Annotated in this window: 54 protein-coding genes, 4 tRNA genes and 3 rRNA genes (1 of these 61 cut by a window edge); 30 read left to right on the top strand and 31 right to left on the bottom strand. The window is 56.7% G+C overall.

The genetic code is table 11. The annotated features are described in order from the left end of the window. Nucleotides 1–72: 72 nt before the first annotated feature. Nucleotides 73–1,467, top strand: coding sequence for a D-alanyl-D-alanine carboxypeptidase family protein (locus ACR3ES_RS08650; protein WP_170437770.1), 1,395 nt, complete (start codon nucleotides 73–75; stop codon nucleotides 1,465–1,467). Nucleotides 1,468–1,543: 76 nt separating this feature from the next. On the opposite strand, the gene ACR3ES_RS08655 is transcribed toward ACR3ES_RS08650, so the two are convergent. From ACR3ES_RS08655 to ACR3ES_RS08670, 4 genes are all read right to left on the bottom strand, one after another. After that, nucleotides 1,544–2,791 carry a hypothetical protein gene (locus tag ACR3ES_RS08655; RefSeq protein ID WP_480425211.1) on the bottom strand — a complete coding sequence of 416 codons (1,248 nt, stop codon included), beginning with the start codon at nucleotides 2,789–2,791 and terminating at the stop codon, nucleotides 1,544–1,546. Nucleotides 2,792–2,963: 172 nt separating this feature from the next. Then, on the bottom strand, nucleotides 2,964–3,725 hold the full coding sequence (locus ACR3ES_RS08660) for a 5-oxoprolinase subunit PxpA (protein ID WP_170437774.1): 762 nt from the start codon (nucleotides 3,723–3,725) through the stop codon (nucleotides 2,964–2,966). A 12-nt stretch (nucleotides 3,726–3,737) separates the two neighbouring features. After that, a complete protein-coding gene (locus ACR3ES_RS08665; protein WP_480425212.1) occupies nucleotides 3,738–4,736 on the bottom strand; it encodes a 5-oxoprolinase subunit C family protein in 999 nt (332 codons plus the stop codon). Beyond that, a complete protein-coding gene (locus tag ACR3ES_RS08670; protein WP_170437778.1) occupies nucleotides 4,733–5,482 on the bottom strand; it encodes a 5-oxoprolinase subunit B family protein in 750 nt (249 codons plus the stop codon). The genes ACR3ES_RS08665 and ACR3ES_RS08670 overlap by 4 nt, the downstream gene beginning before the upstream one ends. 839 nt (nucleotides 5,483–6,321) lie before the next feature. Between ACR3ES_RS08670 and ACR3ES_RS08675 the strand changes: the two genes are divergently transcribed. The 6 genes from ACR3ES_RS08675 (at nucleotide 6,322) to ACR3ES_RS08700 (ending at nucleotide 11,971) form a co-directional block, all read left to right on the top strand. Next, a 16S ribosomal RNA gene (locus ACR3ES_RS08675) occupies nucleotides 6,322–7,781 on the top strand. Between the two features lie 139 nt (nucleotides 7,782–7,920). After that, nucleotides 7,921–7,997: transfer RNA gene (locus ACR3ES_RS08680), tRNA-Ile, on the top strand. Nucleotides 7,998–8,026: 29 nt separating this feature from the next. Further along, nucleotides 8,027–8,102 (top strand) — tRNA-Ala (locus tag ACR3ES_RS08685). A 503-nt stretch (nucleotides 8,103–8,605) separates the two neighbouring features. Next, nucleotides 8,606–11,471: ribosomal RNA gene (locus ACR3ES_RS08690) — 23S ribosomal RNA — on the top strand. A gap of 184 nt (nucleotides 11,472–11,655) precedes the next feature. Further along, nucleotides 11,656–11,770 (top strand): 5S ribosomal RNA (rrf, locus tag ACR3ES_RS08695). The 16S, 23S and 5S rRNA genes sit together here with 3 tRNA genes alongside, the layout of an rRNA operon. Before the next feature lie 124 nt (nucleotides 11,771–11,894). Further along, nucleotides 11,895–11,971 (top strand) — tRNA-Met (locus tag ACR3ES_RS08700). Here ACR3ES_RS08700 and tnpC read toward each other — a convergent pair. From tnpC to ACR3ES_RS08720, 4 genes are all read right to left on the bottom strand, one after another. Continuing rightward, complete coding sequence (gene tnpC / locus ACR3ES_RS08705) at nucleotides 11,950–12,909, bottom strand: IS66 family transposase (protein WP_170687742.1); 960 nt, start codon at nucleotides 12,907–12,909, stop codon at nucleotides 11,950–11,952. The genes ACR3ES_RS08700 and tnpC overlap by 22 nt on opposite strands. A gap of 8 nt (nucleotides 12,910–12,917) precedes the next feature. Beyond that, nucleotides 12,918–13,088: a hypothetical protein gene (locus tag ACR3ES_RS08710; RefSeq protein ID WP_170434976.1), complete on the bottom strand. Its 171-nt coding sequence runs from the start codon at nucleotides 13,086–13,088 to the stop codon at nucleotides 12,918–12,920. A gap of 393 nt (nucleotides 13,089–13,481) precedes the next feature. Then, nucleotides 13,482–13,557: transfer RNA gene (locus tag ACR3ES_RS08715), tRNA-Ala, on the bottom strand. A 139-nt stretch (nucleotides 13,558–13,696) separates the two neighbouring features. Further along, on the bottom strand, nucleotides 13,697–14,023 hold the full coding sequence (locus tag ACR3ES_RS08720) for a TIGR02300 family protein (protein WP_170434978.1): 327 nt from the start codon (nucleotides 14,021–14,023) through the stop codon (nucleotides 13,697–13,699). Nucleotides 14,024–14,123: 100 nt separating this feature from the next. Between ACR3ES_RS08720 and ACR3ES_RS08725 the strand changes: the two genes are divergently transcribed. From ACR3ES_RS08725 to ACR3ES_RS08735, 3 genes are all read left to right on the top strand, one after another. Continuing rightward, nucleotides 14,124–14,819 carry a YgjP family zinc-dependent metalloprotease gene (locus ACR3ES_RS08725; RefSeq protein WP_170434980.1) on the top strand — a complete coding sequence of 232 codons (696 nt, stop codon included), beginning with the start codon at nucleotides 14,124–14,126 and terminating at the stop codon, nucleotides 14,817–14,819. A gap of 30 nt (nucleotides 14,820–14,849) precedes the next feature. Beyond that, entirely contained in the window at nucleotides 14,850–15,497 is a 648-nt protein-coding gene (locus tag ACR3ES_RS08730; RefSeq protein ID WP_170434982.1) for a GntR family transcriptional regulator, read from the top strand. A gap of 122 nt (nucleotides 15,498–15,619) precedes the next feature. Continuing rightward, nucleotides 15,620–16,750, top strand: a complete 1,131-nt coding sequence (locus tag ACR3ES_RS08735; protein WP_170434984.1) for a lytic murein transglycosylase — start codon at nucleotides 15,620–15,622, stop codon at nucleotides 16,748–16,750. 4 nt (nucleotides 16,751–16,754) lie between these two features. Here the strand turns inward: ACR3ES_RS08735 and ACR3ES_RS08740 are convergent, their stop codons facing one another. Then, on the bottom strand, nucleotides 16,755–17,717 hold the full coding sequence (locus tag ACR3ES_RS08740; RefSeq protein ID WP_170434986.1) for an acetyl-CoA carboxylase carboxyltransferase subunit alpha: 963 nt from the start codon (nucleotides 17,715–17,717) through the stop codon (nucleotides 16,755–16,757). A 124-nt stretch (nucleotides 17,718–17,841) separates the two neighbouring features. Between ACR3ES_RS08740 and ACR3ES_RS08745 the strand changes: the two genes are divergently transcribed. Continuing rightward, complete coding sequence (locus tag ACR3ES_RS08745) at nucleotides 17,842–18,675, top strand: AraC family transcriptional regulator (RefSeq protein ID WP_170434988.1); 834 nt, start codon at nucleotides 17,842–17,844, stop codon at nucleotides 18,673–18,675. Between the two features lies 1 nt (nucleotide 18,676). Here ACR3ES_RS08745 and ACR3ES_RS08750 read toward each other — a convergent pair whose 3' ends face one another. Beyond that, nucleotides 18,677–19,273, bottom strand: a complete 597-nt coding sequence (locus ACR3ES_RS08750; protein WP_170434990.1) for a LysE family translocator — start codon at nucleotides 19,271–19,273, stop codon at nucleotides 18,677–18,679. 73 nt (nucleotides 19,274–19,346) lie between these two features. Between ACR3ES_RS08750 and ACR3ES_RS08755 the strand changes: the two genes are divergently transcribed. Together ACR3ES_RS08755 and ACR3ES_RS08760 are read left to right on the top strand one after the other, a co-directional pair. Next, nucleotides 19,347–19,799: an Lrp/AsnC family transcriptional regulator gene (locus ACR3ES_RS08755; protein ID WP_170434993.1), complete on the top strand. Its 453-nt coding sequence runs from the start codon at nucleotides 19,347–19,349 to the stop codon at nucleotides 19,797–19,799. A 118-nt stretch (nucleotides 19,800–19,917) separates the two neighbouring features. Further along, nucleotides 19,918–20,496, top strand: a complete 579-nt coding sequence (locus tag ACR3ES_RS08760; RefSeq protein ID WP_480425214.1) for a PA14 domain-containing protein — start codon at nucleotides 19,918–19,920, stop codon at nucleotides 20,494–20,496. A 73-nt stretch (nucleotides 20,497–20,569) separates the two neighbouring features. On the opposite strand, the gene ACR3ES_RS08765 is transcribed toward ACR3ES_RS08760, so the two are convergent. Next, complete coding sequence (locus ACR3ES_RS08765) at nucleotides 20,570–21,532, bottom strand: L-malyl-CoA/beta-methylmalyl-CoA lyase (protein WP_170434997.1); 963 nt, start codon at nucleotides 21,530–21,532, stop codon at nucleotides 20,570–20,572. 295 nt (nucleotides 21,533–21,827) lie between these two features. Between ACR3ES_RS08765 and dgcN the strand changes: the two genes are divergently transcribed. The 3 genes from dgcN (at nucleotide 21,828) to ACR3ES_RS08780 (ending at nucleotide 24,741) form a co-directional block, all read left to right on the top strand. After that, complete coding sequence (gene dgcN, locus ACR3ES_RS08770; RefSeq protein ID WP_170434999.1) at nucleotides 21,828–22,829, top strand: N-acetyltransferase DgcN; 1,002 nt, start codon at nucleotides 21,828–21,830, stop codon at nucleotides 22,827–22,829. Nucleotides 22,830–22,904: 75 nt separating this feature from the next. Then, the gene (dgcA, locus tag ACR3ES_RS08775; protein WP_170435001.1) at nucleotides 22,905–23,870 is read left to right on the top strand and encodes an N-acetyl-D-Glu racemase DgcA; all 966 of its coding nucleotides are present in this window, start codon (nucleotides 22,905–22,907) and stop codon (nucleotides 23,868–23,870) included. Nucleotides 23,871–23,880: 10 nt separating this feature from the next. Then, complete coding sequence (locus ACR3ES_RS08780; protein WP_170435003.1) at nucleotides 23,881–24,741, top strand: D-amino-acid transaminase; 861 nt, start codon at nucleotides 23,881–23,883, stop codon at nucleotides 24,739–24,741. Between the two features lie 70 nt (nucleotides 24,742–24,811). Here ACR3ES_RS08780 and ACR3ES_RS08785 read toward each other — a convergent pair whose 3' ends face one another. The 3 genes from ACR3ES_RS08785 to ACR3ES_RS08795 form a co-directional block, all read right to left on the bottom strand. Continuing rightward, the gene (locus ACR3ES_RS08785) at nucleotides 24,812–25,126 is read right to left on the bottom strand and encodes a DUF1244 domain-containing protein (RefSeq protein ID WP_170435004.1); all 315 of its coding nucleotides are present in this window, start codon (nucleotides 25,124–25,126) and stop codon (nucleotides 24,812–24,814) included. A gap of 80 nt (nucleotides 25,127–25,206) precedes the next feature. Continuing rightward, nucleotides 25,207–25,446, bottom strand: a complete 240-nt coding sequence (locus ACR3ES_RS08790) for a DUF6868 family protein (RefSeq protein ID WP_170435006.1) — start codon at nucleotides 25,444–25,446, stop codon at nucleotides 25,207–25,209. 87 nt (nucleotides 25,447–25,533) lie between these two features. Further along, nucleotides 25,534–26,271, bottom strand: coding sequence for an N-formylglutamate amidohydrolase (locus tag ACR3ES_RS08795; RefSeq protein ID WP_170435009.1), 738 nt, complete (start codon nucleotides 26,269–26,271; stop codon nucleotides 25,534–25,536). 117 nt (nucleotides 26,272–26,388) lie between these two features. On the opposite strand from ACR3ES_RS08795, the gene pyk reads away from it, so the two are divergent. The 6 genes from pyk to ACR3ES_RS08825 all read left to right on the top strand — a co-directional run bounded on the left by pyk (nucleotide 26,389) and on the right by ACR3ES_RS08825 (nucleotide 31,975). Further along, the gene (gene pyk, locus ACR3ES_RS08800) at nucleotides 26,389–27,834 is read left to right on the top strand and encodes a pyruvate kinase (RefSeq protein ID WP_170435011.1); all 1,446 of its coding nucleotides are present in this window, start codon (nucleotides 26,389–26,391) and stop codon (nucleotides 27,832–27,834) included. A 276-nt stretch (nucleotides 27,835–28,110) separates the two neighbouring features. Beyond that, complete coding sequence (locus ACR3ES_RS08805) at nucleotides 28,111–28,548, top strand: universal stress protein (protein ID WP_170435012.1); 438 nt, start codon at nucleotides 28,111–28,113, stop codon at nucleotides 28,546–28,548. A gap of 14 nt (nucleotides 28,549–28,562) precedes the next feature. Further along, complete coding sequence (locus ACR3ES_RS08810) at nucleotides 28,563–30,116, top strand: alanine/glycine:cation symporter family protein (RefSeq protein WP_480425217.1); 1,554 nt, start codon at nucleotides 28,563–28,565, stop codon at nucleotides 30,114–30,116. Between the two features lie 181 nt (nucleotides 30,117–30,297). Next, nucleotides 30,298–30,498, top strand: a complete 201-nt coding sequence (gene rpmI / locus ACR3ES_RS08815) for a 50S ribosomal protein L35 (protein ID WP_039523697.1) — start codon at nucleotides 30,298–30,300, stop codon at nucleotides 30,496–30,498. A gap of 15 nt (nucleotides 30,499–30,513) precedes the next feature. Beyond that, on the top strand, nucleotides 30,514–30,879 hold the full coding sequence (gene rplT, locus ACR3ES_RS08820; protein WP_170435018.1) for a 50S ribosomal protein L20: 366 nt from the start codon (nucleotides 30,514–30,516) through the stop codon (nucleotides 30,877–30,879). Between the two features lie 250 nt (nucleotides 30,880–31,129). Beyond that, entirely contained in the window at nucleotides 31,130–31,975 is an 846-nt protein-coding gene (locus tag ACR3ES_RS08825; protein ID WP_480425218.1) for a class I SAM-dependent methyltransferase, read from the top strand. A 53-nt stretch (nucleotides 31,976–32,028) separates the two neighbouring features. Here ACR3ES_RS08825 and ACR3ES_RS08830 read toward each other — a convergent pair whose 3' ends face one another. Then, nucleotides 32,029–32,490 carry a hypothetical protein gene (locus ACR3ES_RS08830; RefSeq protein WP_170435021.1) on the bottom strand — a complete coding sequence of 154 codons (462 nt, stop codon included), beginning with the start codon at nucleotides 32,488–32,490 and terminating at the stop codon, nucleotides 32,029–32,031. A gap of 186 nt (nucleotides 32,491–32,676) precedes the next feature. On the opposite strand from ACR3ES_RS08830, the gene ACR3ES_RS08835 reads away from it, so the two are divergent. After that, nucleotides 32,677–33,069, top strand: a complete 393-nt coding sequence (locus ACR3ES_RS08835) for a GFA family protein (RefSeq protein ID WP_170435023.1) — start codon at nucleotides 32,677–32,679, stop codon at nucleotides 33,067–33,069. Nucleotides 33,070–33,184: 115 nt separating this feature from the next. On the opposite strand, the gene ACR3ES_RS08840 is transcribed toward ACR3ES_RS08835, so the two are convergent. After that, nucleotides 33,185–34,576, bottom strand: coding sequence for an aminotransferase class III-fold pyridoxal phosphate-dependent enzyme (locus tag ACR3ES_RS08840; RefSeq protein WP_170435024.1), 1,392 nt, complete (start codon nucleotides 34,574–34,576; stop codon nucleotides 33,185–33,187). Between the two features lie 219 nt (nucleotides 34,577–34,795). Here ACR3ES_RS08840 and ACR3ES_RS08845 point away from each other — a divergent pair, with 219 nt between their 5' ends. Beyond that, nucleotides 34,796–36,424 carry an acyl-CoA synthetase gene (locus tag ACR3ES_RS08845; RefSeq protein WP_170435026.1) on the top strand — a complete coding sequence of 543 codons (1,629 nt, stop codon included), beginning with the start codon at nucleotides 34,796–34,798 and terminating at the stop codon, nucleotides 36,422–36,424. On the opposite strand, the gene ACR3ES_RS08850 is transcribed toward ACR3ES_RS08845, so the two are convergent. From ACR3ES_RS08850 to hmgA, 8 genes are all read right to left on the bottom strand, one after another. Next, the gene (locus ACR3ES_RS08850) at nucleotides 36,421–36,762 is read right to left on the bottom strand and encodes a DOPA 4,5-dioxygenase family protein (RefSeq protein ID WP_170435028.1); all 342 of its coding nucleotides are present in this window, start codon (nucleotides 36,760–36,762) and stop codon (nucleotides 36,421–36,423) included. The two genes, ACR3ES_RS08845 and ACR3ES_RS08850, sit on opposite strands and share 4 nt — an antisense overlap. Before the next feature lie 86 nt (nucleotides 36,763–36,848). Continuing rightward, nucleotides 36,849–37,487 (bottom strand): maleylacetoacetate isomerase, encoded by a 639-nt coding sequence (maiA, locus tag ACR3ES_RS08855; protein WP_170435030.1) that lies wholly within the window; start codon nucleotides 37,485–37,487, stop codon nucleotides 36,849–36,851. Then, nucleotides 37,484–37,708, bottom strand: a complete 225-nt coding sequence (locus tag ACR3ES_RS08860; protein WP_170435033.1) for a DUF2783 domain-containing protein — start codon at nucleotides 37,706–37,708, stop codon at nucleotides 37,484–37,486. The genes maiA and ACR3ES_RS08860 overlap by 4 nt, the downstream gene beginning before the upstream one ends. Nucleotides 37,709–37,713: 5 nt before the next feature. Further along, nucleotides 37,714–39,324, bottom strand: coding sequence for an FAD-dependent oxidoreductase (locus ACR3ES_RS08865; RefSeq protein WP_170435035.1), 1,611 nt, complete (start codon nucleotides 39,322–39,324; stop codon nucleotides 37,714–37,716). A gap of 132 nt (nucleotides 39,325–39,456) precedes the next feature. Next, nucleotides 39,457–40,407, bottom strand: a complete 951-nt coding sequence (locus ACR3ES_RS08870) for an MBL fold metallo-hydrolase (RefSeq protein WP_170435036.1) — start codon at nucleotides 40,405–40,407, stop codon at nucleotides 39,457–39,459. 10 nt (nucleotides 40,408–40,417) lie between these two features. After that, nucleotides 40,418–41,674: a fumarylacetoacetase gene (fahA, locus tag ACR3ES_RS08875; RefSeq protein WP_170435038.1), complete on the bottom strand. Its 1,257-nt coding sequence runs from the start codon at nucleotides 41,672–41,674 to the stop codon at nucleotides 40,418–40,420. A gap of 26 nt (nucleotides 41,675–41,700) precedes the next feature. Continuing rightward, a complete protein-coding gene (locus tag ACR3ES_RS08880) occupies nucleotides 41,701–42,324 on the bottom strand; it encodes a LysE family translocator (RefSeq protein ID WP_170435040.1) in 624 nt (207 codons plus the stop codon). Then, a complete protein-coding gene (hmgA, locus tag ACR3ES_RS08885; protein WP_480425221.1) occupies nucleotides 42,321–43,676 on the bottom strand; it encodes a homogentisate 1,2-dioxygenase in 1,356 nt (451 codons plus the stop codon). Before hmgA ends, ACR3ES_RS08880 begins: the two co-directional genes overlap by 4 nt. 57 nt (nucleotides 43,677–43,733) lie before the next feature. Here hmgA and ACR3ES_RS08890 point away from each other — a divergent pair, with 57 nt between their 5' ends. Both ACR3ES_RS08890 and ACR3ES_RS08895 read left to right on the top strand, forming a co-directional pair. Beyond that, a complete protein-coding gene (locus tag ACR3ES_RS08890; RefSeq protein WP_170435044.1) occupies nucleotides 43,734–44,186 on the top strand; it encodes a MarR family transcriptional regulator in 453 nt (150 codons plus the stop codon). A 60-nt stretch (nucleotides 44,187–44,246) separates the two neighbouring features. Beyond that, nucleotides 44,247–45,482 carry an adenylate/guanylate cyclase domain-containing protein gene (locus ACR3ES_RS08895; protein ID WP_170435046.1) on the top strand — a complete coding sequence of 412 codons (1,236 nt, stop codon included), beginning with the start codon at nucleotides 44,247–44,249 and terminating at the stop codon, nucleotides 45,480–45,482. On the opposite strand, the gene ACR3ES_RS08900 is transcribed toward ACR3ES_RS08895, so the two are convergent. Continuing rightward, nucleotides 45,479–46,288, bottom strand: a complete 810-nt coding sequence (locus ACR3ES_RS08900) for a division plane positioning ATPase MipZ (RefSeq protein WP_170435048.1) — start codon at nucleotides 46,286–46,288, stop codon at nucleotides 45,479–45,481. The genes ACR3ES_RS08895 and ACR3ES_RS08900 overlap by 4 nt on opposite strands. A gap of 218 nt (nucleotides 46,289–46,506) precedes the next feature. Here ACR3ES_RS08900 and ACR3ES_RS08905 point away from each other — a divergent pair, with 218 nt between their 5' ends. From ACR3ES_RS08905 to ACR3ES_RS08915, 3 genes are all read left to right on the top strand, one after another. Beyond that, a complete protein-coding gene (locus ACR3ES_RS08905; protein WP_170435050.1) occupies nucleotides 46,507–47,394 on the top strand; it encodes an AEC family transporter in 888 nt (295 codons plus the stop codon). Nucleotides 47,395–47,842: 448 nt separating this feature from the next. Next, a complete protein-coding gene (locus ACR3ES_RS08910; protein WP_170435052.1) occupies nucleotides 47,843–49,438 on the top strand; it encodes an MFS transporter in 1,596 nt (531 codons plus the stop codon). A gap of 365 nt (nucleotides 49,439–49,803) precedes the next feature. Further along, nucleotides 49,804–50,778: a nuclear transport factor 2 family protein gene (locus ACR3ES_RS08915; RefSeq protein WP_170435054.1), complete on the top strand. Its 975-nt coding sequence runs from the start codon at nucleotides 49,804–49,806 to the stop codon at nucleotides 50,776–50,778. Nucleotides 50,779–50,952: 174 nt separating this feature from the next. On the opposite strand, the gene ACR3ES_RS08920 is transcribed toward ACR3ES_RS08915, so the two are convergent. From ACR3ES_RS08920 to rplS, 3 genes are all read right to left on the bottom strand, one after another. Next, nucleotides 50,953–51,561, bottom strand: coding sequence for a LysE family translocator (locus tag ACR3ES_RS08920; RefSeq protein WP_170435056.1), 609 nt, complete (start codon nucleotides 51,559–51,561; stop codon nucleotides 50,953–50,955). A gap of 254 nt (nucleotides 51,562–51,815) precedes the next feature. Then, a complete protein-coding gene (rpmE, locus tag ACR3ES_RS08925; protein ID WP_170435057.1) occupies nucleotides 51,816–52,037 on the bottom strand; it encodes a 50S ribosomal protein L31 in 222 nt (73 codons plus the stop codon). Between the two features lie 11 nt (nucleotides 52,038–52,048). After that, nucleotides 52,049–52,432, bottom strand: coding sequence for a 50S ribosomal protein L19 (gene rplS, locus ACR3ES_RS08930; protein ID WP_170435059.1), 384 nt, complete (start codon nucleotides 52,430–52,432; stop codon nucleotides 52,049–52,051). A 372-nt stretch (nucleotides 52,433–52,804) separates the two neighbouring features. Here rplS and ACR3ES_RS08935 point away from each other — a divergent pair, with 372 nt between their 5' ends. Continuing rightward, on the top strand, nucleotides 52,805–53,608 hold the full coding sequence (locus tag ACR3ES_RS08935) for a glycoside hydrolase family 25 protein (protein WP_170435061.1): 804 nt from the start codon (nucleotides 52,805–52,807) through the stop codon (nucleotides 53,606–53,608). Here the strand turns inward: ACR3ES_RS08935 and ACR3ES_RS08940 are convergent. The 3 genes from ACR3ES_RS08940 to ACR3ES_RS08950 form a co-directional block, all read right to left on the bottom strand. Beyond that, a complete protein-coding gene (locus tag ACR3ES_RS08940) occupies nucleotides 53,605–54,030 on the bottom strand; it encodes a hypothetical protein (RefSeq protein ID WP_170435064.1) in 426 nt (141 codons plus the stop codon). The two genes, ACR3ES_RS08935 and ACR3ES_RS08940, sit on opposite strands and share 4 nt — an antisense overlap. A gap of 134 nt (nucleotides 54,031–54,164) precedes the next feature. Continuing rightward, nucleotides 54,165–54,974, bottom strand: coding sequence for a tRNA (guanosine(37)-N1)-methyltransferase TrmD (trmD, locus tag ACR3ES_RS08945; RefSeq protein ID WP_170435066.1), 810 nt, complete (start codon nucleotides 54,972–54,974; stop codon nucleotides 54,165–54,167). Beyond that, nucleotides 54,971–55,407, bottom strand: partial view of a hypothetical protein gene (locus ACR3ES_RS08950; RefSeq protein ID WP_170435068.1) — the 3' portion only. The gene runs 379 nt beyond the window's last position; only the last 437 of its 816 coding nucleotides appear in the window; its start codon lies beyond the right edge, outside the window; it ends in the stop codon at nucleotides 54,971–54,973. The genes trmD and ACR3ES_RS08950 overlap by 4 nt, the downstream gene beginning before the upstream one ends.

Below are 55,407 nucleotides of genomic sequence, written 5' to 3' on the forward strand. Positions count from 1 at the left end.
CCGGGAAAACCCGGCGGCGCGAGGCAGACAGAGGCAAATATCGTGCAGATTCGGCGGACAGTTCCGGCCCGAATGGGCTTGTTCCTTATAGCATTCCTATTGTTGTTGATTTTCGTGCCTTTGAAAGGCATGGCCGCGCCTTATGCCGCGATGGTGATCGACGCCCGAACGGGTGAGGTTCTGCACTCCCGGAATGCGGACACGCGACTTCATCCGGCTTCACTGACCAAGATGATGACGCTCTACATCGCGTTTGAGGCGGTGCGGAATGGCGAAATCACCCTGGATACGCCGGTTCGTATCACCAAAAAAGCAGCGGCCGAGCCGCCCTCGAAACTGGGTTTGCGCTCGGGTCAGACAATCGCGTTTCGCTACCTGATTCGAGCTTCGGCGGTGAAATCGGCTAATGACGCGGCGACAGCCATCGGGATCGCCATCAGCGGGTCTGAGGCAGCCTTTGCCCGTCGTATGACGCGCACCGCCAAGGCGATGGGTATGAGCCGGACCACATTCAAAAACGCGCACGGTTTGACCGAGGCGGGGCACTTGTCTACCGCACGGGACATGACAACGCTGGGTCGCCATCTGCTGTATGATTACCCTCAGTATTATAACCTATTCTCGCGCCAATCGACTCACGCCGGGATCAAAACGGTTCCGAACACGAACCGCCGTTTGTTGGCGGCCTATAAAGGGGCGGACGGGATCAAGACCGGCTATACGCGTGCCGCTGGGTTCAACCTGGTTGCCTCAGCCAAGCGCCGCGACGAGCGCATCATTGCAACTGTCTTTGGCGGCAAATCCGGTGCGTCGCGTAATGCCAAGGTTGCCGAACTTCTCGACCTTGGGTTCCGTCGCGCGCCGTCGCGGGCCCCCATCCGCAAGCCCGCGCGCCCACTCTATGCGGGCAATACGGGGCTGGGCGGCACGACACAGGTTGCGCGGCTGAGCGGCGCGCCCAAGGCAAGCCTGCGCCCGGTTGTTCGGCCAAGTGCAAGCGTTCTGGTCGCAAGTACGGTCATCGAAACCGCAGATCAGAACCGTGATCGCATCAAGAATGGTATCGCAGCTGCGATAGCCTCGGCAGATATCGCACCAACAGCGCCGCCGGTCGAAAGCTCGGACACCCGTCCGGCATTGCGGCCGGAAAACCTGGTTTTGGCTGCGGCGGAACCCGCCAAGCAACCCGAGCCCGAGCAGGAAGTTGTTACGCGTCTGTCCACTTCCGGCGGGCACCTTTGGGGTGTCAACGTCGGGCGCTATACCACCCGCTACGAGGCAGAAAAAATACTGTTGAAAACGGCGCTGTCGGAAATGACCACTCTGGAAGGAACCCTGCGCAAGGTGAACCAAAGCACACGCGGGTTCGACGCCACGTTTCAGGGCATGACGCGCGAACAGGCTGATCTGGCCTGCCGCCGTCTTCAGGCGCGAAACGTCACGTGTTTCATGATCGGGCCGTCATAAGACCCGGCACTCTCTCTCCTGGATGGACACTGGCTGCGGAATTCCGCAGCCATTTTTTGGCGATCACACGTACCGTTCAGTCAAAGACGTGCCCATGTTCGTACTGTTCGTCCTGCCCGGCAGCTGCAGTCAGGGCGGCCACATTGTCTTTGGTGAAGAACCCATCGTACTTGTGGCAGCGCTCAATGTACTCGGTGATCAGCAATGTGTTTTTTGAGTGTTTCGAGAAAATCTGTTTCAGATTTGGATCGTCTTTGCACTCTCCCACCACATGAGCCAAAAACGGCACGCCTTTGTCCTTGAGGGTATTGACCACGAAATCCACGTTCTTTTCACCGCCGGCGTGATCGCCATCCAGAATCTCGACGGCCATGTGATGCAGACGGCGTCCGAAGTTGCGGACAAAGTCCTCGGTCGGCATGGGCAGCTTGGCAAACGAATTCACGAAAGATGGCGCGTTGTTGGCAGTGAACACCTTGGCAGGGGACTTCTTATCGTCATCCACATTGGCGTTGCGGTTCACGTTGGTCGACGAATTCATGTCAAAGATGTTGTACGCGCCCCAGAAGTAGTAGGGCACCATCGTCAGAAACTCGAGGATCGCATCCTCCCGTTCACCGGCCAGAATGCGCGTTGCCAAATGGTCGATCCCAAGCATCAGCGGCCCGATTTTAGTGTCCACAGCAAAGGCCGCGGCCTCGTTCAATTGCCGCTCCTCGTCCGAGCTGAGCAATACCCGGTCGCCAAGGCCCAGGCTGTCCGTATCGTTGAAGTCAAGAGTGGAGTAGCCGATCCGGTTATAGGTGAAATCGGACGGCATAGTAAAAAGCATGCCGTCCATCGTGTAGAACGGGTTTTCAGTGTCACCCTTATACTCGAACCGGATGTTTTGATCTTCAAGTGTCTTGCCAAGCGCCTTCAAATCCGCCGCTCCAAAAACCTCACCCACATAACGGGTGTGTGGTGTACTCCGCGCCAACGGATACATCCGGTTGATACGGGGGATGAAGTCTTCGAACGCTGCACTTAGCGGCGCCATCAGGATCAGCGCCGGGTAGTCGGCATGTGAGTGGAGGACAGCGTATTTGTGCGTCTGGCCCAGATAACTTGCCGTGTGGCGATAGGGGGTCATCACATAGAGCTCGATCATCGTGTCAAACAAGGCGGTCGGTTCAACCTGAATGACGATAGCCCGCATTGGGCCGACCTGATCGGCAACCCCCGAACTCGTGCGCCTTTCATAGATCATGGGAAGGTACTCGTTGAAAAAGTCCGAGTTCTTTTTGTCGCCCCTCGGGTGATAGGACATCAGATCGAAAGACATGTATGTGCCTCCTTGCGTAAAACCTGGCTGCGCTGGTGCGGTTTGGCCGTCCCGTCGCAAATTACGTTGCTTCAATTACGGTATTGAGAACATGCACTTGACCGCATGCTAGGCGGTGAATTCCAATCGGGCAACAGTAAGAAAATAGTCGGCCCAGGTTGCGCTGGGCTGACTATCTGGTGAATTTCGTGACATCGACCCCGCCCGCGATCAGGTTTTCGCGAACCGACCGGGCGATCTGTACGGCGGTTGGGCCGTCCCCATGCAGGCAAATCGTATCGATTGAGGTTTCCAGCCGTTTACCGCTTTCGGTGATAATCGCACCCTCTTGCACCATGTTTAAAATGCGGGGACCTGCAACCTCAGGATCGTGGATGACAGAACCGGGCAGGCTGCGATCAACCAGCGTGCCATCGTCGTTGTACGCGCGGTCTGCGAAGATCTCGCCGACCCAGTTGCATCCCAGTTCGCGCACGGCAACCTCTTGTTGGGTGGCAGCCAGCACCATGACGATGATATCCGGATCGATATCCAGTGCACCCTGATAGCAGGCCCGCGCCATGTCGACATCGACCGAGCACATATTGGCCAGCGCGCCGTGCAGTTTCAGATGACGCACGTTTGTCCCGACGGCAGTGGCCATGCCAACCGCAGCACCCAATTGGTACCGAACCAGATTACGCAGGCTGTTGTGCGGCACTTTCATATTCCGGCGTCCAAACCCCTGAAGGTCCGGGAAGCCGGGATGCGCCCCGATGCCCACGTCATTTTCGGCAGCCAATGTCATCGTTTTCGCCATAACGTCCCAGTCACCCGCGTGAAATCCGCAGGCGATATTGGCCGATGTGATGATCTTGAGCAGGCTTTCGTCATCACCCATGTTCCAGGGGCCAAAGCTCTCGCCCATATCGGCGTTCAGATCCACGCGCGCCATCAGCAAATCTCCTTAGTCGGTGGCGGACACCACTCCGTCGATCAATTGGTAGGTCAACAAGTCCGGGATATCATGCGGGTTGCGGACCAGGGGTTCAACGCATCCGGGCAGGCGGGCGAGTTCGGACAGAAACGCTGCATGCAGGGCCATGGCCTCCTCCAGCGTGACAAACTCAAAACGGACGGACGCACCCGCGGGTGTTTGCGCGGAGCGTGGCATGTCGCAGGGCAGGACCGTTGCGATCCGCGGATAGCCGCCCGTTGTCTGGCACTCGGGCAACAGAATGAATGGACTTCCTGTGCCCGTCATCTGGATGTCTCCGGGCGTGATAACCTCGGACAGAATGTTCAACTGATCTTTGGCAGAGAAACCCCCGCCGGCGCTTTCAAGTTGAACACCCATTCGATTGGAGCGGGGGCCTCGTTTGAAATCTGTTTGGACAAACCGGTCGAGGGTGGCTTTGTCAAACAGCGGGGTTTGAAAGCTTGCGACGACGCGCAATACGCCACCCGAAAACCGCTCGGACGGGGAAAGTTTCAGCCCGGTTTCGCCGACCTCCTGCCTGGCCGGCAGAACGTCTTCTGGCTGTACGGTCCGGCCGATCTTGGCCGTAAGGTGGGTGGAGCGCGAGCCCAGGAATGGCTCTGTCTTGATCCCGCCGCCTACGTGCAGATAGCCATAAACGCCTCGCACAGCAGCCCCAACTGTCAGGCGCTGACCCTGTGCCAACTGATGGGATGCATTCCATATGACGGGACTTCCCTCGATACTGGCCGGCATGGGCGCGCCGGTCAAAGCGATCCGGAGGTTTTCGCGGGCCTCGAACTCTCCCCCCAGTCCGGCCATTTCCAATGCCGCATTGTCCGGACTCTGACCCAATAAGGCTGCGCCTTCGTGCAGTGCCAGAATGTCTGCAGCCCCTGATCTGGAGAGGCCTTGATCCAGGTATCCGTCACGCCCCTGATCCTGAACCGTGCAGGCCGGTCCGATACGCTTCACGATCAGGCTCACGCCGGGATCTCCTGACAGGTTGCGCCACCTGTTCCGTCCGCATTGTTCGCCTGAATACGGTCCAGTTCAGCGCACGAGACAGGTTCAAACAACAGCTCATCCCCGGGTCTTAAAGTGAAGGGCTCTTCCATCTCTGGCCGAAAGCATCGGAATGCGGTTTGCCCAACGTGACGCCACCCGGTCGGGGTGGGGCCGGAAAACAACACGAATTGGGAAATGGCCAACACTAGCGCGCCGGCAGGAACCATGGGATTCAACTGCTGAAGACGCGGAATGTTGAACTCGGGCCCGAGGGGCCCGAGGTAAGGTTGCCCGGGCGCAAATCCGATGGTCAGAACCCGCACGCGGGTTTGGCTGAGGCGTCTGACGGCCTCTTGCGAATCCAGACCTGCGGCTTTTGCCGCTTCGTCCAATTGTGGTGCAAGGTCCGTCCCGTAAACCGTTGGTACGCGCCACAGTCTGCGGCCTTTCGGCAAAGGTGTGTTGTTCCAATCCCTTTGATCCAGGAGGGTGCGGAGGCGTTGAGTGGCCTCGGAATGGGGCAGGTGTGTCGGGTCAAATCGGATGTAGGCTGAACCCAAAGAGGTGGATGTTTCCACCACCCAATCCCAGCCTTGCCGGTCGACCTCCGCCCGAAAGGCCAGAGCCGCCCGGTTCGATGGTTCAGTCATGGTGTCGGCAAAGGTCACCAAAGCACCGTCAAAGCCAACGGTTCGAACCAGGGGAAAGCGGGTGGCGATTGTCATGTACATCCCATTTGAGGCGCGGTGTTTGGGTCCCGGCACCTGACCCCATTCGACGTCAATGCGCAAGGTATGGATATGGGCGAAGCGTCCGAGCCCTTATGCCGCTGCGATGCCTTCGATAGCGCCTTGGCTCCGGTTTCTGAGTCGTTTTGGTTGTATTATGTTGGCCATGAATCGCAATATATTGTGTCGCGTCGTGTCAGGGTCATTTAAGATGCTATTGATGACGTTCCGTTGCTTGCAGGTACCGTTTGATTTGGCGGGATAGAATGCATCTTAACTATTTGTTTTTATGCGCATAAATTAGATTTCAGAAAAAAATGGGGCAAGACGTGTTTTTCTGCTTGCGGGTTTTGCTTGTTGGGCTTAGAAGGCCCTTCACCGGCGCAGCTGAGGTTGTTGTTGGGACGCTTTAGACGGCGGAGACGGGCCGGAGAGACGGTTGAGACGCTCAGGAGAGACTGGGGGCATCTGAGGTTGTTGATTGGGCGGTTGCGCTGATGTTTTGGCGTGATGGTCTTGTTTTTGGGTCTTGGGTGTTTGTTCTTTGACATTGATGGATAACTGAAGAGATATGTGGGCGGTTTGGTTCGTTTCGACGGATTGAATGTCTGTATATCGCGCTGGTAGGGGTTCGCCCCGATGACCAGTGTCAGCTTCACTGTTTGTACGGCTTTCGGTTTCTGATGAAACCAGAAGCACACAAACAGATGACTTTTGATTGTACCCTGACTAGCCGGTTGGGGTGTCGCTTATACGTGCTCAAGTAGCCGAATAGGCGGTAGCACAATCAAAGATGTGCAGAGGTTCGAACGTTAAGGATAAGCAGCAATGCTTTTCAACTTGAGAGTTTGATCCTGGCTCAGAACGAACGCTGGCGGCAGGCCTAACACATGCAAGTCGAGCGCGCCTTTCGGGGTGAGCGGCGGACGGGTTAGTAACGCGTGGGAATATGCCCTTTGGTACGGAATAGCCTCTGGAAACGGAGAGTAATACCGTATGAGCCCTTCGGGGGAAAGATTTATCGCCAAAGGATTAGCCCGCGTTAGATTAGGTAGTTGGTGGGGTAATGGCCTACCAAGCCTACGATCTATAGCTGGTTTTAGAGGATGATCAGCAACACTGGGACTGAGACACGGCCCAGACTCCTACGGGAGGCAGCAGTGGGGAATCTTGGACAATGGGGGCAACCCTGATCCAGCCATGCCGCGTGAGTGATGAAGGCCTTAGGGTCGTAAAGCTCTTTCGCCTGTGAAGATAATGACGGTAGCAGGTAAAGAAACCCCGGCTAACTCCGTGCCAGCAGCCGCGGTAATACGGAGGGGGTTAGCGTTGTTCGGAATTACTGGGCGTAAAGCGCACGTAGGCGGACCAGAAAGTTGGGGTGAAATCCCGGGCTCAACCCCGGAACTGCCTCCAAAACTATTGGTCTAGAGTTCGAGAGAGGTGAGTGGAATTCCAAGTGTAGAGGTGAAATTCGTAGATATTTGGAGGAACACCAGTGGCGAAGGCGGCTCACTGGCTCGATACTGACGCTGAGGTGCGAAAGTGTGGGGAGCAAACAGGATTAGATACCCTGGTAGTCCACACCGTAAACGATGAATGCCAGTCGTCGGGTAGCATGCTATTCGGTGACACACCTAACGGATTAAGCATTCCGCCTGGGGAGTACGGTCGCAAGATTAAAACTCAAAGGAATTGACGGGGGCCCGCACAAGCGGTGGAGCATGTGGTTTAATTCGAAGCAACGCGCAGAACCTTACCAACCCTTGACATCCCGGGACCGGTCCAGAGATGGATCTTTCACTTCGGTGACTCGGTGACAGGTGCTGCATGGCTGTCGTCAGCTCGTGTCGTGAGATGTTCGGTTAAGTCCGGCAACGAGCGCAACCCACATCCCTAGTTGCCAGCAGTTCGGCTGGGCACTCTATGGAAACTGCCCGTGATAAGCGGGAGGAAGGTGTGGATGACGTCAAGTCCTCATGGCCCTTACGGGTTGGGCTACACACGTGCTACAATGGCAGTGACAATGGGTTAATCCCAAAAAACTGTCTCAGTTCGGATTGGGGTCTGCAACTCGACCCCATGAAGTCGGAATCGCTAGTAATCGCGTAACAGCATGACGCGGTGAATACGTTCCCGGGCCTTGTACACACCGCCCGTCACACCATGGGAGTTGGTTCTACCCGACGGCCGTGCGCTAACCTTTTGGGGGCAGCGGACCACGGTAGGATCAGCGACTGGGGTGAAGTCGTAACAAGGTAGCCGTAGGGGAACCTGCGGCTGGATCACCTCCTTTCTAAGGATGTTCCTAGCATCTTGAGCTTGCTCTTGATCGTGGAACACTTAGCAGAAGATCAACAAACAAAGTTGGTCAAACTCATGGACCGAGCCGTCCTCATATCTCTTCAGAACACATCAGGCCGACCGGCCTGTCTGGGTCGGTAGCTCAGGTGGTTAGAGCGCACGCCTGATAAGCGTGAGGTCGGAGGTTCAAGTCCTCCTCGACCCACCAAGCCTTTTGCGGAGCAAGGGGCGTTTTGTGGGGCCTTAGCTCAGCTGGGAGAGCGCCTGATTTGCATTCAGGAGGTCAGGAGTTCGATCCTCCTAGGCTCCACCATTTACCCGATCAGATCGTTAAGCACCTTTTTGGTTCTTAACCGTCCGATTGGACGTCAATTGACATCGTATAGAGAGAAATCAATCAACACTGTTTGATCGTGCCGAGTGTGGCACTGATCTCGGTCGTTCTTATCTTCGGATAAGCGGCGCAGTTTGGGTCTAGCCGGCCTGGAATGCGTATCGCGGCTGAAACGAACAGAGTTGTCCAAGTCAAATATACTAACCCGAGCGACCTGCGTTGATCAGCTGCACGGCTGAGAGACCACATGGGGTTGCTCATTTGTACTCTGATTGTCCTCAAGTAGCCGAATAGGCGGTAGGACACGAAAGAGTGCGGGAAATGTATGTTTTTGGTTCAGAAGAATGACTGCCTTTAGTTACCAGCTGGGCGGTCTCGATCGACATAGTCGAACCGTGAAGGCCGCAGGCCGAAAGGGTTCACGCGCTCAAGTAGCCGAATAGGCGGTAGCGCAAAGATTAAGTCTTTCTTTTTCTGGATCAAATCAAGCGCGAGAAGGGCGTTTGGTGAATGCCTTGGCAGCAAGAGGCGATGAAAGACGTGATACTCTGCGATAAGCCATGGGGAGCTGAGAATAAGCTTTGATCCATGGATTTCTGAATGGGGCAACCCACTTGAAAGCTTCATATTGTTAGTTTTGCTAATCAATATGTTGCTTAACCAAGTACTTAAGACCTGAATACATAGGGTTTTAAGAGCAAACCCGGGGAACTGAAACATCTAAGTACCCGGAGGAAAGGAAATCAATTGATACTCCCCTAGTAGCGGCGAGCGAACGGGGACCAGCCGAGCCAGATAAGTGAGAAGAACATGTTGGGAAGCATGGCCATAGCGGGTGACAGCCCCGTATTCTAAGCTTTGATGGACGTATTAAGTAGGGCGGAACACGTGAAATTCTGTCTGAAGATCGGAGGACCACCTTCGAAGGCTAAGTACTCCTTGCTGACCGATAGCGAACCAGTACCGTGAGGGAAAGGTGAAAAGCACCCCGACGAGGGGAGTGAAACAGTACCTGAAACCGAACGCCTACAATCAGTCGGAGGCTCCTTGCGAGCTGACGGCGTACCTTTTGTATAATGGGTCATCGACTTGGTCTCACGAGCAAGCTTAAGCCGTTAGGTGTAGGCGTAGCGAAAGCGAGTCTTAATAGGGCGAATGAGTTCGTGGGATCAGACCCGAAACCGAGTGATCTAGGCATGGCCAGGTTGAAGGTAAGGTAACACTTACTGGAGGACCGAACCCACATCCGTTGAAAAGGATCGGGATGAGCTGTGCCTAGGGGTGAAAGGCCAATCAAACTCGGAGATAGCTGGTTCTCTGCGAAATCTATTTAGGTAGAGCGTCATCCGAATACCCCGGGGGGTAGAGCACTGGATGGGTAATGGGGCCCCACAGGCTTACTGATCCTAACCAAACTCCGAATACCCGGGAGTACTAGATGGCAGACACACTGCGGATGCTAACGTCCGTAGTGGAGAGGGAAACAACCCTGACCTACGACTAAGGCCCCCAATTCATGGCTAAGTGGGAAAGCAGGTGGGACGACCAAAACAACCAGGAGGTTGGCTTAGAAGCAGCCATCCTTTAAAGATAGCGTAACAGCTCACTGGTCTAAATAAGTTGTCCTGCGGCGAAGATGTAACGGGGCTCAAGCCATGAGCCGAAGTCTAGGGATGCGTAAGCATCGGTAGCAGAGCGTAGTGTGACATAGAACCTTGCCTTTTTTACCGCCGGTTATGCGGCGCGAGTAATCGCGCTCAAGTAGCCGAATAGGCGGTAGCGCAGGCATAGGTTCTTTCGATGAAGCCGGGGCGTGAGCCATCCGGTGGAGAGATCACTAGTGAGAATGATGACATGAGTAGCGACAAAGAGTGTGAGAGACACTCTCGCCGAAAGTCCAAGGGTTCCTGCTTAAAGCTAATCTGAGCAGGGTAAGCCGGCCCCTAAGCCGAGGCCGAAAGGCGTAGGCGATGGGAACTAGGTTAATATTCCTAGGCCAGGAGGATGTGACGGATCACAGGTGTAGTTCAATCTTATCGGATTGATTGGGCTGCTGAGTGGTTCCTGGAAATAGCCCTCCATCAGACCGTACCCTAAACCGACACAGGTGGACTGGTAGAGCATACCAAGGCGCTTGAGAGAACGATGTTGAAGGAACTCGGCAAAATACCTCCGTAAGTTCGCGAGAAGGAGGCCCGGTTCCTAGGCAACTAGGGGCTGGGGGCACAAACCAGGGGGTGGCGACTGTTTATTAAAAACACAGGGCTCTGCGAAGTCGCAAGACGACGTATAGGGTCTGACGCCTGCCCGGTGCCTGAAGGTTAAAAGGAGAGGTGAGAGCCTTGAATTGAAGCCCAGGTAAACGGCGGCCGTAACTATAACGGTCCTAAGGTAGCGAAATTCCTTGTCGGGTAAGTTCCGACCTGCACGAATGGCGTAACGACTTCCCCGCTGTCTCCAACATCGACTCAGCGAAATTGAATTGCCTGTCAAGATGCAGGCTTCCCGCGGTTAGACGGAAAGACCCCGTGCACCTTTACTACAGCTTCGCACTGGCATCAGGATTGTGATGTGCAGGATAGGTGGTGGGCTTTGAAGCAGGAACGCAAGTACCTGTGGAGCCACCCTTGAGATACCACCCTTCGCACTCTTGATGTCTAACCGCGGTCCGTTATCCGGATCCGGGACCCTGCGTGGCGGGTAGTTTGACTGGGGCGGTCGCCTCCTAAAGCGTAACGGAGGCGCGCGAAGGTTGGCTCAGAGCGGTCGGAAATCGCTCGTTGAGTGCAATGGCAGAAGCCAGCCTGACTGCAAGACTGACAAGTCGAGCAGAGTCGAAAGACGGCCATAGTGATCCGGTGGTCCCGAGTGGAAGGGCCATCGCTCAACGGATAAAAGGTACGCCGGGGATAACAGGCTGATACTGCCCAAGAGTCCATATCGACGGCAGTGTTTGGCACCTCGATGTCGGCTCATCTCATCCTGGGGCTGGAGCAGGTCCCAAGGGTACGGCTGTTCGCCGTTTAAAGAGGTACGTGAGCTGGGTTTAGAACGTCGTGAGACAGTTCGGTCCCTATCTGCCGTGGGTGTAGGAGACTTGAGAGGAGTTGCCCCTAGTACGAGAGGACCGGGGTGAACGATCCACTGGTGGACCAGTTGTCGTGCCAACGGCAGTGCTGGGTAGCTATGATCGGACAGGATAACCGCTGAAGGCATCTAAGCGGGAAGCCCCCCTCAAAACAAGGTCTCCCTGAGGGCCGTGGAAGACCACCACGTCAATAGGCCGGAGATGTAAGCGCAGTAATGCGTTCAGTTGACCGGTACTAATCGCCCGATAGGCTTGATTTGATCCAGTAACAGAAAGACAAATCAAAAACATACACCAACATTGACCAAGGATAACTTCGTCGCTTCAAACGATGATGTTGATTGACATAACAACCGTGCAGGAACGGGCATCCGCTTCGCGAATACGCTGCCTCCTGCGCGTCGCTTTTGCTCCGCAAAAACAGCGACGTGGGCTTTTCCTCGGTTTGGTGGTCATAGCGCAAGTGAAACACCCGGTCCCATCCCGAACCCGGAAGTTAAGCACTGCCGCGCCAATGGTACTTGGGCTTAAGCCCCGGGAGAGTAGGTCACCGCCAAACCTAGCAAAAGCCCACAATCTCTCTAAAACGATCAAACATATTCGACCCCGGCCTCAAGCAGCGTAAGCGGTAGGCCAACTATGGTCTCAAGTAACCGAATAGGCGGTAGACCAACGCTAAGTGTCGCGGGATGGAGCAGCCCGGTAGCTCGTCAGGCTCATAACCTGAAGGTCGTAGGTTCAAATCCTACTCCCGCAACCAGCGTCACAGAACCGCCCGTAGCATCCAAGGCACCAGCCGGTGGTGTAATCGAGTTGCCGAAGGGATATCTGGACAAGCGTAACCGCGACCCACGCAACTTCACGCTGGGTGAACGGCAGCAAGCCAAGCGCGCTGGCAAGGATGCACGGGAAATCAAACGCACCTTCGGTCTCAATCGATTGCGGATCGACATACTGTTTGTGTGACCCAATGAACTCGCTGCCCGCCTTGCGAAGCACGGCAATAGGCCTAATGGTGTTTTCGACGGCATTACTGTCGAACTCGACACGCCCGTCGCTCAAGAACACCTGCAGGCCATCCATAAGTTTCATTGTATACCTGATGGCGCTGCCCAAAGTGGACTTCATCGATATTTTTTCTGATAGATCTCGCAGTATTCGAAACAGCCGGTCAATCAAAGGCAGGCTTTCATTTTGACGAATGGATCTACGTGCCGCAGCCGAAATCGGGGAAGGCTTCTGCATCTCCTGTTCGATGCCGTAGATCTGACCAATTAGATCTGATATCCGCTTTGCTTGCTTGGACTTTGTTGCCTTGTATACATCCAGGAACTTTTTACGGACATGCGCCCAGCAATAGGCCAGCGCGATTGGGCCTCCATCGCGGTCCTCACTGAGCAGACGGTTGTAACCTGCATACCCATCAACTTGCAGCGTGCCAGAGAAGCCCTCCAGAACCTCTTCAGCGTGTTTGCCGTGCCGAGAGTTCTTGAAATGGAAAACCACACCTGGATAGGAGTTTCCCTTCCAGCGGCGATCATCACGGCATAGAGCCCATACAAAGCAGGTTTTGGTCTTACCGCTGCCGGGATCAAGCTGCGCCAGAACACTTTCATTCATGTAGAGCTTCGAGCTGGACTTCAGATCGCGTTCTAGCGCCTCAAAGACCGGCCACAGAGCATCCGTTGCACTGTTCATCATCCTCATCATCGACGACCGATGCAATTGAACAAGGCCCTTCGGGTTCGCGGGTGAATGCCCTGCAGCCCCCCGTTGTCGAAGAAGGTCGCGTTATCCAACGCTACCGCCAGGCCTGCGGCTTCCATGGCCAAGCCCAGCATTTCGTCGCACATTTGCTTTGGTGAGTCGTTTGCCATCTCTTTTCCTCTCCTTTTTGCCACTCTCGATCCTAACTGTTTTGAACAAGTTTAGGGCTTCCGGAGGTGACGGGTGTCGGGTCCAACTTGTCGGCGGTGTCCTTGCAAGCCGCCACCAACGCGTTGTTGATCGTGTAGAGCATTTCCAGACGGTCTTCGGGTATTGGTTCCCCCTCCGATCTCCATAACAATCTCGTTTTGAATCTTGGCGAGACCCTGAGCTTGGATTGCAGCAAGCCATGCGTCATCTAATACGCTTTGTAGGTTTGTGTTCTACATCTCGTTTCCTTTCCAGTTTGGTGATTGAGAAACCAAGTGGTGGGAAGGATGGCGGGACAGGGTATCCTAGGTGTGGATTTATTTATTCAATTCAGCACCTTAAAGATTGGGGTTTGGTGGAGCCTAGGGGAGTCGAACCCCTGACCTCTTGCATGCCATGCAAGCGCTCTCCCAACTGAGCTAAGGCCCCATTTCCATACCGCACGGGCAGTGGGCAGACGTTTATGAGACGGCGCGCGTGAGCGCAAGTCTAAAATGGATGGATACGGGCGCAAACCAGCCCAAACGGGGTTTGGGAAAGAGGCGACTGGAGCCGCCTCAGACGCCTTTCAATTCTCGTCTTCTGACGGCATGTCGGTGATGTCGTCCAGCGAGACGTTGTTGTCATCATCGTCATTGTCGTCCAGTAGGTCATCATCCAGTTCGACGTCGACATTCTCGTCGTCATCTATGACCAGATCTTCCTCGGACGTGCTTTCACGCGCTTTGGCCGAGGCTGCATCCTCGGCATCCGCCGCGATCATCCGGCTCTTGCCGGTGTCTAGCTCCACGACCTCGCCGGTGTAGGGGCTGATGATCGGGTTCTTATTCAGGTCGTAAAACCGCTTGCCTGTTGTCGGGCAAACGCGCTTTGCGCCCCATTCTTCCTTGGGCATGTCAAATCCCCTTGATATCAGGTGAGTCGTATCAACGATTCAGGTCACGTGCCACAAGCAGCGGGCACTGTCAAAGCCTTTGCGCAGGAGAAGTTGGCTTATGGGCGAACATGCACTTCCGGGGAGACCGCCGGTGCCGCTGACACTGCGCAAATCGGCGCGGGCGCGGCGCATCAGTCTGCGGATTTCCCAGTTGGATGGGCGGGTTACACTGACCTATCCGCTTGGGGTTCCTGAATCCGAGGCTCTGGATTTTGCCCGTGTGAAAGAGGGTTGGATTCGCGGGCACCTGCAAGACCGACCCGATCCCGCATCCGTTCAAATCGGGCAAACGCTTCCGATTGAAGGGGTCGAGCGGCGAATCGTGCCAGCGCGCGGCCGCAGAGTTCTGCTGCACGGAGATCAGGTTGCGGTGCCTGCGGGGTCCGAGGGTCGGCGGCTGGCCCGGTTTCTCAAAGAACTGGCGCGGGATCGGTTGACCGAGGCCTGCGACGACTATGCGGCGATGTTGGGCCGTCCGTACAGCAGTCTCACGCTGCGGGACACGCGGTCGCGATGGGGGTCGTGTAGCTCGCAGGGCGGTTTGATGTTCTCCTGGCGCCTGATCCTGGCGCCGCCTGAGATCCTGCACTACGTGGCGGCCCATGAGGTGGCGCATCTGGCCGAAATGAACCATTCGCCCGCGTTCTGGGCACAGGTCGAGCGGATTTTTGGCCCTTACAAGGCCCCGCGCCGCTGGCTGCGCGACAATGGGGCAGATTTGCATCGCTACAGGTTTGATGCATCGTCGAGTTGACCCTGCGGGGTTTTGTGATCACATGAGGTAATGTTGAACGCGCGCCCGACAGATTCCCAGACCGCTGCGCATGATCGCGTCTATCGCACCCTGCGGTCCCGGATCATGCACGGACAGATTGCGCCGGGACAGGCGCTGACCTTGCGGGGGATCGGCAAGGAGTTCGGTGTGTCCATGACACCGGCGCGCGAGGCGGTCCGCCGACTGGCGGCCGAGGGGGCTTTGTCTTTGTCGACGTCCGGCCGCGTGTCGACGCCTGAACTGACCAATGACCGGATCGAAGAACTGGCCGCCCTGCGGGCTTTGCTGGAGGTGGAATTGGCCAGCCGCGCGTTGCCCCGCGCGCATATCGCCCTCATTGAGAGGCTGCAGAGCATCAACATGACTGTGGCTGAAATGGTGACAAAACGCGATGCCGTGGGATACATCCGTGCCAATCTGGACTTTCACAGAACGCTTTATCTGCGCGCACAGGCGCCGGCAATGCTGGCCATGGCTGAAACAGTGTGGTTGCAATTGGGCCCCACAATGCGCGCGCTTTATGGCCGGTTGAGACGCACCGAGCCGCCTCATCACCACAAGCTGATCATTGCGGCGCTCAAGGCGGGGGACGAACCGGGGTTGCGCCTCGCGGTCCGTTCCGATGTGACCCAAGGGCTGCGCTTGCTGGTCAGTTGAGCAGGTTCTCGCCAAACCAATGAGCTTCATGAAATTCGAAGCATGATGGCATCGCGTCGTTCTGGTCCGAGAGGCCCGAGTGAGGTACTCTGAAGAAAATCACAACAAGAGCAGATTTAGTCATGATGAATCGACGGACCTTTTCCATAGGACTTGGATCAACCCTATTGGCGGCCTGTTCAGACGCCAATCCGCCTGCCAGAGCCCCTGCGTCCCGCATGCAGGCAGTGCCAAACTCTGGCTATGATGCCTGGGTTGCCAGTTTCAAAGGGCGCGCGGCATCTCAGGGGATTTCGCAAACGACAATCAATCGGGCCTTTCAGGGGGCGGGCTACCTGCCCGGCGTGATTGAGCGGGACCGCAATCAGGTCGAATTCAAACGCTCACTCGAAGACTACCTTGCGATTGCCGCATCGGATGAACGGATAAGCACGGGAAAACAGATGTTGCAGCGCCACAACGGCGTTCTAACGCAGATCGAGGCTCAATATGGCGTCGACAAAGAGGTCGTAGTCGCCGTGTGGGGGTTGGAAAGCCGCTATGGCGCACGACGTGGGGATGTGTCGGTGATCTCTGCTACATCCACCTTGGCTTATGACGGTCGGCGCGGCGCGTTTTTCGAAAAGCAACTGGTTGCCGCGCTGCAGATCATTCAGTCGGGCGATACCTCACCCGCCAATATGACCGGCAGCTGGGCTGGCGCGATGGGACATACACAGTTTATCCCGACTTCGTATCTCGCTTATGCGGTCGATTTCACCGGAGACGGTCGGCGGGATATCTGGTCCGAGGATCCGACGGACTCGCTGGCCTCAACCGCGGCTTACCTGTCGCGCGCGGGCTGGGTGCGTGGTCAGCCTTGGGGCGGAGAAGTCGGGACCGTTTCAGGCACGCCCGTTGCTGTTCTGCAGCCACAGGTGCCCGGGCCACAGATTGCCGTGTTCCGCAATTTCAATGTGATCAAGCGCTACAACAATTCTGACAGCTACGCGATCGGCGTCGGTCATTTATCAGACCGGATTGCCGGGGGTGCCCCGTTCAAAGCGTCGTTTGGACCCGACGCAACGGGCCTGACCTTGGAGGACCGCAAAGAGCTTCAGAGGCGTCTGACATCTGCCGGATATGACACACAAGGCGCTGATGGTGTGGTCGGCAAGAACACCGAAGCCGCAATAAGCGCCTATCAACGCGCCAATGGGTTGCAAGCGACGGGGGAACCCTCGCTTGCCTTGCTGCGACAATTGGGCGGGTGAAGGCTTAGGCCGCTAATCCTTTTGAGCCGATATCCAGGAACTTTTGGCGGCGGTCCTTAATCAGGGTAGCCGCGTCTTTGCCATCTAACTCTTTCAGCATGGCCGCGATGGCCGTCCGCACTGACTCGACGGCCGCAGGGCGATCCCGGTGCGCACCGCCTTTGGGTTCGGTGATAATACGGTCACAGACGCCAAGCTTATAGAGGTCCTGAGCGGTCAGGCGCAGCGCCTCGGCGGCTTCGCGCATCTTTTCGGAATCCTTCCACAGGATCGAAGCACAGCCCTCGGGCGAGATCACCGAATAGACCGAGTGTTCCAGCATCGCAACTCGGTTGGCCGTGGCAAATGCGACGGCTCCGCCCGATCCTCCTTCGCCGATGATGACCGAGACCAGCGGTACACCGATCTTCAGGCACATCTCGGTTGACCGCGCGATGGCCTCGGACTGGCCGCGCTCCTCAGCTCCTTTGCCGGGATAAGCACCTGCGGTGTCGATCAAAGTGATCACCGGCAGACCAAACCGACCAGCCATTTCCATCAGGCGCACCGCCTTGCGGTACCCCTCGGGACGGGCCATGCCGAAATTCCGTTCGATCCGCGATTTGGTATCAGATCCTTTTTCGTGCCCGATCACCATCACGGGCTGATCGTCAAACCGGGCCAGCCCGCCGATAACGGCCAGATCGTCCGCAAAGTTTCGGTCACCCGCTAGCGGCGTGAACTCGGTGAACAACGCGTCGACATAGTCATTGCAGTGCGGGCGCTCGGGATGCCGTGCCACCTGGCATTTCCGCCACGGGGTCAGATCGGCGTACAGCTCATCCAGCAGCTTGGCGGCCTTGGCGTCCAGTGCGGCGGCTTCTTCTGCCACGTCCATCTCTTCGTTTGCCCGGGCCAGCGCACGCAGCTCTTCTGCTTTGCCTTCGATTTCGGCCAGCGGTTTTTCGAAATCCAGATACTGAGTCATGACGCCTCTCAACGCGGAAGTTCCCTGCTATATGACCAAAGGTCGACCGGGATGCAACTCAGCAAGATTTGTGGGTTGGGAATGTGCGATCTCGATTTGGCAAGGAGACGGGAAGGATACCCATATGGCCACCAGCTACGAAGACCGTGTGTTGCGCGTACTGGAGTACATCCATGACAACCCCGCCGGGGATTTGTCACTGGACCGGCTTGCGGATGTCGCCGCCATGTCACGATTTCATTGGCATCGCGTGTTTCGCGCGATCACCGGGGAAACCTGTGCGCAATCCGTGCGGCGGTTGCGGTTGCACCGTGCCGCCACGATGCTGGTGCAATCCAACATGCCGGTCACGGGGATCGCGGTCGCGGTGGGTTACCCCAACCTGAAGTCTTTTGCTCGGGCCTTTTCCGAGGCCTACGGCAGAACCCCATCGGCCTTTCGAAAGGCCGGACAGTTTCTGCCAGCCAATCCAAACTTCAAAACCGGAGAATATCCAATGTATCCTGTTACGACACGAACTGAACCCGCCCGCCATGTTATTGCACTGTCGCATAAAGGCGCCTACGGCGATATTGGCAAAAGCTTCGAGGCCTTTGGTGCTCTGTGCGAGTCGCGCCAACTGTGGCCAAACATTGGGCCGATGATCGGTGTTTATCTCGACAGCCCCGATGCCGTTCCGGCAGAAAAGTTGCGCAGTTATGCGGGCGCTGAGTTTAAGGGAAAAACAACCCCCGAAGGCATGGAAGATCTTGAGATGCCGGGAGGCAAGACAGCCGTCATGACATACAAGGGTCCGTATTCAGGGCTTCAGGCCGCCTATCACAGCCTGTTTGGCAACTGGCTGCCAAAGTCAGGCGAAGAACCCGCAGATCAGCCGTGTTACGAGATCTACCTGAATGATCCACGCGAAACCGCGCCTGACGATCTGCTGACTGAAATCTGTTTGCCGCTGAAGTAAGTCAACCTGGCCAGAGCACTGGATAGAGCGAGGCAACAAGAAGCCCCGCCATCGTCCAGTTGAACACCAGCAGCCGGCGCGGGTTCGTCAGCACCCGCGCCATCTGTTGTCCCAGAACGGTCCAAGTGCTGACCGATGGCAGGTTCACCGCTCCGAACACCAGCGCGACGATTACAATGGCGTTCAGCGTTTGGTCCGGTGCATAGGCGGTGGTGGCTGTCAGCGCCATCGCCCACGCCTTTGGGTTGACCCATTGGAAGGCCGCCGCCTGCAAAAACGTCATTGGGACCCCTGTTGCTGCCGCGCCCCGGGCCGGTGCTGCGTGCGCGATCTTCCACGCGAGAAACAGCAAGTAGGCCACCGATGTGATCTTCAGAATCACGTGGCTGACCGGATGCCGATCAAATATCTGCACCAGCCCGGCCCCGACCAACAGGACCATGAACGTGAAGCCCAGGCCGATCCCCAGCATATGCGGGATTGTACGGCGAAACCCGAAATTGGCGCCGGATGCCATTAGCATCAGATTGTTTGGCCCCGGCGTGATCGAAGAGACAAACGCAAAGGCCAGCAGGGCCAGGAGCAGGTCATAGGTCATACGGTGGATCATTGTCGTTTTGGCAACAAATGAAATTGCGTTTTTGTGCACTCTGGCAGTATCTTCGCAACAAATGACGAAGATTGATAAGATAAACCGACAGATATTGCGCGAACTGTCTCAGGATGGACGCATTAGCAATCTCGAGCTTGCGGACCGTATCGGTCTGTCGCCGTCGGCCTGTTTGCGCCGTGTGCAGGACTTGGAGCGCTCAGGCGTGATCACTGGCTATCGGGCCGTTCAAAATCCTGCGGCCTTGGGTGTCGGGTTCGTCGCTTACATCGGGGTCGGGTTGGGAGAGCATACAAAAGCAGCACAGGAGGGGTTCGAACGTGCCTTGCAAGATGCGCCAGAAGTGGTGGAGTGTCACAACATCACCGGTACCATCGAATACCTGCTGCGCGTTGAGTGTGCTGATCTGCCATCGTACAAAATGTTCCATACAGACGTCCTGGGAACGCTGCCCCACGTGACCTCAATCACATCCTATGTCGTGATGGGATCGCCCAAGGATCTGAGGGCGTGATGTTTGAAAATGTGAACTTTCACGCTCTTGCAGGGTTAAAACTCACGTCCTAGTGTCATCTCAATGACGCAGCCCATGGGATAATCCCAAAGAACAGGGCGCGCACAGGGAGACTAAAATGAAACTCGTTCGAAGCGGAGCGATCGCAATTGCCGTGGCAGTATTCGCCGGATCGGTTGCTGCTGCTCCATTGGTACTTCAGCCCGCCAACCCACAGCCTAGTCCGCAACCAGGCCTGAACGTGAAATACGCGTGGGAGGGAAATCCACCCAGAAAGATCCAAAACCTGTCCAAAGTAGAACACCTTTTGAAGAAGGCAAAAGCAGGACCACCTTTGCAAGGGTTGGATTATCGCGATACGGAGGATGGCGATCCGGTTCTGACATTTAATCAAGCTTACAATGTTGCCGCAGAAATCACAGGGTACATCCGCTTTGACTCTGCGGGCGTTTATGAACTGGAAACGTGGTCAAATGACGGGCTTGAAGCTTGGGTTGGGGGGCAACAGATTGGTTATGTGAATGGCCGCCAACCATGCGAGGCTAACCAACGAACCGAAGTAGAGGTGCCGCAGGCCGGATGGTATCCGATTAAAATCAACTACTTTCAGAAGTACGGGACGTCATGCCTGATGATGAAATGGGGCAAGCAAGGTGAGCGGTTCACCTGGACACCCAACGACGTCTTCGGTCGCTGACAGACTTCGAACCAACTCTTGATGGCAGAAAAGGCGCCAAGGGGGCGCCTTTTCGGTTTTAATCGTTCCAGTTTCAGCCGTTCGCCGCAATCAGTTCCGCCTGCGCCACGATGACTTCGGCCTGTTTGATCGATGCGATATCGACCAGACGACCTTTGTAGACTGTCGCACCTTCGCCGTTCGCTTTCGCTTGCTCCATTGCGTCCAGGATTTCCCGGGCCTCCGAAACGGCTTCGTCCGACGGTGTAAAAACCTGGTTTGCGAGGGCGATCTGCTTGGGGTGAATGGCCCATTTGCCAACCATTCCCAATGTGGCCGAACGCCTGGCCTGCGCGATATAGCCTTCGTCATCAGAGAAATCGCCAAACGGCCCGTCCACAGGCAGAACACCGTGTGTGCGGCAGGCGGCAACAATGGCGGCCTGCGCCCAGTGCCAGGGGTCGGACCAGTGCTTTTCGCCCTCGCGGAGCATGTAATAGTTTTCCTGTGTGCCGCCGATGCCGGTGGTCTGCATGCCCATCGAAGCCGCGAAATCCGCGGCGCCAAGGCTCATCGCCTGCATCCGGGGGGACGCGGCCGCGATCTCTTCGACATGGGCGATGCCTGCAGCGGATTCAATGATGACCTCAAATGAGATCGGTTTGGCACGGCCTTTTGCGCGCTCGATCGCTGTGACCAGCGCATCAACGGCATAGACATCCGCCGCGCAGCCAACTTTGGGGATCATGATCTGATCCAACCGGTCACCGGCCTGTTCCAGCAGATCCACGACATCCCGGTACCAATAAGGCGTGTCCAGCCCGTTGATGCGCACCGACATATACTTGTTGCCCCAGTCGACGGTGTTGAGCGCTTCGATCACATTGGAACGTGCGGCGTCTTTGTCCGACGGGGCAACCGAGTCCTCCAGGTCAAGATTGATCACATCCGCAGCCGACGCCGCCATCTTGGGGAACAGCTTGGTGTTCGAACCGGGGCCAAACAGCTGGCAACGGTTGGGTCGGGCCGGGGCAGTGGGTTGGATGCGGAAACTCATTTTGACCTCGCGCGAGCAATGAAATTACGATTTTCTTTCATCTCGAGGTATTAAATTGCGCGCGCTTGTGCAAGCGACATTGTGCAGCTGCGGCAATGCAATTGCAGAATGTACTTAGAATTGCGCATTCGGCGGCGATGAAAGTTTAATCAGTTTGAAAAGCTCGAAGAAATTTGCGAGCTGTGGGAAAACTCCGCAAAAATTTTGCATCTCGATGTCAGTTAGGTGACTAAAACGCAAAACGCTCGTTGTGACGCTTCTCTAGCTTGTGGCAGAATCAAAGGAGTGCAGCGCAATGATCGAGACACCGTATCTGCTGTTTTTGGGCGATGCGCCCGACCAACTGGCGGCCAAAGTCGCGATCGGGATCAAGGACTGGCGCCCTGAAAACGCCGTGGGCCAATACCGGATGGACGGCTGCAAGGCTGATCTGGGCCTGACTGATATGACCCTGACCGAAGCGCGCGCCGCTGGGGCCAAAACCCTGGTAATCGGTGTTGCCAATCGGGGCGGGGTGATCAGCCAGGAATGGAAGAAAGTCCTGGTGATGGCGCTTGAGGAAGGGTTCGATCTGGCGTCGGGCCTGCACAACCTTCTGCGGGATGAGCCCGATCTGGTGGCCGTGGCCGAAGCAACCGGGCGCAAACTGCATGATGTCCGTGTTCCTGAAGTCGAGTACCCAATTGCCAATGGCATCAAACGCAGAGGCAAACGGTGTCTGGCGGTCGGAACGGATTGCTCGGTCGGAAAAATGTATACGGCGATGGCGATGGATGCCGAGATGCGCGCGCGTGGGATGAAATCCACGTTCCGCGCGACTGGCCAGACAGGTATCCTGATCACCGGCGATGGCGTGCCGTTGGATGCGGTTATTGCCGATTTCATGGCAGGCTCGGTCGAATGGCTGACGCCGGACAATGACGATGATCACTGGGATCTGATCGAAGGGCAGGGCTCGCTGTTTCACGTCTCTTATTCCGGCGTGACAATGGCGCTGATCCACGGCGGCCAGCCCGATGCGTTGATCCTGTCTCACGAACCGACGCGCGAGCATATGCGCGGTCTGCCGGCCTATCAGTTGCCGTCACTCGAGACCCTCCGCGACACGGCACTTGACCTGGCGCGGGTTGCGAACTCTGATTGCCAGGTCATCGGCATCTCGGTGAACACCCAGCACATGAGCGAAGCTGACGCCAGCGCGTATCTCGCCAAGCTCGAAGCCGAAATGGGCCTGCCCGCCACCGACCCCTTCCGGTTCGGGTCCGGCAAGCTGGTCGACGCGCTCGCCGCGATCTGATCTAAACGGCGCGCCGACTGCAGGCAGGTACTGCTTCCGGCGCGAGTGACTATTAAAAGATGAAGGAGTGTGCGGGTGCAGGTAGACGTCTCTCGCGATGTGTTCCAACTGGCGCAGGTCTTCACCATATCGCGCGGATCGCGGACACAGGCTGAGGTCCTGACCGTGCGACTTTCCGACGGCACATACCAAGGGTGGGGCGAATGCGTGCCATACGCCAGGTACGGAGAGACGCTGGCATCAGTCGAGGCTGAAATCGCAGGTTTGCCCGAGAGATTTAGCCGCACCGATCTGTTGGGGCTGTTACCAGCCGGGGCCGCTCGCAATGCCGTTGATTGCGCGCTTTGGGACCTTGAATGCAAACAAGCTGGCAAACGGGCCTGGGATCTGGCAGGCCTGCCAGTACCGAGGCCGGAGATAACGGCCTATACCTTGTCGCTGGACACACCTGAGGCCATGCAGGCACAAGCCGCCGAGAACGCTTTTCGCCCGCTGCTGAAAATCAAGCTGGGCACAGCAGATGACATGCCGCGGCTTGAGGCGGTGCGGGCAGGCGCTCCGAATTCAAAGATTATCGTGGATGCCAACGAGGGATGGTCGGCCGAGGTTTACACCGATCTGGCGCCACATTTGGTTCGGCTGGGCGTGGCACTGGTCGAGCAGCCCTTGCCCGCCGGAGACGATGATGCGCTGATTGGAATGGAGCGCCCGGTGCCGGTCTGTGCCGACGAGTCCTGTCATGACCGCATCAGCCTGCCAGCCCTTAAAGGCAAATACGATGTGATCAACATAAAGGTCGACAAAACCGGCGGTTTGACCGAAGCGTTGGCGCTGCGTCAGGCCGCGCTGACGGAAGGCTACCAGATCATGGTCGGCTGCATGGTCGGCAGCTCTCTGGCCATGGCGCCCGCTACTCTTGTGGCACAGGGTGCGATGGTGACGGACCTTGACGGCCCGCTTCTGTTGGCCGAAGACCGTGACAACCCGCTGATTTTTGATGACACCGGAGTGCACCCGCCCGATGCGACGCTCTGGGGCTGAGGAGACAAAGATGACCCGTACTGTTTATGTGAATGGCGAATACCTGCCCGAAACCGAGGCCAAGATTTCCATTTTTGACCGCGGGTTTCTCATGGCGGATGCGGTTTACGAAGTCACCAGCGTGCTGGACGGAAAGCTGATCGATTTCGACGGCCATGCGGTTCGCCTCAAACGGTCGTTGGACGCATTAGATATGGCGGAACCGTGCAGCAAAGACGAGTTGCTGGACATCCACCGCAAGCTTGTGGAGTTGAATGATATTGATGAGGGTCTGATCTATCTTCAGGTTTCGCGCGGAAGCGATGGTGACCGGGATTTTGTGTTCCCGTCTGAGGATACCAAGCCGACCATTGTCCTGTTCACCCAGAACAAGCCCGGACTGGCGGACAGTCCCGCCGCGCAAAAAGGGGCCAAGATCATCTCGATCGATGACATCCGTTGGGGGCGCCGCGACATCAAGACCGTTCAACTGCTTTATCCGTCCATGGGTAAGATGATGGCCAAGAAGGCGGGTGCAGATGATGCTTGGATGATTGAGGATGGGTATGTCACCGAAGGCACCAGCAACAACGCGTATCTCATCAAGGGCCGTAAGATCGTCACGCGACCGCTGTCCAACGACATCCTGCACGGCATTACCCGCAAAGCTGTTCTGCGGATGGCGGCAGAGGCGCAGATGGAAGTCGAAGAACGGCTGTTCACAATTGATGAAGCAAAAGAGGCGGATGAAGCATTCACCACGTCGGCCAGCGCTTTTGTTATGCCAGTGATTGAGATCGACGGTGTAAAACTGGGAGACGGAACGCCCGGACGTATCACAAAACGGCTCCGTGAAATCTATCTGGACGAAAGCCGCAAAGCCGCCATCTGAATTGGCTGACGCTTATCAAACAAAGGCCCGCCAAAATGGCGGGCCGTTCGGATTGGCAGTGATTTGGTCGTCACTCCTTTTTACCGACATTCTCTTCAAACGCGACTTCAAAAGCGGCCTGTTTTTCGGGACTGGCTTCGGTCTGGTAGTTGGCTTTCCATTCATCCATGGTCATGCCGTAAAACTTCTCACGGGCCTCGTCCTTTCCCATCTCGATGCCTTTTTCATTGGCCGCTTCCTGATACCAGCGTGACAGGCAGTTTCGGCAAAAGCCCGTCAGATTCATCATGTCGATGTTCTGAACATCGGTGCGATCTTCCATCAGGTGCTTTTGCAGGCGGCGAAACGCGGCGGCCTGAAGTTCGATTTCTGTCTGCTGGTCCATAAGCGGTCTCCGAACGGTTATCTTTCGTCTCGTTTATGACCTAAACATCCGGAGACCGTGTTACAACAAACACGCGCATCTCAAGCAAGTTTCAAAGCCACCCACGGCATCAGGCAAAACACGATTGTCAGGATCTTGTAGTTGGCCAGATACTTGAAATACGCCTGTTTGACGTCTGAGCGTTCCATCTGGAACATTCTGCCGTGAATACCCGCGATCTTATCCCGCAAGATCACGATCATGAGCGTGCTGAACAGCAAAACGGCAAAGTTGAGGACCGTCATCCACCCGAAAACGGTCGTCAGGAATTCCTGAGTCATAGTCGTTTCCTTTCTCGTTCAATATGGGGTTAAGACGATGATTTCACAAGGATCTGAGGTCAAAAACCGACTTCAAATGACCCTGCGTCACAGTCCGCTATCGCTCAGCGCATCTTGCAGAATATGCGCAAGCCGCTCTGCCCAGCTGCGCTGACCGGCATGGTCCGCGATCAGATCGTTGCGAAGCTCGATCAGGGCGTTTGGACGTCCGAACGTCGTGCAGTGCCGGTCTATGGCATCCCCCGGCAGAACCCCTGTATAGGGCTCGTTGACGCCAATACACAGATCGGCTTCGGCTTCCAGCCTGTCGATCAGCGGGCGTGAAAACCGCTCGTCCGGAGTGTGTAAAATGCCCACGTGCCAAGGGCGCGGCTCGCGTCCGCGCAATTGCCGGGTAAAGGAGTGCATGGAGATTATCACGGCATGCGGCAGCGCCGCCAAACGCTCCAACGCGTCGTGATACGGGCGATAACACATGTTCAGCCGGCGTTCTCTTTCCGCCGTGTCGGCATGGCGATTTCCGGGAATGATCGACCCGTCATAGAGTTTCATCAGCAGGGTCGGGTCGTCCTCGCCCCGGTTCGGATCAATCACGAGCCGCGAAAAATTGGCCGCAATAACCGGTGCATTCAGGATCTCGCCCAAATGTTTCGACACCTCGTAGGCGCCGACGTCATACGCGATGTGACGCTCCATATCTTCTCGTGGCAGGCCCAGATCGCCGCCATTGATTTCGGGCGGAACAGCATTGGTTGCATGGTCGCAAGTAATCAACCAGCGGGACGGGCGATCCTCGCCGTGGATAAAGAACGGAGTATACGTCATAAGCCTGTCATCAAGTTTGCCGCAGGTGTAGGGCAGTTGCCTCAGAAAGGGAATTGCGCAATAAGCACCCCAAGCACTGTTTGCGGTAACATTGAGTGATCGAGGAGAGCAAGACCAATGCGACGCCTGAGAAATGTGAAAATCGTGGCGACGCTGGGACCGGCGTCCAGTGATTACGATACGATCCGCGCGCTGCACGAGGCCGGGGCAGATGTGTTTCGCCTGAACATGAGCCACGGCAGTCATGATGAAATTCGTGATCGGCATCGCATCATCCGGCAGGTGGAAAAGGACCTGGACAGCCCGATTGCCATTCTCGCGGACCTGCAAGGGCCAAAACTGCGTGTTGGCGTGTTTGCAAACGACGCCGAAGAGTTGGAAGAGGGGGCGCCGTTTCGGCTGGACCTCGACCCGGCGGCGGGTGATGCGACCCGGGTCTGCCTGCCACACCCGGAAATTTTTGCCGCACTCGAGCCAGGTGCGCGACTGTTGGTCAACGACGGCAAAATCCGCTTGACCGTTCAAGAGTGCGGTCAGGACTTTGCCAATTGCGTGGTGGAAATCGGCGGCACCATTTCGAACCGAAAAGGTGTCAACGTACCGGATGTCGTGCTGCCGCTGGCCGCTTTGTCCGCCAAGGATCGCGACGACCTGGAATTTGTGTGCCAGCTTGGCGTTGACTGGCTGGCGCTCAGCTTTGTGCAGCGCGCCAAAGATGTGTTCGAGGCCCGGTCTCTGGCCGACGGGCGTGCGGCAATCCTGTCGAAAATTGAAAAACCCGCAGCGGTTGAAGCGTTTGAAGACATCCTGGATGCATCCGACGGGATCATGGTCGCCCGTGGTGATCTTGGGGTGGAACTGCCGGTGTCTGCCGTGCCTCCGATCCAGAAACGCCTGGTGCGCCGATGCCGTGGCGCAGCCAAGCCTGTGATCGTTGCGACCCAGATGCTGGAAAGCATGATCGAAAGTCCGATGCCCACACGGGCCGAGGTGTCTGATGTGGCAACGGCCATCTACGAGGGCACCGATGCAATCATGCTCAGCGCCGAATCCGCAGCTGGATCCTATCCCGTTGAGGCTGTGCAGACAATGAACAAGGTCGCGATCGAGGTAGAGGCCGACCCGACATACACCCAGATCATCGCTGCATCTCGGAGCGCGAAAGGCACAACCGTTGCGGACGGAATCGTCGCCGCTGCCCGCGAAATCGCAGAGAAAACTGAGATCAAGGCGATCTGCTGTTTCACCCAAAGCGGCACCACGGCGTCTTTGACCGCACGGGAACGACCCGGTGTGCCGATCATCGCCATGACGTCTCAGAAAGGCACCGCGCGCAGGCTGTGTCTGAGCTGGGGTTGCAACTGCGTCATGACCCCGGAACTCGAACGCTTCAAAGGGGCTGTTGTGAATGCGGCGCGCGCCGCAAGGGCAGGGGGATTTGCCACGGAATCCGACCAGATCGTCGTTACTGCGGGCGTGCCGTTCAATGTGCCGGGGACAACAAATATTCTGCGCGTCGCCCCGTGCGACGAACGCCTCATCTACAGTACGGACCCGGAGTGATTGACTCCAGATTAATCGAACAAAAACCTCAAGGACACACACGGCCTCATCTGTCTCGACATCAGACGAGGCCGTTTCTTTGCCTTGTGCACCCAAAAAAATCCTTGTTTTTCAGCAAGATTTGACCGTTTAAGACGAATTTTAAAAAATACATTTCATTTTCAGGTGGAATTTCCCGATATTCGACCTAAGGGCAGTCAAATAATTTGTTCCAAGTTCCGGCTGCTCTGCCGGGGGCACGGGCCCCGGACATACAAACAATAATGGAGGAACGAGATGACAACGAAAATTGTCATAGGACTGGACGGGACAGACACCGGAGAACGCGTGATCGCTTTTGCCAAGGACATGGCGCAGCGGATCGGGTCATGCGAACTTCTCGTGGCTTATGTTATCGAATGGTCCCCTTACACTTTCCAGACACCGGAAGAAAACGCAGAGCGTCACAAAAGGCGGGACGAGGAGATTGAGTTGGCAACGACACGTATTGTCACGCCAGCGGTCGATGGCCTCAAAGCCGCCGGTTTCGAGGCGCATGGCATTGTGCGCCACGGCGACGTCGCAGAAACACTGAATACCATCACCGTCGAAAACGGTGGTTCGCAGATCGTGGTCGGTCGGGCGTCCGAACATGGTTTCAAGAAACGTCTGTTTGGTAGTTCGACGCAGAATCTGGTGATGCATGCCGATGTTCCGGTAACGGTCATCAAGTAAGGGGAGGCAAATCAATGAAAATGCTAAGACAATTAGGCCTTCCTGCCGTGCTCACGGTTCTTATGGCCAATATGGCAGCGGCGCAGGATGCGCCGGGATTGGATGACAGGATCAATCAGGCCTTTGCCGATTTCACTGGACCATTCGTCAGCTTTATCTTTGCGCCGTTTCCCGGAACAGGGTTTCCATGGATCGTGGGGTGGCTTGTGGTCGCCGCCACAGTGTTCACCCTCTATTTCGCTTTTGTGCAGCTACGTTTCTTTGGACATGCGATCAGCCTCGTAAAGGGCGACTACTCCGACCCTAATGATGCGGGTGAGGTCAGTCATTTCCAGGCTCTGGCGACCGCCCTTTCGGGCACGGTCGGTCTCGGCAACATCGCCGGTGTGGCGGTGGCTGTCGGTATTGGCGGTCCGGGCGCAACGTTCTGGATGATCGTGGCGGGCCTTTTGGGCATGGCGTCCAAATTCACCGAATGTACGCTGGGTGTGAAATACCGGAACGAATACGACGATGGAACCGTTTCCGGTGGTCCGATGTATTACATGTCCAAAGGCTTTAATGAGTTGGGCTTGCCGGGCGGTAAGATACTGGCCGTTCTGTTCTCGATCTTCTGTATCCTCGGCGCACTGGGCGGGGGCAATATGTTCCAGGCCAATCAGGCCCATCAGCAGATCGCGGGCATCACCGGCGACTATCCCGGTTGGATTACGGGTCTGGTGTTTGCGGCAATCGTCTTCGCAGTGATCGTTGGCGGCCTAAAGTCCATTGCGCGGGTGACAGAAAAGGTCGTGCCGTTCATGGGTGTCATGTATGTGCTGGCTGCGCTGGTCATCATCATCATGCACGCTGATCAGATCGGCTGGGCCTTTGGTCAAATCTTCGCAGGTGCCTTTACCGGGCTCGGAGTCGCGGGCGGCATGGTCGGTGCACTGATCCAGGGCTTCCGGCGTGCGGCGTTCTCGAACGAGGCGGGTGTTGGTTCTGCGGCGATTGCGCACTCGGCGGTCCGCACCAAAGAACCTATCACCGAGGGCTTCGTTTCGCTGCTGGAACCGTTCATTGATACGGTTGTGATCTGTACGATGACCGCTCTGGTCATCATTATCACACAGCAGTTGATCGTTGATCCGGAGACCGGCAACTACATGCTGAACGAAGCAGGCAATGCGATCGCGACGGTCGATGGCAACTCCGGCGTCAGCCTGACCTCGGCGGCCTTCGGCAGCGCCTTCGGCTGGTTCCCTTACGTGTTAGCCATCGCGGTGGTTCTGTTCGCGTTCTCCACCATGATCAGTTGGTCCTACTATGGCCTGAAGGCGTGGACCTATCTGTTCGGAGAAGGCCAAACCAAGGAACTGGTGTTCAAAGTCATCTTCTGCATCTTCGTTGTCATCGGTGCGGCGGCCAACCTTGGGCCAGTTATCGACTTCTCGGATGCGGCGATCTTTGCCATGGCGGTTGTGAACGTCTTCGCGCTCTACTTCCTGATGAAGGTGGTGCGGCAGGAGCTGGCGTCTTACTCAGAACGGCTGAGCAGCGGCGAAATCCGCAAGTTCGAGCATTAAGCAATCTCAACGGGGCGGCCTGCGTCGCCCCGGTGCCAGATCAGATGCGAAAAGCGCAGATTCTGGTCTTGTCCCCCTTGCCAGTATGACCAAACTTGCGTAAACGGCGCTTCTGATCGCGTGACCGGCCGAGATGGCATGCCGAGTCGCGCCAAGTACCGAACCCCGAAAGGAGACGGAAATGCCTAAGATGAAGACCAAGTCGAGCGCCAAGAAGCGCTTCAAGGTGACCGCGACCGGTAAGGTCATGTCGGCTCAGGCCGGCAAGCGTCACGGCATGATCAAGCGGACCAAGAAATTTATCCGCGATGCCCGTGGCACCACCACCCTGTCCGCCCCCGACGCCAAGATCGTCAAGGGCTATATGCCCTACGACCGCTAAGAGGAGATTTGAAAGATGTCCCGCGTTAAAGGTGGAACCGTAGCCCACGCCCGTCACAAGAAGATCATCAAGGCCGCCAAAGGCTACTATGGTCGCCGCAAGAGCAGCTTCAAGGTTGCAACTCAGGCCGTCGACAAGGCCAACCAGTACGCAACCCGCGACCGCAAGAACCGCAAGCGCAACTTCCGCGCGCTGTGGATCCAGCGTATCAACGCTGCGGTGCGGAGCCATGACGAGGCTCTGACCTATTCCCGCTTCATCAACGGCCTGAACCTGGCCGGTATCGAAGTGGACCGTAAAGTTCTGGCCGACCTGGCCGTGCACGAACCGGAAGCGTTCGGCGCGATCGTCGCCAAAGCTCAGGCCGCTCTGGCTGCCTGATTCTCTGAAAAGAGACAGTGAATGAAAGGCCGTCCTGTTTGGGGCGGCCTTTTATCTAAGTGGAAATTGATCTGGTCTGCTTTTAGCCCATTGCGTCAAATGCTGCGGCGAATGCGAGCGGCTGCTTCCGAGGCCAGTGTACGAGAGCTCGTGCGCAGGCTAGATGTCTCAGAACGACTATCAGTCATCCCCTCACGCAGGATCTGGGCTTGGTATGATATCGAAGCGGTTCCGAATCCTGATTGTGGAAATGACCCAGATGTTTGAAGAACTATCCGAAATCCACAGAAAACCAGTTTTGTTTTCCGTGTACACGGCGGAGACATTGTGGACGAAGCCACACTTGGCTCAGCAAATGCTCAAAACGCATCTGGACCAGACGACGCCGCTGGCATCGCGTCCCCTGCATGGTATCGATCAAGCAGTGCAGTGGCTTGATGAGGAATTTGGCCTGAACGGCAAAAAAGTTTGCGATTTGGGCTGCGGTCCGGGTTTGTACGCAGAACGATACGCGCGACGTGGGGCGCAGGTTGAGGGCATGGATTTTTCCGCCAGTTCCATCGAATACGCCACCTTCAACTCCGATCCGGGCTCCGGTTCAGTTACATTTCGACAAGCAAATTACCTTACCGACGCACTTCCGGCACAGCAGGATTTGATAACACTCATATATTGCGATTTCTGCGTCCTTTCTCCTTCTCAACGCACGGCCTTGTTGAGCAAGGTGCGCCGCTCGCTCAGTTCTGAAGGCGCTTTTGTCTTCGATGTGCCTTCAATAAAGGCTTTTGAGACGGTCTTTGAGGGAATTGTCTTTGCGCGCAACTACATGGATCGGTTCTGGACAGCCGATGAATGCTACGTCTTTCATAGCACCTGGAAGTACGAAACTGATGCTGTTTCCCTAGATCTCTTCACTATCGTAGAAGAGCAAGAAACATGGCGTGTTTACAATTGGTTGCAGTACTTTTCTCAAAACACGCTCGAGGCTGAGTTGAAGTCAAGCGGCTTTGAAATTGACGACATAAGCAGCAAACTTGATGCGACTGACACAGAGGCCCATTCGTTTACAGTCGTTGCCAGACGATCCGGAAGCTGACGTCGGAACCGACGTGACCAATGGCCGCTTTGTCCGGCATTGTTGCCATTGGACTATTTGCTATTGTCCTTCTTCACCAACTGCGCGGCAAATGCAACGCCGGTGCCCGGTCCGGCATAGGTGACCATGATGACGTCATCCAGATAGACCCCGTTGAAAATCCCTGCGGACACATCATCCCCGGAAATCCCGCCCTCGGCCAGAACAAAGCGGGTGGGGTCGTCCAAGGAAAACGTGCCCATCGCCTCTTCGACGATCCAGTCTGTTTCACCGATCCGCCGCCAGCGGTTGGTGGCGGTGATCAGGTTGCCGTCCAGTTTGGTGATTTCCAACTCCATCTCGGTGCGCAACAGGCCCTTTTCATGGTTCGGGTTCGATTTGGCAAAAGCAACCAGATAGGTGCCGGTCCACGTGCCGACGATCTGAGGAAAGCCACTGCCGTCATCTGCTGAGGCCGGGACGGTGAATGTCAAAGCAATGGCAAGAGCGAGGCCGCGGGTAAGAAACTGTATCATTTTAAAAGGTTCCGATTACTGGATTGAATGGCTCTACGCTACCGCAGTGCGGGCGTTTGGCAAGTTTTCTGAGTGCAAGGCATGCGACGCGTTGTCTTGCCATTGAGCCTACCGAAACGCCGCTAATCCCCTTAGGATCGGGCGGAATTCACGTCATGTTACAGCGCCAATTCAGGGATTTGTCCGATGCCAAAACCTGTTGTCTATACCGGAGGGTGCCTGTGCGGGCATATCAGGTTTGAAGCCCGTGGGCCTGCATTAAACCCGCACACATGCTCTTGCAGGATGTGTCAGCGGCACACCGGGGCACTGACGACCGTATGGGTCGAGTTTCCCAGCGACGCGGTGCTCTGGACAGGACCCGGCGGGCGGCCTGCAACCTACCGGTCCTCTGAGTATTCCAGCCGCGCTTTCTGCCCGAAATGCGGCAGCAGCCTGGGCGCGATTGACGATGCACCGACCATTGCACTGTTAACGGGGTGTTTTGACAGCCCGGGTCGGAAAGGTCTGATCCCGACCTCACACTCGTATCGGGGCAAGCGTCCGAAATGGTGGCGTGTCGACATCAAGACGGATTAGCGGGGGTCGAGTTGCGTACTCCGTCCATCCAGAGCGAGTTCAAAAAAAGAAACCGGCGCCCTGAGCGCCGGTTTCAGTGTCATTGACAGCACTAGATGCCAGAAAAAGGCCGCGTTTAGCCAAACACCCGTCCCAACGCGCCATCGACCGCGTCGGTGATCTGGTCGATGTCATCCTTTGTTGCGATCAGGGCAGGTGAGAAGCACAGCGTGTTGTTGCGGCTTGGGATCGAGCGGTTGGTAACGCCGATGATCACGCCTTGCGCCATACAGTCTGCCACAACCGCCTGCGCCAGTTTTTCATCGACAGGCTCTTTTGTCGAACGGTCTGCGACCAGTTCGGCCCCAAGGAACAAACCCTTGCCGCGCACATCGCCGATGACCTTATGCTTCTCCATCAGCGCTTGCAGATTGCTTACCATGTGCTCACCCATATCGGTGCAGTTGGCTAGCAGGTTTTCATCTTCGATGATCCGCATGTTCTCAATAGCCGCCGCCGGACCGGCGGTGCAGCCGCCAAAGGTCGAGATGTCGCGGAAATAGTTCATCGGGTCCGCCGCGTCGTCCTTGAACATGTCAAAGACCTCTTCGGTGGTGACCATGCAGGCGATCGCGGCATAGCCCGAAGCAACGCCCTTGGCCATGGTCACAAAGTCCGGCTTGATACCGTATTGCTGATAGCCAAACCACGTACCCGTGCGGCCAACGCCGCAGACCACTTCGTCTATGTGCAACAGCACGTCGTATTTCTTGCAAATCTCCTGAACGCGCTGCCAGTAGCCTTCGGGCGCTTCGATCACGCCTCCACCGGCTGTGACCGGCTCAAGGCATAGGGCACCAACCGTGTCGGGACCTTCGCGCAGGATGACTTCTTCGATCTGGTCAGCCGCCCATTCACCGAAATTCTCGTCCGGTGCGCCATCCAGCTCGTGTTTGCGGTATTCCATGCAATGCGGCACGCGCACGAAATCGGGTGCAAAGGGACCGTATTGCGCCGTGCGCTCGTCCTGGCCGCCGGCCGACATGGTCGCCAGTGTCGAACCGTGATAATCGCGGTCCCGGTACAGAATCTTGGTCTTCTTGCCGCCATAGCGCTTGTGCGCAATCTGGCGCACCATCTTGAAGGCCTTTTCGTTCGCTTCCGAGCCCGAGTTTGTGTAGTAAACCCGGCTCATGCCGGGCATTTTGCTGATCAGGTTTTCAGCGAAGATTGATCCCGGGATCGAGCCCGCCGAGTTTGCGAAATAGCACAGCTTCATCAGCTGGTCGTAGACCGCCTTGCAGATCGATTCGCGGCCATAGCCAACGTTCACTGTCCAGACCCCACCCGAGACTGCGTCCAGATGCTCTTTGCCGTTCTGGTCCCAGACACGCATGCCTTTGCCTTCGACAATGATGCGGGGATCATTTGTTTCAAAGGGTTTATGCTGGATCAGGTGGTGCCAGATATGGGCGCGGTCGGCTTCGACGACGCGGGAAAGATCGTTTTCATTGAACGTGCCGTCCATGACATGTCCTTTCAAATTCTGAAGTGCTTCGGCGGCGGGAACAGTCCCGTCCCGGCATGTGTTTCCGATGGCTCAGATCACCGCGAAAGCCCGGCGGTAGATAGGGCCAGATTGCATCATCGCGTATCGCCAGTCCATGCAAATGCCGTATTAATACGGATTTGTCACAGGCACAGCTTTGTGCTCAAGTCGCCCATGGCCAATTGGGAGGACTGGCAGATGACAGCCACAAATATCTACGAGCGTCATTTGGACAAACGCCGTGCAAATTATACGCCTTTATCCCCGTTGAGTTTTATTGAGCGAACGGCGCATGTCTACCCGGACTACCCTTCTGTTGTGTATGGCGAGCGCCGGTACACCTGGTCGGAAACCTATTCGCGTTGCCGCCGACTGGCTGGCGCGCTAGCGGCGCGCGGAATAGGGCAAGGCGATACTGTCTCCATCATTGCTGCAAACATTCCCGAACTGTATGAGGCGCATTTTGGCGTGCCCATGGCGGGCGCTGTTCTGAATGCGATCAACACGCGGTTGGACGCCCCTGTTATCGCCTTCATTTTGAACCATGCTGAGGCAAAGGCATTGTTGGTCGACCCGGAATTTTCCGGCGTTGTGAAAGAGGCGTTGAAACAGGTTGATCACGACGTGCTGGTCGTCGATATCGAAGACCCTAGCTTTGACGGTGGCGAAAAGCTGGGCGATCTGACCTATGACGCCCTGTTGAGCGAGGGCGATCCGGACTTCGCCTGGTCCTTGCCAGATGACGAATGGAACGCCATCACGCTCAACTATACCTCGGGCACGACGGGCAACCCAAAAGGGGTTGTTTACCACCACCGGGGTGCTACGTTGAATGCACAATCGGATATTCTGGACTGGGACATGCCAAAGCACTCGGTTTATCTCTGGACCCTGCCGATGTTCCATTGCAACGGCTGGTGCTTTCCCTGGGCCATGGCCGCCAACGCTGGCGTTTCGGTCTGCCTGCGCGCCGTGCGCGCCGAGCCGATTTATGCCGCCTTCCGCGATGAGAACGTTACGCACTTCTGCGGTGCGCCCATTGTTTTGAACATGCTGGCGCACGCGCCGGAACACCTCAAGGATTTTGACCACCAGATCAAGGTCATGACGGCGGGGGCCCCGCCGCCTTCTGCCGTGATCGAAGCCATGGAAGCGATGGGGGTTGAGGTCACACATGTTTACGGTCTGACCGAGACATATGGGCCTTCGGTGGTCTGCGCATGGAAAGAGGAGTGGAACGACAAGGGGGCGGCGGACCGCGCGGCGCTGAAAGTGCGGCAAGGGGTTCAGTATTCGGCTTTGTCGGGCCTGATGGTGGCCAATCCCGATACGCTGGAGCCGGTGCCGTCCGATGGTGAAACCATGGGCGAGATATTCATGCAGGGTAACGTGGTGATGAAAGGATATCTGAAGAACCCCAACGCCACTGACACGGCGTTCCGCGGCGGTTGGTTCGCATCCGGTGATCTGGGTGTGATGCATCCGGACGGCTATATTGCCCTCAAGGACCGGTCCAAGGACATTATCATTTCGGGTGGTGAGAACATCTCATCCGTCGAAGTTGAAGATATCCTGTACAAGCATCCCGCCGTTATGGAAGCAGCCGTCGTTGCGCGCCCGGATGAAAAGTGGGGGGAAACACCCTGTGCCTTTGTCGAGCTGAAACCAGACGCCACAGCAACCGAGGCCGAGTTGATCGCGTTCTGCCGAGACAACATGGCCCACTTCAAAGCGCCGAAAACGGTGATGTTTGGCGCCTTGCCCAAAACCTCGACCGGAAAAGTGCAAAAGTTTGTGCTCAGAGATCAGGCGCGGGCTTTGGGTTAGGCGGATGGCCGGTCAAATATCGACAAATCCAGATCCAGCATCTCACCCATCCAGAGGGCATGGTCGCGGTGGTCGGCAAGATGATCGCCTGTTTCCGGGTGGGTAAAGATCGTTAAACCCCGGCGGTTCAACATCAGCCACGGAATAACCTGATCAAACGCGTCCGGTGCAAAACCCAACTGGCAACTCCAGCGCGGATGTGGGCCTACAGTGCGTGAGTGCATCCGACCCATTGCAACCGGAAAAAGTCGGGCGGCGTCTTCGCAGACCTGCTGCGCCGTGTCCTGAGTATCGGCGTCAAAATAGACATGTGCATGGTAACTGGTGATTTCTGACATCGGGGCCTCATTTGATTGATGAGGCAAATGTATGAACACGCGGCGCCTGTTCAAATCCGCACTGGTACACAGGGTTTGTGCAGTTTCTAAACGGGCGCGTTGGCGTCAGGGTGCGCAGCGGCAAAGGCAGGATGGTCTGCACAAGCGGCTTCCACACCCAGAATGCGCGGCATGTCGGACAGATCGACCTGCCACCGGCGCGCGTTGTACAGCTGCGGCACAAGGCAGAGATCGGCCAGACCAGGCTCGGCCCCCGTGCAATACGGCGATTGCTCAAACCCGGCCAACAGCGCGTCAAAGGCCCCAAGCCCTGGCCGAATAAAGTGGCGCATCCAGTCGCCAGGCATGCCCGTAGCTTGGTCGCTGAGGTCGGATGCGTATCGGGCAACAGCCAGATTGCAAATGGGATGCACGTCCACAGCAACGGAATAGGCCAGAGCCTGAACGCGAGCGCGTGTCGCGGGGTCTTCTGGCAGCAAGTTCAGGTGTCGCGTCCGGTCCAGATATTCGAGGATGGCCAAAGACTGTGTCAGCCGCAGGCCATCGATTTCCAACACAGGTACCAGGCCTTGTGGATTGCGCGCCAGATGCGCGGGCTCCCGTTGCTGGCCGTTCGCCAAATCCACCGTGACCGGGTGATACGCAATGCCTGCCAAATTCAATGCAATCCGGACCCTGTAGCTGGCAGATGATCTCCAATAGTCAAACAGAATGACGTCGCTCAAGCGGCGTCTCCTGTTTGGCTGGCTTGAGGATCAGTCAGTGCAGCGGCTTCTATCGCCTGGGTCAGAACAGACGGATCGCCGATATGATTTGCCAGAACCAGTATCAGACGCGCGTTCAGCGCATCGCTGTGGGCCTTATCCAAGCCATCATGGGCGGCCAACAGGTTTGCATAAAAACCATCTGCGTCTTCGATGTTCGGGGTGACGATCAGATCTGCCATCATATTCACTCCTTGCCCGTGGCCCGGCGGATGGCCTGCCGGAAGGCATTTTCTTCAAAATTGTCGCGCCGCGCCGCCACATGTTGATCTGGACGGATCAGATATACCGCGCTCTCCGCATCGCCGAGATAGCGGCGTTTCAGCTCCAACGTCGCGTCATCTTTGACCGACACTGCAAGCCGCGTGACCTTAGTCCCGTCTTCTTCCAGAACGTCAGGCGCCTTTGCGTCAATCGTCAGCAACGTGAACTTGCCGGCAAGCTTTGGCAACAGAAAATCGCCCCCCAGCGGTGCATCAGGACATGCTGACCCGGGCCGTGTCCGGGCTGGTCCGTTCAGCGCATCCGCAGAATTTAAAGGGGACCCGTCGTAGATGCAGGGCTCGCTCAGGCGTCCCGAATCCACCAATGGGCGCGCAAACTCGTAGTGCTCGCTGAGATCCAGCACCGCATCCCTTAAAACCCGCGACATCTGCGATTTCGGGGTGATGAAATCGGTCGAGCGGCTGGACTTTTTGATGTTCTCATCGGCAGCCTGAATGCGCTCGGAATCATAGCTGTCCAAAAGGCTCTCTGGCGCTTCACCATCGATGACCATTTTGAGTTTCCAGCACAGGTTGTCGGTGTCTTGGAAACCCGAGTTCGCACCACGGGCGCCAAATGGGCTGACCTGATGGGCGCTGTCACCGGCAAAGAGAACGCGACCCCGGCGAAATTTTTCCATCCGGCGGCATTGGAAGGTGTAGATAGACACCCATTCGAGCTGAAAATCGACATCTTCGCCCAGCATCGCCTTGAGACGTGGGATGACGTTTTCGGGTCGTTTCTCCCGCTCGGTATCAATGTCCCAGCCCAGTTGCAGGTCGATGCGCCAGACATTGTCCGGCTGTTTGTGCAGCAGCGCGGATTGCCCCCGGTTGAAGGGTGGATCGAACCAGAACCAGCGCTCGGACGGAAAGTCCGCTTCCATGATCACATCGGCAATCAGAAAGTTATCCTCGAACACACGGCCGTCGAAATCGATCCCCAACATTCGACGTGTGGGTGAGTTCGCGCCGTCACAGGCAATCAGCCAATCAGCCTCGACCGTGTAGGCACCATCGGGTGTTTCAACTTCTAGCCGCACATGGTCGTCATGCGTGCCGATGGCCTCGACTTTGTTGCGACCCCGGATTTCCAACGGTGCACCCTCGGCCTGCAGAGCCCGCACACGATCCACGAGGTAGTTTTCCAGATGGTATTGCTGGAGGTTGATGAACGCGGGGTTTGCATAGCCTTCGTCAGGCTGCAGATCGAAATCATAGACGTCCCGGTCGTCGAAAAACACTTTGCCGCGATCCCATTGAACGCCTTTCGACAACATCTGCTGACCGCATCCCAGCCGGTCGGCGATGTCCAGCGTACGCTGGGAGAAGCAGATGGCGCGGCTGCCAAAGCTGACCTTGTCGTTTTCATCCAGCACGAGAACTTCTACACCTTGCTGGGCCAGATCAATCGCAGCGGCTAGACCGACCGGACCCGCGCCGATCACCATGACTTTGTGCCGGACCGGCGTCGCCGCATCCTGATCCGGGCTGCGTTCATAGCCATATAACGGAACTTCAAAAATCTTGTTCATGGGCTTTCCCCAATGCTGCTGCGCTTCAGGCACACGTACTACATCCGCCAGCGCGCTACGCTGGTGGCCTCAAACCATGGTCTCATCGATTCCCTTGCGGCAAAACGATCTGGATCAAGTTTTCCGCCAATTCTATCCCTGCAAGGCCTCCCACATCTCAATGTCGCGCTGGGCAGTCCAGATGCGAGGCGTGTCGATCCCGCGCGCCTCATCATAAGCCCGGGCGACGTTGAACGGCAGGCAATGTTCGTAGATCGCATACTCGGCAAACTTGGGGTCGCACTCGGCGCGTACGGCGTCCCACGCTTCTTTCAAACTGCCACCGCGCGCTGCGACTTTTGCCGCCGGGCGATACGTGCTGTCGACGAAGTCGCGGGTGTTTTCGATGGCGGCGTTGACCATGTCCTTGCCGACCAAAGCATCGCCTCGACCCGGAGCAATGGCATCCACGTCAAACCACCGGATTTCGTCCAGAGTATCGCCCCAGTCGCCAAAATGGCCGTCGCCGCAATAACAGGCCGAGTGGTATTCGACGATGTCGCCCGTGAACATCACGTTCTGATCGGGCACATGGATGACAATATCGCCCGCCGTGTGTGCCCGGCCCAGATGCATCAGGTCGATCCGGCGATTGCCCAGATAAACCGTCATCGTGTCGCTGAAGGTGGTGGTGGGCCAAGTCAGGCCGGGAATGCTTTCGTGTCCTTCGAACAGACGGGGAAAACGTTGAAACTCGCTGTCCCAGTCTTCCTGACCACGCTCGACCACCATAGCGCGCGCCATATCGGACATGATGATCTCTTGTGCGCCAAAGGCCGAAGCCCCAAGAACGCGGACAGCATGATAATGCGTCAGCGCCACATGCGTGATCGGCTTGTCGGTCACCGACCGCACGCATTCGATCACCTTGTTTGCAAGGCGCGGCGTGGCCTGCGCCTCGACGATCATCACGCTGTCATCACCGACAATGACGCCCGAGTTCGGATCGCCCTCGGCAGTGAAGGCATACAGCCCATCGCCCACTTCGGTGAACGAAATCTTCTTTTCCGACATGTCCCCCTGGGACGCGAATGCCTTGGCCATATTGGGTTCCTTATCGAGCGTATGGGTTTTCGAGGGCCGGGAGAACGGTTCCGACACATTCGCCAAATCCGATGGTGAACCCGTCGCCTTTGGCCGCACCCGTGAGGGTCAAGGTATCGCCATCCTCAATGAAGCTGCGGGTGTCGCCAGTGTCCAACGTCAGCGGTTCCTTACCGCCCCAGCTCAGCTCCAGCAAAGATCCGCGTTCCGGTTTGGTCGGTCCCGAGATGGTGCCAGAGCCCAGCAGATCTCCGGTGTTCATCGGACAACCCGATGTCGCGTGGTGCGCCAGCTGTTGCGCCGCTGAATAGTACATCTGGTTGTAGTTGGTGTTGGATATGGTCGTTGGCGTCTTGCCTTCAGGAGCCATAGTGATCGACAGGTCGATGTCATAGAGCATCGGGCCGCAATCCTTCAGGTGGTCCAGCAATTCGAACTCACGCGCAGGCGTATCGCAGCGAAAGGGTTCCAGCGCGGCTTTGGTTACGATCCATGGGCTGATCGAAGTTGCGGTCGCCTTGGCCTGAAACGGCCCCAGCGGCTGGTATTCCCAAGCTTGAATGTCGCGCGCCGACCAGTCGTTCAGAAGCACATAGCCAAAGATGTGATCATCGGCCTCCTGCACCGAGATGGGGCCATCAGACGATGTACCTACAATGGCACCCATCTCGAGCTCAACATCAAAGCGGCGGCTGGGCAGAAAGGCGGGCAGATCTTCGTCGGGGGATTTGAGCTGCCCCCATGGGCGACGGATATCGGTGCCGGAAACAACCACGGACGAGGCGCGCCCGTTGTAACCGATTGGAATATGCAGCCAGTTTGGCGGGAGGGCATTCTCAGCGCCGCGGAACATGGTGCCGACATTGAAGGCGTGGTTTCTACCCGCATAGAAATCAGTGAAATCACTGACGGCAAACGGCATATGCATTTCCGCAGTGTCCTGCGCGATCAACATGGGCTCGACCTTGTGGCGTTCATCGGACCCCTCGGCCAAAAGCGCTGTCAGGCGGTTGCGAAGAGTGGTCCATACGGCGGGACCTTGTTCCATGAGCGGGTTCCAGAAGGGCAGGTCGAACAGCGGCTCATCCGACAACACGATCAGCCCTTCGGTCTCGGCAGCGGTGATGTCAAAAATCATGTCGCCAATGGCCGCACCACAGCGCGGATCGCCGCCTGCCGTCGAGAAGACCCCGTACGGCAGGTTGTTCAACGGGAACGGGTGATCTGCCGAGTTAGCGGATGCAACCCAGGATTTGATCAAAGGCATACTTTGTCCTTTTGTCTTTCATTCGTTTACGAAGCGGAACGGAGGGATTTGAGACCAAGCAAAACTGCCGCCAATATCATAAAGCTGCCCCCGATCCGGTCGAGCCAGAGCTTTGCCGGTCCTTGCAATCGACGCCCCAGCCAACTGGCACTGCCGCCATAGGCAATCAGGAAAAGCCCGTCGATGGTCAGGTAGGTCGCTGATAAAATGGCGAATTGCGGCCAAAAGGGCAGGGAGCCATCGATGAACAACGGAAAGAGCGCTGCGAAAAAGACCACGGCCTTTGGGTTTGCGGCGGATGTAACAAAGCCTTGCATCCAAAGGGCTTTGCGGCTGGCGCGCGGCCTGTTTTGCGAAGACGTGGCGCTTGTCTTCAGAATTTGCTTGAGGCCAAGAAACACCAGATAGGCGACGCCAAGCCACTTGATCACTGCGAGGGCGGTTCCGGACGTTGCGATCACGGCAGCAAGGCCAAGCCCTGCGGCCAGCATCTGCAGGAAATTGGCCGTAAGATCGCCGGAGGCGGTGAATATCCCGCGCCTCAGCCCGTTGGTTGCCGAATTCGACAACATCAGTAGTTGGCTGGGTCCAGGTGTGCTCATCAACAGCAAAACCGTGGCCACATAGGTTATCCATGTCTCAAGGGTCATTTTTTACCTGGCGTCCCGTCAAATTTCTTTTCGATGTCGGTCCAGCAGTCGATGTAATCATCCTGCAACGGCGCCTCGGTTGCCGCAAACCCAGTTAGGTGCTGCGGGAACCGGGTTTCGAACATGAACGACATGGTGTTTTCCAGTTTGTCCGGCCCGAGGTTTGAATTTGACGCCTTTTCAAACGCCTCCTTGTCTGGCCCGTGCGGGATCATCATGTTGTGCAGGCTCAAGCCACCGGGAATAAACCCCTGCGGTTTGGCATCGTACTGGCCGTAGATGTTGCCCATCAGCTCAGACATGATGTTCTTGTGGTACCAGGGCGGGCGGAACGTGTCTTCGGCAACCATCCAGCGTTCGCGGAACAGGACAAAGTCGATATTGGCGGTGCCCGGTTGGCCTGAAGGCGCTGTGAGAACCGTAAAGATCGACGGATCCGGATGGTCGAAAAGGATTGCGCCGACGGGGCAATAGGTGCGCAGGTCGTACTTGTAAGGCGCATAGTTGCCATGCCACGCTACAACGTCCAGCGGGCTGTGGCCAATCCTTGTGGTGTGGAATTGCCCGCACCATTTGATTGTCACGGAGGAGGGCGCGTCGCGATCTTCAAACGCGGCGACAGGGGCCTTGAAGTCGCGTGGGTTTGCCATGCAATTGGCTCCGATCGGACCGCGCCCGGGCAATTCGAACTTTTGCCCATAGTTTTCACACACAAAACCGCGTGCCGGTCCGTCCAGAACTTCGACCCGATACAAGAGACCGCGCGGGATGATCGCGATTTCCTTGGGTTCCAAATCGATGATGCCCAGTTCGGTTGCAAAGCGCAGGCGGCCTTCTTGTGGCACCACCAGCAGCTCTGAATCAGCCGAAAAAAAGTAGTCATCCACCATTGATTCCGTGACCAGGTAGATGTGGCTGGCCATACCAACCTGCGTGTTCACGTCACCGGCCGTGGTCATTGTACGCATCCCCGTCAGCCAGGTCAGGCCGGCGTCGGAATGCGGAACAGGGTCCCAGCGATACTGGCCAAGGCTGATCACGTCCGGGGCGATGCAAGGTGCGGACTTCCAGTAGGGCAGGTCGATTTTCTTGTAACGATGCGAATGTTTGACCGACGGCCGGATGCGATAACACCACGTACGCTCGGGCGGATTGGCCGTAAAAGCTGTACCGCTTAGTTGTTCGCCATAGAGGCCATAATTGCACCTTTGCGGGCTGTTCATGCCTTGCGGCAGGGCATCGGGCAGAGCCTCGGTTTCAAAGTCATTTCCAAAGCCGGGCATATATCCGGCATGGGTTCCAACAGGGGTGCTGGCCTGCGTCAGGTTTTGCGGATCCGTCGGACGATTCATCGTGAGTTCCTCCGTTTGCTGCTTGTCGGATAATAGTTGATTTTGTAACTAACAAGCATGGCAAAAGACGAAACTGGCAAAAAAGATCAATTTGATCTGCAAATTTTCCTTCCCTACCTGCTCAATCAGGCTGCTGAAGAGAGTTCCCTTGAATTTCAGCGCATTTACAAGGGCCGCTACGGTATGCTCAGAACCGAATGGCGAGTTCTGTTTCACTTGGGTATTTTTGCAGAATTGACCGCACGAGATATCGCCGAAAAGGCCAAAATACACAAAACCAAGATCAGCCGCGCCGTGCACAAGCTGGAGCAACGGCGGTACCTAAAGCGATCACGCGACGATTCTGATCGCCGGATAGAGAGGTTGACGCTCACACCGTTCGGCCAATCAGTGTATCAGGAATTGAGCGGGATCGCCGAAGAGTACGACGCCAAACTGGCCGGAAAATTCACGCAAGATGAGGCGCGGCTGCTGCGCAGCATGCTCCAGCGTCTGGCCGGGATGGATTGAGCACTGGTAATTTCGCCCGGACATTCCCAGATGTGTCATAAATCTGATACGGACAGAGTTATGGCAGCCCCCAGTTCCCTTACCCTTTCAATGCACGAGATGATCGACTGGTTGGTCCAAAAAGGGCTGGACGGTGCCGTGCAGGAAGAATTGCTGGAAGGGTTCTGTACGCGGTTGATCGATCTTGGCATCCCGCTGATGCGGTTTCACGCAGCTCAATCTACATTGCATCCGGTGTATGGCGGAACGGGGTATAGCTGGTACCGCAACAAAGGTGGCGAATCCGAGAAGTTTGAAAAAACAGACGTGCCCAGCGATCTGTGGCGCAGCAGTCCTTTGTACGCTTTGTTGCACGAGGACATGGATGAGTTGCGTGTCCGGTTGGTCGACCAGAATGAACCCAGCCGTTTCCCTTTGCTGAACGACCTGCGAGAGATCGGTGCGACGGACTACTACGCAACTGGCGTGTCGTTTGAGCGTAACGGTCAGATGCGCCCGGATGGCCTCAGAGAAGTCAGCGATGGTGTGTTGATGTCCTGGACCAGCAATGCCCCGCAAGGGTTCGGCGATAAGGATTTGGCCCTGATCAATGAGGTGTTGCCGCATCTCGGCTTGGCTCTGAAATCCACAAAGAACCAGGTCATGGCCCGTGATCTGATGCGGGTGTATCTGGGGCGGGATGCCGGACAACGCGTCTTGTCCGGTGAAATCAAACGTGGCTCGTTACAACAGATCGACGCGGTAATCTGGAATTTCGATCTGGAAGGCTTCACCAACATGTCCGAGGAGTTGCCCGGGCAAGAAATCATAGAAATGCTGAACGACTATCTCGCCGTTGCTGTCGGCGTGGTTCACGATTGCGGCGGCAACATATTGAAGTTCATGGGCGACGGGCTGATGGCCATGTTTGACGTTGGTGAAATCGATGCAGACGCCCGCGCCGCGCTGAGCGCGGTACCCTTGCTGAAAAGCCGTATGCGCGATCTCAACGCATATCGGCAAGACGCAGGGCTTCCCGTCGCCCACTTCACCCTTGCATTGCACTCCGGCGAAATCCTGTACGGCAATATCGGGTCAGAGACGCGACTGGATTTCACGGTGATCGGTCCTGCGGTCAATCAGGCGGCCCGCATCGCCGGGATGCACCGGTCATTGGATCAGCGGATCCTGATTTCCGACGATGTCGCCCGTGCCGCGCAACCTTGCGCGCAAGAACTGGTGTCGGTCGGTCGCTATATGTTGCGCGGCGTAACCGAACCCAAAGAGCTTTTCACTGTCTATGCACCGGAGAGTTAAAAGTCGATCTCGACACCCGGCAGATTAAGTTCGCGCATCATGTCGCGCAACTCCTGCCGGGCTGCGATGTTTGAGATATTCAATTGTTTGACGCCGATATCCTTGAGATCCAGCAGGGTCAGGCCCCGCGGAAACAGCTCGCGAAAAATCACCCGCTCGGAAAAACCCGAGGCCACGCGAAACCCGATCCGCTGAGACAGCATTTCGATTGCGCGCTGCATCTTTTCCTTATTGACCATGCGCTGCGTACCAACGCGATTTCGGACAACGACCCAATCAATCGGTTTCAAACCGGCTTGTGCCCTCAATTGCCGCGCGTTCCAGACCATCTCGGAATAGACTGACGGCCCGAGGATTTTTTCGCCTTTCGAGTCAATCCGCGCCAAAAGGTCGAAATCGATGAAACTGTCGTTCAATGGTGTGATCAACGTGTCCGCCAGCGAATGGGCTACCTGACTCAGCCGGGTGTGCGAGCCGGGGCAGTCGATCAGAATAAAGTCGCTGTCGCTTTCCAACTCGGCAACGGCGGCGGACAGGCGGTGATCATAGATGTTTTCGCCGGGCTTGAGTGTGTTTGCATCGATCTCCGGCAAATCGTGATGGCGCGGGCCGGGAAGTGTGACCTCTGTACCATTCAGAAAGTTGCCGCGATTTTCGAAATAGCGCCCAAGACTGCGTTGCCGCAGATCGAGATCCAATGTGCTGACCTTATGGCCCAGACGCGCAAGCGCTGTGGCTACATGCATCGACACGGTCGATTTGCCTGCGCCGCCCTTTTCGTTTCCGACCACTATGATATGTGCCATGCTTGTGTTCCCAAGTCTTGCCGTGTTTGCCCACACGTTGTTGTGAGCCACTATATGTTGTGTCCTCACCGAAGGAAAGAACCTCGCGCGGCGCATTGAGACAATATCCGGCTCCAATTTGGAAAATCGTGAGCGATGCGCGGGTTACAGTGCGAAGCTTGCCAAATCTGAGTCCCTGATTCACTGTCACGTCAGCGGTTCAGCAAGGAGAACATAGGTTGGACCACCTGTTCCTGAACGTATTCAACGTGGTTCTGCCCGTTCTCATCTGTGTCGGAATCGGGTATTGCCTTGCGGTGTTCAAGGCTCCGTTCGACAACAAGGTGATCGGCGGACTCGTCTCAAACGTCGGGTACCCGACCCTGATCATCTCGCATCTGTCGACCACCAAACTGGATGTTGAGACCTTTCTGGACATGATGACCGCAGCTGTACTTGCAATTGCGGGTTTTGCCGTGTTGGGGTTTACGGCGCTCAAGCTCTTGCGCCTGCCGGTGCGTGCCTTTTTGACACCGATGATGCACGGAAACGTCGGCAATATTGGCCTGCCGATCACCTTGCTTGCACTGGGCAATGCCGGCATGGCCTACACGATGGCCTTTGTGGTTGTTGTGTTGATCAGCATCTTTACGGTCGGCATGTGGATACCGGCTGGCGCGTTCTCGCCTCGCAAGCTTGTCACATCCCCGATCATCTATGCTGTAATCGTGTCCCTTATACTGATGGGAACGGGGTACAGCCTGCCGCAACCGCTTTCAAAATCCTTTGATATCCTCGGCGGGCTATCGATCCCGCTGATGCTGCTGACGCTTGGGCACACGCTGGAAACCCTGAAGATCAACAAGCTCGGCCGCGCGATATTGCTGACCGCACTGCATCTTGTGATGGCTGTGGCAATTGCTAGTGCCTTGATTTGGCTGTTCGGGTTTACAGGAATTGAACGCGGTGCATTGATCCTGTGTTGCCTGATGCCGTCTTCTGTTGCGACCTATCTGTTTATCGACCGCCACGTTCCGGAATACGCGCCGGATGTCGCTGGCTTTATTCTGGTCTCGACCCTGACCACAATCGTCGTGTTGCCGGTCGCATTGTCGTATTGGATTTAACTGTCAGCCGGCAGAGTTTTGACCTGTAAGATGTTTAGAACAAGCGCAATGAGTTCGAAATGACAAGTTCACTCTGCGTCTTACCAGTTCGCGCAGTGGCAACCGGTCTATTGACCATCGGAAGCGGGTCGCTGACCGTTTCGATTGTACACCTGGCCACAGCCTTAGGTCTGTAAATGCACTCAATCCCGCACCATTGCTTGCCCCAATCGCAATGATCCCCTATCGCGGAACCCGCCACATTTATCGCCTAGATCATGGGTACTGATGCGCGCTCCCAAAAGGGATGGAAAGCCGCAACACCCGACGCGCAAAAAGACCACCACTATGCGGCGGACCAAATTTTTGTTTTAATGTCGATATCTTATCCTTGGAACCTAACGGTTCCAGTGGCGTTACTTAGTGATTTTTCCGGCTCCCGAACCGGTGCAAGCCCTGAGGTACATTGATGTCGATAACCGATCCAAACATGGCCTCTGACTTGGGCGGCGCGCGGGTGGTGCTGGCGATGACCGCGATCTGCATGATGGTTGTCGGGTTCAACACAACCGCCGTTGCAACCATTCTGCCGAACCTCAAGTCCGAGTTCGATCTGACACCGTCCGGCCTGCAATGGGTAATGGCAATCTACACGGTGGTCAGCGCCTCGCTGGTCACGATTGTCAGCCGTCTGGGGGACATTATCGGCAAGATGCGGATATTCTTTTTCGGAATGATCGTCTTTGCCTGTGGCTCAGCCTCTGTCCTGTTTTCGCAGGACGCGGCCATGTTGCTGATCGGACGCGGCGCGCAAGGCGCTGGGGCTGCCGCGCTGTTCGGAACGTCCCTGTCCGTACTGACCGCTGCAACACCGGAAGAGCAGCGCGCGGGTGTCACCGGGGCCTGGGGCGCCATTGTCGGTCTTGCTATCGGTGTCGGGCCGATTGTGGGTGGGGCCTTTGCCCATTATCTGAACTGGCGCGGCGTTTTTGCGACCGATATCGTCTTGCTGGCGATTGCCTTCGTCATCGGGGTGCGCGTGGCCAGACGGAAATACGTACCCGACACACGGCTGGAAGGCGCAGGATTCGACTACGCGGGCGCGGTTGCCATCCTATTGCTTCTGGGTCCGCTGTCCTTTGCCCTGAGCAATGGGGAAAGCAACGGTTGGGGCAGCATGTTGACCCTGATACCACTGGCTGTTTCCGCGGTTGCGGTTCTGGGGCTGGCTGTCACATCGCGGCGCAGCAAGGATCCCCTGGTGGAACTGCGGTATTTCCGCCACCCGCGATATCTGATGGCGGCTGCCGGGATGTTCTTTGCGGGGTTCACGCTGTTTTGCTTCTTCGTCTACTTCAATGTCTTTGTGCAATCTCCGGACGCGTTCGGGTACTCCGCCATCGGCGCCGGGTTGGCGATTCTGCCGCTGAGCCTGAGCATGTTTGTCCTGTCCGTAACCGCCCCGCGCTTTCTGGCGCCTTACAGTTTTCAATGGCCGGTGGTGATCGGGATGGGTGCCATGGCCATCGGGTTTTTTCTGCTGGCCACCACGCAAAACTCCACCACCTTTGCGGAAATCTGGTGGAAGCTGTTGATCGTGGGGGTCGGGATAGGTCTGTGTTTCTCGCTTCTGCCGCGCCTCGGCCTTAGATTGCTGCCCGAAGAGCATATGGGGCAGGGGTCGGGTGTCATCAATGCGTTTCTCTATTTCGGGGCGACCATGGGGTCCGTCGTGGGTGGATTGGCTGAGGCGATCACCATCCGGTCCGGGCTATCCAATGTCATCGCCACGCTGCCAGCCGGTTCGACGCAGCGTGAGGATCTGGCCCATGCGCTGGCCCACGGCACCCCAAGCCAGATTCAACAACTGATTGCCGGATTGGATCCGCAGACGGGCACCGCACTCGCAAGTGCCTTGCGCGAATTGCAGGACGATGCGTTCGACAGCACCATGCTGGTGACCGGCGTGGTTGCCCTGGCGGGAATGATCCTTGCGCTTTTGCTTTTGCGCGGCCCGGTCCCGCCGGTACACAGCGCAGTGAACTTGACGAAAGAGCGGGAATAGCCGGTGATTGAGCGCGCGGCCTAAGAACTGCATCATCACCAAAGACCTTATTCTGTACGGGTTCGGAACGTGTGTCGAGTATTGAAGCCATGTGGTCACCTTGGGTGACAATGCGGGAAGCCCTTTTCTGGCAAAATCTCAGTAACGAAGTTAACGTTGCTGAGGAACTGAAATGGATGTTTTGCACGCGAAAGCCTGGGCAGACTCTTGTTTTCGACTAAAGTCGACGGATGATGATTTCTACAATCAACACAGCTGCGACTGGCTCCTTTTTGTCAGGTCTGCGGTGAGAAGATTGCCAAAACCGAAAGTTGAAAAACACAGTCGACCGCCGAGACTACCCAAGACACTAGAGCAATAGGACAATGACCCAGCCACCGAACGGACTTGCCGAAAACGCCGCTGTGATGGACGTGATAGCACGTGAAACAGAGATGTTTGTGCAACAGGACTTCGACGGCTGGGCTGCGTGTTGGGTTCAGGATGATCGCACGCGCGAAGTCTGCATCTCGTCATCCTTTGGTGCAACGGTTCTTGAGGGGTGGGACAAGCTTAGCGACTACATGCGCACCGTCATCGAGAGCGGGGCTGTGTGCAGACTCTCGGACGTTGAGCGGTACAACGTCAGTGTGACCGTGAGCGGAGACATCGCGCATGTCGTGTTTGATGAACGCTCGTGTCACACCAATGGCCGGGTGGAACAGACTTTCGAAACCCGCGTTCTGGAGCGTTTGGATGGAAGATGGCGCATTCTCTACGCCTCTTTCATTCTGCGCGGGCATCAACAAATCGATTCCAACCGGCTGGCCATAAATGGCAAGGGAGAAATCCTGTGCGCCCCGGAAGAGGCACGTCGTCAGCTTGAGCGACATCCCGGTCTCACAATCTCAAACAACCGGCTGCGTGCCACCAAACCTGCATGGGATAAAGTTCTCCAGGCCGGGCTGGACTGTGCTGCACAACAACACGGGTACTTTCAACACTACCGGTATATGTCTCAGAGTGGGAAAAACTTCCGACTTCCTGTCGTCTTGGGCGAAACGGACGAAGGCGGTGTCGTGGTTTGCATGCTCTTCGTCAGAGACGGGCTAACCTTTGTCGAAACTCGAAACGACGGTGATATCGAGGCGCGCATGAACGTAGCCAAGATTGTCTTTGGCCTGTCTGACGGACAGATGTCGCTCGCGCATCGCATCGTCTGCGGTGATAATCTCACGGCAGCGTCCGAAGCTCTCGGCATCAGCATCAATACTGCCCGGACGCATTTGTCCCGCATTTACGCTAAGACGGGCATTAACTCTCAAACCGCATTGGTGCGGACCTTGCTCAGTGTCGGGTAACGGCAGCGAAGCTGTCTTGTTTTAGCTGGCCTTTGAAACCTCGCAGCGATTGGGCTCCCGTCCATTGTCGACCATCCTGAGATGGTAGAAAATCCGCCTTTTCAGGGGGGCTCAGGCGGCTGACAAAGCTGGGTTTTAAACGGATTGTCGCGAGGCGGCCTCTTGACGCGTGTTTTAGTCGGAAAACGCTAGTTTCACGCCCAGGAAACCGAAGGCCCCTCCGAAACATCTCTTGATCCAGTTTAACACCGTTGGACGTGTAACAACGTAGTCTCTCGCCGCCGATGCAAATGCACCATATCCTACAAAAACGACAAACGTCATAACCATAAATGCCAGCGCCAGATTTATTAGCTCGCCTGTAGCATTCGTAGAATTGGCAGAGATGAATTGTGGTAAGAATGCCAAGAAAAACAGCGACAGTTTGGGGTTCAGCACGTTGATGAGCGTGCCAGTTGCCGCGATTTTTGCGTAGCTCTTGGACCTTCTTTCTTCGCTGACCTCCATGGTGCCACCTTCCCTAAGGATGCTCCACGCCATGTAAAAAAGATATATGACTCCAAGGTATTTAATGACCTGAAAGGCGAGCGCACTTGTGTTTAGCAGCGCGGCCAGACCGACAATGCTTGCGACTGCGGCCGGAACGATACCAAACGTGCAGCCAAAAGCTGCAGCCACACTGGCTTTGAAGCCGCGACCAAGACCAACAGCAAGCGTGTAGATAACGCCAGTGCCCGGCAACAAAACAACAACCAGGGCGGTCAATAAAAACTCAATAGACATGGCATCCTCCCAATTCCAACGCATGTTCAATCTAGCGAGCGGACAGTGAGTGAACCCAGTCGGAAGATCAAGAAAATCGCAACGGCAACACCCCAAATGGCCGAACCCAGACCACATGAATGTTAACAGTCTGCCTAGTACATAAACCCGTAACCTTGTCCTTCAGACAAGCAAAAACCCTGCCAAAATGACAGGGTTTTAGCAATCTAACGCCGCCTGATTGGACGGCCTCTCTCATTCGAAACGGATCAGGCTCAGAAGCCCAGACCTTCGTATTTCTTCTTGAACTTCGACACACGTCCGCCGGCGTCCATCAGGCGGGTGCCGCCACCGGTCCACGCAGGGTGTGAGGAAGGATCGATCTCCAGAGACAGCTGATCTCCTTCGCTGCCCCAGGTGGATTTCATCTGAACAACGGTGCCATCGGTCATTTTGACGTCGATGACGTGATAATCGGGATGGATGTCTTTTTTCATCTTTCCGTTCCTTACGCTTCGGCGCCAGCCTTGGGCTTGTAGTTGGTGACCTCTGCGATACGTGCGGATTTACCGCGGCGCGAGCGCAGGTAGTACAGTTTGGCGCGACGAACGCGGCCACGGCGGACAACGGTGATGCTGTCGATGTTGGTCGAATACAGCGGGAACACGCGTTCCACGCCTTCGCCAAACGAAATCTTGCGAACGGTGAACGAACCGGCGATGCCTTCGCCGCCCTTGCGCGCGATGCAGACGCCTTCGTAGTTCTGCACACGGGTGCGCGACCCTTCGGTCACCTTATAGCCGACACGAATGGTGTCACCGGCTTTGAAATCGGGGATGTCTTTCCCCAGGGCGGCAATCTGTTCCGCCTCTAGCTGTGCGATCAGGTCCATCGCAGGTACTCCTATCTGCTCGTGGTTGGTCCACGAAGTTTGGGCACGGGCTGAGAGCTCTTGGTCTTCACCGGGTCCTGCGAACAGCCCGCCAGAGGTCAGATCGAATGTTCCTTTTGCCTGGTCTGCCCTGACACGCCGCAGCCGAAGAAAGCCGGGTGTTGCGCCATGAAACAAACCAAAACACCGGAGTCGCATGTCGCGGCACCGGATTGCGCTGCTTTAGGGGGTTTGCGGGTAGGGATCAAGCCTAAATTGCAGGCGTTACCGGTGAGATTTCGCCGTTTTGCAACTGCCCCGTTGCCTTGGCGGGTGGTTCAGGCATTCTGGGGCCAATTCAACGAGCAGTTATTTCAAAAACAGGACAATGTCATGCGGTTTCCCGTTTTGCTGGCACTTGTGGGCCTTACTGTGATCTCATGCGGGCGACAGGGGCCGCCGCCGCAAGTTGTCGAGCAGGTTCCAGGCGTGGATCGAACGGCCCCATCGGTGATCTATCCGGAATTCGGTGACGCCGACCCGCATGATTGGGAGGGGCGGCATCCCGGGCTCTATCCTGTGCATGGGCTGGACGTATCCCGCTGGCAGGGGCCGATTGATTGGCAACAGGCCAAAGCGTCAGGCGTCAGTTTTGCTTTCCTTAAGGCGACAGAAGGTGGTGACGTTGCAGACCCGCTGTTCGAGGATCATCGCCGGGGGGCACAGGCAGCGGGCGTGCCGTGGGGGGCGTATCACTATTACTATTTCTGCCGACCTGCACGGGAACAGGCACGCTGGTTCATTCAGAACGTGCCCAAAGGTGCAGACCTGCCGCACGTTTTGGATATGGAATGGACGCCCCATTCGAAAACCTGCACCCTGCGCCCCGATGGCCCCACGGTCCGGGCCGAGGCTCAGCGCTTTCTGGACATCCTGGAACGCCACTATGGCCGCAGGCCCATCGTCTATACCACCGTGGACTTTTACGAAGACACTCAGATCGGGCGCCTTCCCAAGACCGATTTCTGGCTAAGGTCAGTCGCAGGGCATCCCAGCAAGGTTTATCCGCGGGCTGTTTGGCGCTTCTGGCAATACACCGGCACCGGGTTGGTGCCAGGGGTTCAGGGCAAAGTGGATATCAATGTCTTTCACAGCTCTCCCGAGGTTTGGGCGCAGTGGAAGGCTAAAGGGCCTTAGGTTTGAGGTGTGCCGTAGGTCTCAATCGTGCCGCCCCCGACCAGGTGGTCCAGCCGGCGCACCCTCTCGTCGCCAAAGGCATCGTTTATCCAGAAGCGTTCGCCGTCTGTGAGGTCCCGACGCTCAAAACCACGTTCGGTCATGCAGCGGTCAACTTGATCAAGCTCGCCCTGTGCGCGGAGCCGGTCATCAAACGGGGCCGTGATGGCTGGGCCTATGAGAGCACCCCAAATCAGGATGTTGGTGGCGTAACCGCCTATCACTGCAGCGTTACCGCCGATATCGGCCTCGGTCGCACAGGATTCCACGGCCACGCGTGCCGAATGCAGATTGTGACCCGCTTGTGTGGGCACTGACATCTCGAGAGGTTTGGTTGTGCAGGCCGACACGGCAAGCACACCTAAGCAAATGACTTTTTTCATATATTCGTCCGCAATGTGTTGAAGGGGAATTGCACAAGGCAACATCTTAAGGATGAATAACTTCGTCCCTGTTCAGCTTCAAGCAGCAACCAATGAATGCCCAAATCTGCGGCACTCATGCCACATACAGTAGGTCAATCCGACCCGTCGCCCTGCGTTTTTTTGTAGTCTTCCCAAAGATCAGGACGGCGCTCTCGGGTGAGGCGCTCGGACATCTCGTGACGCCATTCCGCAATGCGTCCGTGGTGCCCGGACATCAGAACCTCAGGAATCGGGCGGCCCTTCCAATCGGCGGGTCGTGTGTACTGCGGATGCTCCAGCAGGCCGGAGGAAAAGCTCTCGTCCTCGGCCGAAGCCTGATTGCCCAGCACACCGGGGATTAGGCGTACAGTGGCGTCGATCAGCGCCTGCGCCGCGATCTCGCCGCCGCTCATGACAAAATCGCCCAGGGACACTTCCTGGATACCGTAGTGTTCCAGCACACGTTCATCGACGCCTTCGAACCTACCGCACAACAAGGTCATGCCATCGCAGCGGGCGAGGTTCCGCATCATGGGCTGGTCCATTTGGCGTCCGCGTGGGCTCAGGTAGATCAAAGGCCAGTTACCGTTGATGCCTGCCATCGTGTGTTCAATTGCGTCACCCAAAACGTCGGCGCGCAGAACCATGCCCGCGCCCCCGCCGGCAGGTGTGTCATCTACTTTTTTGTGTTTGCCTAGCCCGAACTGGCGCAGGTCCACTGTTTCAAGCTGCCACAACCCGTTCTGCAACGCTTTGCCAGTCAGGCTTTCGCCAAGTACACCGGGGAAGGCGCTGGGAAACAGGGTGATGATCTTGGCTTTCCACACTCCGTGCAGGTCCGGTGTGGGCGTCATCAACTCGCGCGGTTTCAGCGTCGGCCGGATGGCCTTGCGACCATAAGATTTGCTTGGCGTGTCTGTCATGCCTGAGTGACCAGTTCATCCTTGGCGCGTCTGAGAATGGCCTTCTTTTGCGCCATCAGCGCGCCATCGTCCAGCGCTGACCGGTTCAACTCCAGCAATTCCATCAGGACGTCGTCCTGCGGGCGGGCGCTATGAGGTTCGGGGGTCACCAAATGCATGGCTTTGTCGCTTGGAAGGTCCAAAAACTCGGCAAAAGGCGCACCCGGGCCAAAGCGTTGCTTGCGCAGATCCTCCAACCATTCGGTTTTGACCTTGACGCCAGGCAACCTGCGTTGCAGCGCGTCAGCTGTTTCGTGCAGGGGCGGCAGGTGATCAAGTGTTGCGCGGAAGCCCTCGAAATCCTGCACCAGCCGCGCGCGCCGCAGGTCATGGGCCCAGAGGCTGTAGAGCCAGTCCTCTTGCTGCCGCAGCGACAGGTAGATCGTGATGTCCA

This window comes from Ruegeria sp. B1, from assembly GCF_056535885.1.

Bases quoted from the DNA above. Each gene is read 5' to 3' on its own strand.
- ACR3ES_RS08650 (WP_170437770.1), top strand. From the start codon at position 73: ATGGGCTTGTTCCTTATAGCATTCCTATTGTTGTTGATTTTCGTGCCT.
- ACR3ES_RS08655 (WP_480425211.1), bottom strand. From the start codon at position 2,791: ATGTCTTTCGATCTGATGTCCTATCACCCGAGGGGCGACAAAAAGAAC.
- ACR3ES_RS08660 (WP_170437774.1), bottom strand. From the start codon at position 3,725: ATGGCGCGCGTGGATCTGAACGCCGATATGGGCGAGAGCTTTGGCCCC.
- ACR3ES_RS08670 (WP_170437778.1), bottom strand. From the start codon at position 5,482: ATGACAATCGCCACCCGCTTTCCCCTGGTTCGAACCGTTGGCTTTGAC.
- tnpC (WP_170687742.1), bottom strand. From the start codon at position 12,909: ATGAACAGTGCAACGGATGCTCTGTGGCCGGTCTTTGAGGCGCTAGAA.
- ACR3ES_RS08710 (WP_170434976.1), bottom strand. From the start codon at position 13,088: ATGGCAAACGACTCACCAAAGCAAATGTGCGACGAAATGCTGGGCTTG.
- ACR3ES_RS08720 (WP_170434978.1), bottom strand. From the start codon at position 14,023: ATGCCCAAGGAAGAATGGGGCGCAAAGCGCGTTTGCCCGACAACAGGC.
- ACR3ES_RS08725 (WP_170434980.1), top strand. From the start codon at position 14,124: ATGGGCGAACATGCACTTCCGGGGAGACCGCCGGTGCCGCTGACACTG.
- ACR3ES_RS08730 (WP_170434982.1), top strand. From the start codon at position 14,850: ATGTTGAACGCGCGCCCGACAGATTCCCAGACCGCTGCGCATGATCGC.
- ACR3ES_RS08735 (WP_170434984.1), top strand. From the start codon at position 15,620: ATGATGAATCGACGGACCTTTTCCATAGGACTTGGATCAACCCTATTG.
- ACR3ES_RS08740 (WP_170434986.1), bottom strand. From the start codon at position 17,717: ATGACTCAGTATCTGGATTTCGAAAAACCGCTGGCCGAAATCGAAGGC.
- ACR3ES_RS08745 (WP_170434988.1), top strand. From the start codon at position 17,842: ATGGCCACCAGCTACGAAGACCGTGTGTTGCGCGTACTGGAGTACATC.
- ACR3ES_RS08750 (WP_170434990.1), bottom strand. From the start codon at position 19,273: ATGACCTATGACCTGCTCCTGGCCCTGCTGGCCTTTGCGTTTGTCTCT.
- ACR3ES_RS08755 (WP_170434993.1), top strand. From the start codon at position 19,347: ATGACGAAGATTGATAAGATAAACCGACAGATATTGCGCGAACTGTCT.
- ACR3ES_RS08760 (WP_480425214.1), top strand. From the start codon at position 19,918: ATGAAACTCGTTCGAAGCGGAGCGATCGCAATTGCCGTGGCAGTATTC.
- ACR3ES_RS08765 (WP_170434997.1), bottom strand. From the start codon at position 21,532: ATGAGTTTCCGCATCCAACCCACTGCCCCGGCCCGACCCAACCGTTGC.
- dgcN (WP_170434999.1), top strand. From the start codon at position 21,828: ATGATCGAGACACCGTATCTGCTGTTTTTGGGCGATGCGCCCGACCAA.
- ACR3ES_RS08780 (WP_170435003.1), top strand. From the start codon at position 23,881: ATGACCCGTACTGTTTATGTGAATGGCGAATACCTGCCCGAAACCGAG.
- ACR3ES_RS08785 (WP_170435004.1), bottom strand. From the start codon at position 25,126: ATGGACCAGCAGACAGAAATCGAACTTCAGGCCGCCGCGTTTCGCCGC.
- ACR3ES_RS08790 (WP_170435006.1), bottom strand. From the start codon at position 25,446: ATGACTCAGGAATTCCTGACGACCGTTTTCGGGTGGATGACGGTCCTC.
- ACR3ES_RS08795 (WP_170435009.1), bottom strand. From the start codon at position 26,271: ATGACGTATACTCCGTTCTTTATCCACGGCGAGGATCGCCCGTCCCGC.
- pyk (WP_170435011.1), top strand. From the start codon at position 26,389: ATGCGACGCCTGAGAAATGTGAAAATCGTGGCGACGCTGGGACCGGCG.
- ACR3ES_RS08805 (WP_170435012.1), top strand. From the start codon at position 28,111: ATGACAACGAAAATTGTCATAGGACTGGACGGGACAGACACCGGAGAA.
- ACR3ES_RS08810 (WP_480425217.1), top strand. From the start codon at position 28,563: ATGAAAATGCTAAGACAATTAGGCCTTCCTGCCGTGCTCACGGTTCTT.
- rpmI (WP_039523697.1), top strand. From the start codon at position 30,298: ATGCCTAAGATGAAGACCAAGTCGAGCGCCAAGAAGCGCTTCAAGGTG.
- rplT (WP_170435018.1), top strand. From the start codon at position 30,514: ATGTCCCGCGTTAAAGGTGGAACCGTAGCCCACGCCCGTCACAAGAAG.
- ACR3ES_RS08825 (WP_480425218.1), top strand. From the start codon at position 31,130: ATGACCCAGATGTTTGAAGAACTATCCGAAATCCACAGAAAACCAGTT.
- ACR3ES_RS08830 (WP_170435021.1), bottom strand. From the start codon at position 32,490: ATGATACAGTTTCTTACCCGCGGCCTCGCTCTTGCCATTGCTTTGACA.
- ACR3ES_RS08835 (WP_170435023.1), top strand. From the start codon at position 32,677: ATGCCAAAACCTGTTGTCTATACCGGAGGGTGCCTGTGCGGGCATATC.
- ACR3ES_RS08840 (WP_170435024.1), bottom strand. From the start codon at position 34,576: ATGGACGGCACGTTCAATGAAAACGATCTTTCCCGCGTCGTCGAAGCC.
- ACR3ES_RS08845 (WP_170435026.1), top strand. From the start codon at position 34,796: ATGACAGCCACAAATATCTACGAGCGTCATTTGGACAAACGCCGTGCA.
- ACR3ES_RS08850 (WP_170435028.1), bottom strand. From the start codon at position 36,762: ATGTCAGAAATCACCAGTTACCATGCACATGTCTATTTTGACGCCGAT.
- ACR3ES_RS08860 (WP_170435033.1), bottom strand. From the start codon at position 37,708: ATGGCAGATCTGATCGTCACCCCGAACATCGAAGACGCAGATGGTTTT.
- ACR3ES_RS08865 (WP_170435035.1), bottom strand. From the start codon at position 39,324: ATGAACAAGATTTTTGAAGTTCCGTTATATGGCTATGAACGCAGCCCG.
- ACR3ES_RS08870 (WP_170435036.1), bottom strand. From the start codon at position 40,407: ATGGCCAAGGCATTCGCGTCCCAGGGGGACATGTCGGAAAAGAAGATT.
- fahA (WP_170435038.1), bottom strand. From the start codon at position 41,674: ATGCCTTTGATCAAATCCTGGGTTGCATCCGCTAACTCGGCAGATCAC.
- ACR3ES_RS08880 (WP_170435040.1), bottom strand. From the start codon at position 42,324: ATGACCCTTGAGACATGGATAACCTATGTGGCCACGGTTTTGCTGTTG.
- hmgA (WP_480425221.1), bottom strand. From the start codon at position 43,676: ATGAATCGTCCGACGGATCCGCAAAACCTGACGCAGGCCAGCACCCCT.
- ACR3ES_RS08890 (WP_170435044.1), top strand. From the start codon at position 43,734: ATGGCAAAAGACGAAACTGGCAAAAAAGATCAATTTGATCTGCAAATT.
- ACR3ES_RS08895 (WP_170435046.1), top strand. From the start codon at position 44,247: ATGGCAGCCCCCAGTTCCCTTACCCTTTCAATGCACGAGATGATCGAC.
- ACR3ES_RS08900 (WP_170435048.1), bottom strand. From the start codon at position 46,288: ATGGCACATATCATAGTGGTCGGAAACGAAAAGGGCGGCGCAGGCAAA.
- ACR3ES_RS08910 (WP_170435052.1), top strand. From the start codon at position 47,843: ATGTCGATAACCGATCCAAACATGGCCTCTGACTTGGGCGGCGCGCGG.
- ACR3ES_RS08915 (WP_170435054.1), top strand. From the start codon at position 49,804: ATGACCCAGCCACCGAACGGACTTGCCGAAAACGCCGCTGTGATGGAC.
- ACR3ES_RS08920 (WP_170435056.1), bottom strand. From the start codon at position 51,561: ATGTCTATTGAGTTTTTATTGACCGCCCTGGTTGTTGTTTTGTTGCCG.
- rpmE (WP_170435057.1), bottom strand. From the start codon at position 52,037: ATGAAAAAAGACATCCATCCCGATTATCACGTCATCGACGTCAAAATG.
- rplS (WP_170435059.1), bottom strand. From the start codon at position 52,432: ATGGACCTGATCGCACAGCTAGAGGCGGAACAGATTGCCGCCCTGGGG.
- ACR3ES_RS08935 (WP_170435061.1), top strand. From the start codon at position 52,805: ATGCGGTTTCCCGTTTTGCTGGCACTTGTGGGCCTTACTGTGATCTCA.
- ACR3ES_RS08940 (WP_170435064.1), bottom strand. From the start codon at position 54,030: ATGAAAAAAGTCATTTGCTTAGGTGTGCTTGCCGTGTCGGCCTGCACA.
- trmD (WP_170435066.1), bottom strand. From the start codon at position 54,974: ATGACAGACACGCCAAGCAAATCTTATGGTCGCAAGGCCATCCGGCCG.